Source organism: Colwellia marinimaniae (assembly GCF_002207865.1).
GTDB classification, from domain to species: domain Bacteria; phylum Pseudomonadota; class Gammaproteobacteria; order Enterobacterales; family Alteromonadaceae; genus Colwellia; species Colwellia marinimaniae.
Map to the genome: position 1 here is coordinate 57,672 of NZ_BDQM01000010.1, position 57,671 is coordinate 115,342.

A 57,671-nucleotide genomic window follows, 5' to 3' on the forward strand; every position below is an offset into this window, starting at 1 on the left:
CGTTATAATAAAAGGTCGGACTCATGCCTTGCTCTAGTTCACTTAACATTGTCCAAGCAACCTTTTTTGGTAGGGTTGGCTTAAATTGCTTATGTAATTTCATCGTCGCTAACGTGCGAGAGCCCACACCGGGTTGCCAGTTAGGTGCAACACTGCGAACTTCTGCTAAGGAGTAGTTATCGGGTAACAGCATCATATCTAGCTCAAACTCCATATTAAGCTTGCGGCTGGCTTTGGCTGAGAAGCGCGCTTCACCATAACGAGGGATTTGATGTGACAAGGTGCACTTCAGGCGTGAATCAGCAGAGAGCTGCCATTGTGAAGTATGGATATCAGCGCTATATTGACGGATGCCGGCATGTGTTCCACTGACAAGCAAACTAGCGGTTAAGCTAGCGAGGACAAGAAAAGAAGAACTCATTGCTGCGATGATTGGTTTCATAATTATGCACAATATTGAAAGCGGTAACGGGCCTATACACTTTAGCCTATATTAGATATATAAAGGTATCGTCATAAACCTAGATAACTTTAGCATTATATCAATGAAATAGCGCTTTTCATGGTAAAAACAGTCTAACTTGCCGAGAAATCACTTTCATTGTCGTTTTTAAATTAACTTTCTGCGATAATCCCCGGCATTACTTTTCCCTTTTCATTACATAGTGACCATGTCCGAATCAAGCTCAATAGATAGCCAACAAAAAACATCAACCAATACTGACAACGTTAAAAGCCAATTTGCTCAAAGATTTCGGGGCTATTTCCCTGTTGTTATCGATGTAGAAACTGCGGGCTTTAATGCCAAAACTGATGCCCTACTTGAACTTGCGGCTTCAATGTTACATCTAGATGAAAGCACAGGTGATTTTTCTATCGATGAAACCATACAATTTAACATTGAGCCTTTTGAAGGGGCTAATCTAGAACCAAAAGCACTGGAGTTTACCGGTATAGACCCTACGAACCCGTTGCGTGGCGCGGTGACGGAAGAAGAAGCACTGAAAACCCTGTTCAAATTGGTGCGTAAAAAAATGAAAGCGGCTGGCTGTCAACGAGCCATTATTGTTGCCCATAATGCCGCCTTTGATTTAGGCTTTTTAAATGCTGCCACCGAGCGCTGTAAAATTAAGCGCAGCCCTTTTCATAGTTTTGTCAGCTTTGATACTACCACGCTTGCTGGTCTTGCCTTAGGCCAGACTGTTTTAGCAAAAGCATGTATCGCAGCCAATATAGATTTTAATAATAATGAAGCGCATAGCGCATTATATGATACCGAAAAAACGGCCGAGTTATTTTGTCATATTGTTAATAGATGGCGTGCGTTAGGAGGTTGGCCGTTAACCGAGACAGAGAATGAGAATGAGACAGAAAACGAGTCTGAGTCTGAAGCACAGTAAAATAGCCGAGCTTAATCAACATACCTTGGTCACCTTGTTAATAGCTGGCGTGCGTTAGGGGTGGCCGTTAACCATTAACCGCGGCGGCAATTAAAAATCAAGTTCCGCAATAGTTGGCTTTATTGAATTTTAAAGATAAAAAAACCGCTTACGCGGTTTTTTACTTTACTATGTCGTTAATTAACTTAAACAAGTAACTTAACGATTAAGCAATAATTATAACTTATCTGCATTCTCAGTAAGGTAAGCAGCTACGCCTTCAGTAGACGCTGTCATACCTTTATCACCTTTTTTCCAACCTGCAGGACAAACTTCGCCATGGTCTTGGTGGAATTGTAAGGCATCAACCATACGTAACATTTCATCAACATCACGGCCAAGAGGTAAATCATTCACTACTTGGTGACGTACATTGCCTTCTTCATCGATTAAGAATGAACCACGGAAGGCAACACCCGCTTCAGGATGTTCAACACCGTATGCTTTACAAATTTCATGTTTAACATCAGCAACTAATGTGTATTGTACTGGACCAATACCACCGTCGTTTACTGAGGTATTACGCCATGCATTATGAGAAAATTGTGAATCAATTGACACACCAATCACTTCAACACCACGTTTTTTGAATTCTTCCATACGGTGATCAAAAGCTAATAGCTCAGATGGACAAACAAAAGTAAAATCTAACGGGTAGAAAAACACTACTGCTTTTTTACCTTTAATCGCTTCGCTTAATGTAAAGCTATCTACAATCTCACCGTTAGCTAATACTGCTGCGGCAGTGAAGTCTGGTGCAGGACGACCAACTAATACACTCATTTTATGCTCCGTTTTTTTTATGTTAAAAAAGTTTAATAATCTGCCTACAAACATGGTGGCAAATAGTTAAATATCAATCAGATAAGATAATTATTTTTCTTCTACTACAGAACTATCTTCTACTGAACTATCATCTGCTGAACTACCTTCTGTTGAAGCATGTCTGGCTGCGGCTGCTTTCACTAAAGTTTGTAATTCACCTTGCTGAAACATTTCCATAATAATATCGCAGCCACCTACTAACTCACCTTCAACCCATAATTGTGGGAAGGTTGGCCAATCGGCATATTTAGGTAATTCAGCACGAATATCTGGGTTCTGCAAAATATCAACATAAGCAAATTTCTCATCACAAGAAATTAAGGCTTGTGATGCTTGTGATGAAAAGCCACAGTTTGGTAATTTAGGAGACCCTTTCATATATAGCAAGATTGTATTTTTGCTAATTTGTTCTTTAATTCGCTCAATTGTATCCATAACACCCTCTATTAATTAATGCTTATTCTATTCAATTGCATTGATATACCTACATATGGAGATAAAAAATAAATTTACAACTACTTTCAATACAAGGTAATAGAATAAGTACTATGCGCTGAACTAGCTTAACTATTGATTTTTAAAAATATAGCCTTGAAACTTGTCCTAACAACCCTTATATAGGTCTATGACCTGAATAAATAATACTTGAGTATTTTACTCAAGTTTATATGAAAACACACCTATTTTTGGTGGAAAATTAGAATTATAACTAGGAGAGTATCATGGCCATTGAATTACCGGCATTACCTTACGAGCAAAATGCTTTAGAGCCACACATTTCAGCAGAAACTTTATCATTTCATTATGGCAAGCACCACAACACTTATGTTGTTAAGCTTAATGGCTTAATTGGCGGTACTGAGTTCGAAAATAAAAGCTTAGAAGAGATTGTTAAAAGCTCTTCTGCTGGTATTTTTAATAACGCAGCACAAATCTGGAACCATACTTTTTATTGGAACAGCTTAAGTCCAAACGGCGGCGGTGAGCCATCAGGTGATTTACTAGCAGCTATTAACAGTAACTTCGGTTCATTTGATGAATTTAAAGCTAAGTTCACTGATAGTGCTATCAATAACTTTGGCTCTAGCTGGACTTGGTTAGTGCAGAATGCAGATGGTAGCTTAGCGATTGTAAACACGTCAAATGCAGCGACACCATTAACTGACGACGGTGTTACACCACTTATTACCGTTGATTTATGGGAACATGCTTACTACATAGATTACCGTAACGTAAGACCTGATTACCTGAAAGGTTTTTGGGCATTAGCTAACTGGGATTTTGCTCAAGCTAACTTTAGCTAGTAAAACCTAGATCTGTATATGCCTAGTGAAGCTTGCTTTACTAGGCATTGTTAATAGAAAGACTTCGAGCCACTGCATTTTATCGCTACCGTAACAACAATAATGATAGCGACCATAGCTACATAAATTAAGGCTTGCCGCTTTAGTTTGCCTAGCCCCTCACGCGAGCCTGCTATATTAAATCAATAATAGTCATCGGCATGAGCCAAAATACCACTGACTAGCTTAAATTAACTGAGCTAAATTAAGCTGACTAAAATCAAACCAGATAAAACTTAGTAAATTCGCTTAATAAATAACGCTCAATCAACAAAAATTTAGTAGCGATTACCTTAAGCCAATATGGCTTAACCGATAAAACATAAAATTACCTAGTATTTGCATCAGGCTTTTTAAGTAAACAATTAAAGTTATCATAATTTAGTGAATAAATAGTTATAAAAAGCCAGATTTTCTTTAGACGTCAATTGTTTTTGCATAAAAAAACACGCTAAAAGCCATTTAATTGGCGTACATGAAAAACTAATGAATAGTTATTCATAAATATAACCCAATAGAAAGTTCAATGTTTATGCATTAGTTTTTCTAATGCCTAGACTACATTTTTTTTAGTTTGTCGACCAAGGGATTCGCCACTATGATAGCTTTGTTTTCTGAGTTAGCGCAATGTTACTTTTTCTTTCTCCCAAAGAGAGTTCATTAACCAGATTACTCTGAAATGATAGCTACTATCTTTTCTCTCTGACATGTTTCTTGGAATTTAACTTCCTTCTATCAACTTGATATTTGAGTTGGCCCGCACTTAGTTTGCGGGCTTTTTTTTGTCTTTTTTTAGCTAGAGTAAAGCTATAGAGGTGATTACAGCTGGCCTAACACTTGCGCTGGCTCAATTTTTGTTGCTCGCCATGCCGGATATACGGTTGCCAACAGGCTCATAATTAACGCGGTGATAACGGTGGCGTAAACATCACTAGCATGTAAAACACTCGGTAGGTAGTTAATAAAATAGACATCCCCCGACAAAAAGGTAACCCCAAGCAACTGCTCTAAGCCGCTCATAATATCGGTAAGGTTTAATGCAAAATAAACACCACACAGCGCGCCTAATAGACTACCAACTACCCCATTAACCAAACCTTGAAAAATAAAGGCCAACATTATTGTTTGTGAGCTGGCACCCATGGTTTTTAAAATAGCTATATCACCTTGTTTCTCATTAACCGCCATGATCAAGGTTGAGACAATATTAAAGCTAGCTACCGCGATAACCAGCACCATGACAATAAACATCACCATGCGCACCAACTGGATATCATTAAATAAATGTCCTTGGCTACGAGTCCAATTATTAATATAAACATAATGATCAAAATTATAGGCAACCTGTCGGGCAATTTTAGGGGCAGCAAATACATCGGCGACTTTCAAGCGTATACTTTGTGTTTCATTACTGGCATAGCCCATAACATCACTGGCCAGGGCCAGGGGAATATAAGCTAAAGTTTCGTCTATGGTGCCGCCAAATTTGAATATAGCAACCACTTCTACCTGACGAGTGATAGGCGAAGAAAAGGCTTGGTTAATGTCATTACCCGCTTGTGGTGGTGGTAACAATAACTGTATTTTATCGCCAAGTTGCACGGATAATTTTTTTGCCACGCCGCTACCGATTATGATGCTGTTGCTATTATGATCAGTGACCCTTAAGCCCAACCATTTACCCGCAATAATATAATCATCAATACTCGACACCTGCATTTCAAGCTCGGCATCAACGCCACGTACTTCTACCGCTTTAAGCTGCAAGCCATGTTGCAACATGCCGGTCATTTTTATTACCGGCGCAGCAGCGAGCACTGCTTGCTCATGTTGTACTTTCTTTATACTTTGTCGCCAATTCCTTATCGGCTCGTTAACACTGACAAGCTCAACATGCGGAACAATCGACAGTAGTTTTTGCGATAACTCTCGCTCAAAGCCATTCATCGCGCTGAGCACAATAATAAGTACGGTTACCCCTAAAGCAATACCTAGGGTAGAAGAAGCAGAGATGAAAGCAGAAAAACCATTACCATGTCGGCTACGCACATAACGCCAGCCTAAAAAAATACTTAAGGGTTTAAACATATTTATCGCTTACTGGTCGACTATTTTGACTTAAAACACTGTTAGCGTCATCGGTGACTAATTGTTTATTACCCTCATCGAACAAGGGTGATAATTGCCCCTGTACCAACTTCACTTGCCTATCCATACGTTTTGCCAAGACAAGATCATGAGTCACAATGACGAAACTTGTCTGAGCCGTCTTATTTAGCCTACGGATCAGTTGATAAATTTGCTCGGCGGTATCACTATCTAAATTCCCTGTTGGCTCATCAGCCAAGACTAAAGAGGGTTTGGTAACCAAGGCTCGAGCAATCGCCACGCGTTGACGTTCGCCACCTGATAATTGTGAAGGCCGGTAATCAATTCGATGACTTAAGCTAACCTGGTCAAGCATATTCTTGGCTGCTAACAATGCATCTTTGGGTTTGTCACCTCTAATCATCAATGGCATAGCAACATTTTCTTGAGCGCTAAATTCCATCATCAAATGGTGAAATTGATAAATAAAACCAATATGCTGATTTCTAAATTTAGCTCTTTCTTTGTCTGATAATTGGTGAATATCGATGCCATTGATAAGCACCTTGCCTGAAGTAGGCGTATCTAAAGCGCCGGCAAGGTGTAAGAAGGTACTTTTCCCGCAGCCCGAGCTACCCACAACGGCAAGAAGCTCACCCTTGTCAACACTGAGGTCTAAGTCTTTTAATACCTTAGTTTCGATGTCACCTTGCTTATATGATTTAGTTAGTTGACAACACTGTAATACTTTACTCATTAGTTCATAACCTTATTCATTTCGTAACACCTGTGCCGGCTGAGTGGTCGACGCTTGATATGCCGGATAAAGCGTGGCAAGAAAACTCATGACCAGTGCTGATAAAATAATAGTTAGCACATCAAAGAACTCCAACTTTATCGGTAAACTTTGTACGCCGAAGCCAAATAAATTAACCCCTATCACCAGCATTATATCGTTCAGATTCAGTGCTAATATCACGCCAATAACCCCACCTAAGCTAACGCCCCACAAACCATTAACCATGCCCTGAGTAATAAAAATCTTAATCACATCAGTACGCGCCAAACCTAATGTTTGTAATATGCCAATTTCAGCTTGTTTATCAACAACAACCATCACCAGCGCCGAGACAATATTAAAGGTAGCAACAACAACAATTAAACTAAGCATTAACCACATCATATTTTTTTCCATTTTTACTGCGGAAAATAATGCCCCTTGGCTTTCATTCCAAGTGCTAAAACTAACGGAATGCAGAGGATTGCCTGTTTGCTTACGTAATTGTGCACTTTGTTGCTTACTTTCAAGTGCGGTTACTACTTGCTGGGCATTAAAGGCGTCATCTAAATAAAGGCGTAATTTATCAATACCATCGCCCGTTCGCCTGAGTAATTTTGCGCCATAGCGACTGTCCACATAAACCATGGCATCATCAACTTGTGAGCCAATATGAAAAATACCTGCCACGGTAAAAACACGTTGTACCGGTATACGCCCCATGGGGGTAAAAATGCTCTTATTGGGCAGTACCAAACGCACTTCATCACCCAGGTTCACTTGTAATTTATTGGCTAATGACTGCCCTAATACTAAGGAGTAGCTTTGGCTCGAAAGATTTGCCAGACTACCGGCAACCATATGACTGCTAATAATATTTTGTCTTTCAAATTTAGGCATAATACCTTGTAGTAAAACGCCTTGAAGACCTGTTGTCGATTGAATTAAGGCCTCACTTTCCAGAAAAGGTGTCACTTGCAGCACATGAGGCTGAGTAAGAAGTTCTTTGCGTAAGCTTTGCCAATATGAGTTTTGCGTAGCACCAGTACCTTTATCAGCCTCTTTATCAGGAAAGTCACTGACAATGACATGGGGGATAATACCTAAGATGCGTCTTTTTTGCTCACCTTCAAAACCGTTCATCACGGAGACCACGGTAATCAGTGATGCCACCCCTAATAAAATACCGACAGTGGAAAAGAAAGTAATAAAAGAAACAAAGCCAGTGGGGCTTTTACTACGACTATAACGTAGCCCGATGAAGATGCTAATAGGTTGAAACATTAGGTATTATTATTTTATCTGCGGCCAATTTAGAATGGTCTGTAGCATAACACAGTCACTATAATTGTCTGAGATAAATAGCCGGAGGGATAGGTATAGTTACAATTTTCTGTTATAAGTTTCAGCTATGGTATTATTTTTTTTAACTTTTACCTTATTTATGAAAAGCACTCTCTTTTAAATGGAAACTGATCCGATGATTACTCATTCCCTTGAACAAAAATTAAGCCTATATCATGAGTTTTTTGCCATTGAGCATGACTTCTCGGTAAATATTACCACCATAAAAAAAGAGGAAGCCAGTAGTTTTGCACAATTTATGAGCCGTATGCCAATGCCATTTAAACTGTCAACTGAGATGAACTCAATCGATCAATCGGCGTTAAGATCATTACAAAGTTTAGGCAATAGCGCAACTCAACTAGTTAGCTTCCTTAATCAACAATCACAGAAAATTGATTTACTGGTCGGCTATATTCTTAGTCAACAAGATGACGTTCAATATAGGTACCAAGGCATAAAGTTTGGCGGTGGTGGCATTAAATTTATCGCGCCAACTGTATTTAGTATTGGCCAAATACTTGAGCTAAAAATATTTTTACTGGAAAATAATTGTGCTATCTATTGTTATGGTGAAGTAGTCGAGGTTGAGTCGGCTAACGAACAGTTTGCCTACAAGGTAACTTTTCACTTTATACGAGAAGAAGATAGAGAGATATTGGTGCGTGCCAGTTTACATGAGCAATCTAAACAATTACAAAAACTGGCGAAATTACGCAATCAAGAAAATGATCGATAAAGCAAACACTTATCTTATTTAAAGTAAAACATCTGCGACTCATTTAGAACATAAAAACTAAACACAAATTCTATTGATAGCCTGCTCTACTTCTTTGGACGTTTGTTGCTGCTGCTCGGCATGTGCGGCAACAGAATTTAAACCACTGTTGATATCATGACTTAAGGATACTACCGCTAACATAGTGTCATTAATCGATGACGTTGCGCTTTGTTGCGCCAACGTTGTACTGGCGATTTGTGATGTTAAATTATCAACATCTTGACAAGCATAACCAATTTTATCTAATGCTTTAACAACGTCAGCGGAATACTTTAACGAGTCTTGGGTTAACTTATGGCCTTTACTGATACTATTGACGGCATTGCTTGATTTAGTTTGTAAGCGCTCAACCATAGCTTGTATTTCTACCGTTGACTCTTGAGTTCGGTGCGCTAAGGCTCGAACTTCATCAGCAACAACAGCAAAACCTCGGCCCTGCTCACCCGCGCGCGCAGCTTCAATGGCCGCATTTAAGGCAAGTAAATTGGTTTGCTCGGCAATACCTTTAATAACATCTAAGACAGAGCCGATACGAGCACATTCCTCTTGCAGTAAAGCAAGCTCTTTTGCCATCTCCCCCACTTCACTCGCCACAGCCTCAATAGTTTTTTGACTAATATTAGAGGAATTGACTCCTTCGGCTAAGGTTTCCATGACTGAACTAGTTGTTTCACTTACTTGTTCAGCACTGTTTGATAAACTTGATGAGGTATTGGCTACATCCTCAATCGACTCTGCCATTTGCGCAATTTGTACAGTTGAGTTTTCCACCAACTTGATTGACTCGCTCATTTGCTGAGACAACGAAGTAGACCCTTGGCATAACACTTCTGACTCTTGGCGGATAACGTTAACTACATCGGCTAAACCAACAATAAAATGACTAAGCTCATTGGTTACTTGCGCAAGATCATCATTGGCAGGATCTTTTAATGGCTCTGCTGGCGCTTCTTCGGTACTGACAACCATATCAATATAAGCATTTAAACGCAGTAATCGATTGGTTAACATATGGGTGAAAAAAAAGTAGCTCACCAGGCTTTGTAACACCACTAAAGCACTGAATATTACCACCAAGGTAAAGTTACTCACTGAGTCGATCATAAAAAAAGTGCTAAAAATAAATACTAAGCCTATGGCTAAATTGGGTATAAGGAGCTTTATCGATAGTTTACTGAGCATACTATTTTCTCTTTTGTTTTTTTTATTCATACTAGGAATTTTTATACTAAGTATTTTATATAGTAGAATAAATTACCTGTACAGCATTATTTTTGCTAGTATTTTCATCAAAGTTATCAAAAAAGGTATTAGCATCTATGTCATTAATCGCAATAATTATTATAACCCTTGCTATAGGTATTATCCCTGGAGGAATTTTGTTATTAAGAAAATCGGCGAAAAAATTTAATTTAACACCAGAGCAACTGCTAAAAATTAAGCAGCGTAACGAAATGCTTGATAAAGAAGATCAAGAAGAACAAGACAAAAAATAAGAAGAGAGCAACAGGATTAAAATAATTCGTTAATTTCGGTATAGGGTTTTAATCAAATGATAGCCAAATTTTGTTTTTATCGGTCCGTGTACTTTTAATATCGGTCTTTTAAAGACCACATCATCAAAAGCTTTCACCATTTTTCCGCGGCGAAACTCGCCCAAATCACCACCTTTTTTCTTCGATGGACAAAGGGAATATTTTTTTGCTAGTACGCCAAAATTAGCACCGTTAGCAAGTTGTGCTTTTATTTCTATCGCTTGTTGTTCAGTTTTCACTAAAATATGTAATGCACATGCACTCGCCATAGCTGTTATACCTATTGAGTTGAGATTATTGTTGTTATTATACTAGATATACTAAGAGCAATGGCACTAATTATTTGCTGGTCTAAAAATGGTCTAAACTGCCAATTTTACCCTTATATTTACTGCCCTAGTTCGCTTTGACTCAAGTAAGCTATTGGCTTTTAAAAGGTCCCTCATTGAACATTGATTATTTAATGAGCTCAAATACCACAAAATTACAAATAATTACTTTTACTTACCTTTTTCATGACATAATATGTCAATGAATTTAACTACTCGGCGTGACTTATACTTATGAAAACAATCCAACACCTGTTTGATAATAATAAACGATGGGCAGAAAAAATTACTAAAGAAAACCCTGGTTTTTTTAAATCTTTATCTGAACAACAATCACCCAAATACTTATGGATAGGTTGCTCTGACTCTCGTGTACCTGCCAATGAGTTACTTGGTATGCAACCTGGTGAAGTCTTTGTACACCGTAATATAGCGAACCAAGTTATTCATACCGACTTAAACTGTTTATCTGTTATTCAATATGCCGTCGATGTATTAAAAGTACAGCATATTATCGTTTGTGGTCATTATGGTTGTGGTGGTGTCAGTGCCGCCCTGGATAATAAAAGCCATGGCCTTATTGATAACTGGTTACGCCATATTGAAGATGTTTACCGTTTCCATAAAGAAGAGATGGACAAGCTTACCGATGAGAAAGAGCGGATTAATTTATTATGTGAGCTCAATGTTATCGAGCAAGTAGCCAATATATGTAAAACCACCACCTTGTTAACAGCTTGGCATAATAAACAGGATATTACTGTGCATGGCGTAGTATACAACTTACACGATGGCATTTTAAAAGATCTTAACGTGTCTGCCAACAGCAAATAAACAGGAGTATATTTAGTTAACTAGACAGACAAGCAATAAAAAACCAGCAAACTTAACTCAGTTAGCTGGTTTTTAGCAAAATATATCCTTGCTTATTTACTATAAAACGCCACGTTCAATTTGATTTAATTCAATTGATTTAAACAAGGTTGAAAAATTACCCTCACCAAAACCTTGATCATTCACTCGCTGGATCATTTCAATAAATATGGGACCGAATAAGTTTTTAGTAAATATCTGCAATAAGTAAGTATTTTCACCTTGGCTATCAACCAAAATTTGATGCTCTTTAATCTTATCTTTATCTTCTTTTACCCAAGGTACGCGGTCAAATATATCATCATAATACTCAGGCAAAATATTTAGCGTATCAATAATGTCGCTATCTAACTTATCAAGTGAGCCGACAAGATCATCCGTTATAAAAGCTAAATGCTGCACGCCAGGGCCATTATATTCTTTTAAATACTCATCAATTTGATTATTGGTACTGCCTTTACCTTCATTAATGGGTATACAGAATTTACCACAAGGTGATTGCAGTGCATAAGAGATCAATGCTGTTTTAATACCTTTGATATCAAAATAGCGAATTTCGGTAAAACCAAAAACGTCTTTATAAAAATCAGCCCATTTATGCATGGTGCCTTGACGAACATTGTTAGTCATATGATCAACCGCTAAAAAGCCTTTGTCTTCAACGATAACGGGCTCATCAATATCTTCAAAGTCGGTATCATAGATCAAACCTTTATTTTTACCTGTTCTGGCAAAGTTATCGATGAAATAGATAAGGCTATCACCAATACCAAAAATTGCTGGATAGGGAAGTTTGTTGGCTTCATTTTCTGCAGATTTTGCACCACGCTTCACCGCTTCAGTAAAAGCAAAATCAGCATCTTCAACACGCCAGCCCATAGAACAAATGGCAGGACCATGACTTTTAGCAAATTCTTTAGAAAAACCTGATTTTTCATTATTGATAAGAAAATGGATGTCATTTTGATTATAGTAATCAACATCACGTCCTTTCATTTTTTTGGTTTTAGAAAAACCAAAGCCATAAAAAGCTTTTTCCATAAAATCAGAGTCGGGGGTGGCATATTCAGTAAACTCAATACCACAAAGTTTTAATGGGTTCTTACATTCGGTCATTGTTATTTCTCTTCCAATCATATTCTTATATTAAAGCTATTATCAATGGCAAAGCTTAGAAGCGAAAGAGCTGTTAGTACGAGGCCTAATCTATGGTTGTAACAGAAATTGTACGAGTATTTTGTTAAAAACCTTGCTCACTGCTAACAAGGCTATACTGATGCTAGTAGTCCACTGTATACATTTATGTACAGTGGTAATTTGCACTAATAGAATCAGCACTACTCACTTGATATTTACCTGATAGCAAGCACTGGTGTTACTGACCTACTATGCTTTCAAGCAATAAAACAGCAATTACCATGGTTGTATATAAAATAGCTAGTTGATCTCTCATGGATTTTTCTGGGCAATTACAATTTAATTCTATAAATTTCTTAGCAAAATCAGCCAGAACAACTAACCTTAAATTATAGCAGGTGCTTTTTACTTTACCTTTACAAGCTGTTAGGTACTAACTTTTGCTAATTTATCTTAAATGGATAGTTTTTCGCTCTTTTGGAGGTAGTTATGAGTATTTTTCAACATTATCAATCACGTTATGAACAAGCCCAACAAGAAGAATTTAGCTTGCAAGAATTTTTAACTATCTGTAAAGACGATAATCTAGCTTACGCTAGTGCATCAGAACGCTTACTTCTTGCCATTGGTGAACCTGAAATGGTAGATACCGCCACAGACCCGAAACTCAGTAGGATATTCTCCAACAGGGTTATTAAGCGCTATCCTGCTTTTACCGACTTTTACGGCATGGAAGAAGCCATTGAGCAAATAGTTTCTTATCTAAAACATGCTTCACAAGGATTAGAAGAGCATAAACAGATCTTGTATTTATTAGGCCCGGTAGGCGGTGGTAAATCATCTATAGCGGAAAAGTTAAAATTCCTGATGCAACAAAAGCCTATTTATGTTTTAAGCGCCAATGGCATACGTAGTCCGGTAAATGATCACCCCTTCTGCTTATTTGATGCAAATTCAGACGGTAAAATCTTAAAAGAAGAATACAATATCCCAGAGCGTTACTTGAACAATATTATTTCTCCTTGGGCGGCAAAACGCTTACATGAATATAAAGGTGATATTGCTCAATTTAAAGTGATCAAAATTCATCCTTCTATTTTGGATCAAATTGCCATCGCCAAAACCGAGCCTGGTGATGATAATAATCAAGATATCTCAGCACTTGTTGGTAAAGTTGATATTAGGCAGCTTGAGCATTTTGCTCAAAATGATGCGGATGCTTATAGTTATTCAGGCGCATTGTGTCGATCCAATCAAGGTTTGATGGAATTTGTTGAAATGTTTAAAGCACCCATTAAAGTGCTGCATCCATTACTTACCGCTACCCAAGAAGGTAATTACAACCCAACTGAGGGGCTTTCAGCTTTACCCTTTAACGGTATTATACTTGCCCATTCAAATGAATCTGAATGGCAAAACTTTAGAAATAACAAAAACAACGAAGCCTTCTTAGACCGGGTATATATTGTTAAAGTGCCTTATTGCATGCGTATTTCTGAAGAAGTTAAGATCTATAAAAAACTACTTGAAAACAGCGAATTAAAAACGGCGCAATGTGCGCCAGATACTTTAGATATTCTTGCGCAATTCTCGGTCTTATCTCGTTTAAAAGACCCTGTTAACTCAAGCATTTATTCAAAAATGCGTGTTTATAATGGCGAGACTCTTAAGGATACCGATCCAAAAGCAAAATCCTATCAAGAGTACCGTGACTATGCTGGTATTGATGAAGGCATGTCAGGACTTTCTACTCGCTTTGCTTTTAAGATTTTATCTCGGGTATTTAACTTCGATAGTGCTGAAGTCGCGGCAAACCCAGTGCACTTATTCTATGTATTAGAGCAACAAGTTGAACGAGAGCAACTGCCTAAAGAAACCGCAGAGCGCTATATGGAATTTATCAAAGGCTACCTGACCCCTCAATATATTGAGTTTATTGGTAAAGAAATTCAAACCGCCTACTTAGAGTCTTACTCCGAATACGGACAAAACATTTTTGACCGATATGTTACTTATGCAGATTTTTGGATTCAAGATCAAGAGTATAGAGATGCAGAGACCGGTCAGCTATTTGATCGTCAATCTCTTAATGATGAATTAGAAAAAATTGAAAAACCAGCAGGTATAAGCAACCCGAAGGATTTCCGTAATGAAATAGTTAATTTTGTCCTACGGGCAAAAGCCAATAATAATGGTCAAAATCCACTTTGGACTAGCTATGAAAAACTACGTACTGTTATTGAGAAAAAAATGTTTTCCAATACTGAAGATTTATTACCTGTTATTTCTTTTAATGCTAAAACATCAAGCGATGACCAACAAAAACATGATGATTTTGTTAAACGTATGATGACAAAAGGCTATACCCAAAAGCAAGTACGCTTATTATCTGAGTGGTATTTACGGGTTAGAAAGTCTTCTTAAGTCGTATCTCTTGCGCAATAGGGATAAGCTAGAAAAGAGATAAGGATAATATATGGCCAATTTTATTGATAGACGTCTTAACAGTAAAAATAAAAGTACCGTTAATCGTCAACGCTTTTTAAGGCGTTATAAAAATCAAATTAAAAAATCTGTCTCGGATGCAATAAACCAACGAGGTGTGACAGATATAGATTCTGGTGAAAGCATCATTATCCCCAAACAGGATTTATCCGAGCCGATTTTCCATCAAGGTGATGGCGGTATAAAAGATAGAGTACATCCAGGCAATGATCAATATTCTCCTGGTGATAAAATCCCTCGTCCGCCGAAACAGCAAGGCCAAGGGTCTGGTCAAGGGGATGCTAGTAATAGCGGGGAAGGCGAAGATGACTTTACCTTTTCCATTTCAAAGGAAGAATATCTAAACCTTCTTTTTTAAGACTTAGAGCTACCCAACCTTGAGAAAAATCAATTAGATAAGATGATTGAATATAAAACGGTGCGCAGTGGTTTTTGCACCCAGGGTGTGGCATCAAATATAGATATAGTCAAATCACTGCAAGGATCCATTGCCCGTCGTATAGTAATGACCTGCTCAAAACGTAAAAAGTTAAAAGAGCTTGAGCAAGAACTTTTAGCGCTTAGTCAAGATACCCATGATCATATTCAACAAGAGCGTGCGTTGCGACTTGAGATTAAAACACTAAAAAACAAAATAGCTAAAGTCCCTTTTATTGATACTTTCGACTTACGTTTTCGCAATTATGCTAAGCAAGCAGTACCGACGTCAAAAGCGGTAATGTTTTGCTTAATGGATGTTTCAGGCTCGATGGATCAAGCAACAAAAGAAATGGCAAAACGCTTTTATATTTTACTTTATCTATTTCTTAGTCGTACCTATAAAAATATTGATGTTATTTATATCCGGCATCATACCCAAGCGAAAGAAGTCGATGAACATGAGTTTTTTTACTCCCAAGAGACCGGCGGAACAATTGCCTCAAGTGCCTTAGAGTTAATGAATGATATTATCTGCGAACGCTATAATGATAATCAATGGAACATTTATGGTGCCCAAGCTTCTGATGGCGATAACTGGGCAGATGACTCGCCCCGCTGTCAAACAATTTTAGAGCAACAAATACTGCCTAAAAGCCGCTATTTTAGTTATATAGAAATAACCCAAAGAGCACACCAAACCCTATGGAAACACTATCAAGCAGTGGAGCAGTCTAATACTAACTTTGCCATGCAGCATATCAAATCAGTCGCTGATATTTACCCGGTATTTAGGGAGCTTTTCAAAAAGAACACACAAAATGCCACGTAACTTATTAAATGGGGTGATAGATGACAAACACTAATGATGATACCGCTCAAAAAACTAAAGTAACGCCTTTAGACGATAGTCCAGATTGGACTTTTGACTTGCTTGGACAATATCAGCGAGAGATTGCGCGTGTTGCTGACTTTTACCGCCTTGATACTTATACCAATCAAATAGAGGTGATCACGGCGGAACAAATGATGGATGCATATGCCAGTGCGGGCATGCCTCTCGGTTATAGTCATTGGACCTTCGGCAAAAAATTCATTCAAACGGAACAAAACTATCAACGAGGACAGATGGGCTTAGCTTATGAAATTGTAATAAATTCAGATCCTTGCATTTCATACTTGATGGAAGAAAACACCATGACCATGCAAGCACTGGTCATGGCACATGCTTGTTATGGTCATAACTCTTTCTTTAAAGGAAATTATTTATTTAAATCATGGACTGATGCCAGTTCAATTATCGACTACTTACTTTTTGCCAAAAGTTATATTGCCAAGTGTGAACTAAAATATGGTATCAGTGAGGTAGAAGCTACTTTAGATGCCTGTCATGCCTTAATGAGTCATGGTGTTGACCGTTATAAGAGACCACAAAAAATATCACTCGATGAAGAACTTAGAAGACAATCTGAACGTGCTGAATATTTGCAATCACAGGTAAACGCTTTATGGCGCACTGTCCCTAAAAAAGCACAGCAAGACGATGAGAAAAAAAACATATTCCCCAAAGAGCCTCAAGAAAATCTTTTATATTTTATTGAGAAAAATGCCCCTTTGCTCAAACCTTGGCAAAGAGAAATTGTCAGAATAGTCAGGAAAATATCGCAATATTTCTACCCGCAGAAACAAACTCAAGTGATGAATGAAGGTTGGGCCTGTTTTTGGCACTACACTATTTTAAACCACTTATATGATGAGGGTTTAGTCACAGATAAATTTATGCTGGAATTTTTACACAGTCATACTAATGTCATTGCTCAACCTGAATACAACAGTAAATATTATTCAGGTATAAATCCTTATGCTTTAGGTTTTAATATGTTCATTGATATCAGACGTATTTGTGAACACCCAACAGAAGAAGATAAAGAATATTTTCCTGAAATAGCGGGCAGTAACTGGCTAGATACTTTACATTTTGCCATGGAAAACTTTAAAGATGAAAGTTTTATCAGCCAATATTTATCGCCAAAACTAATGCGTGACTTTAAATTCTTTCATATTCATGATGATAGTGACAATAATTATGTTGAAATTGGTGCTATTCATAATGAGCAAGGCTATAAAAAAGTTCGTCAAAACCTAGCAAATCAGTATAACCTCAGTAATATTGAAGTAAATATCCAAATAATTGATGCCAATGTTGATGGTGACAGAGCGCTAACCCTTAGATACACGCCACACAATGGGGTAGAGCTGGGGGAATCAAAAGATGAGGTATTAAAGCACCTGCATTATTTATGGCACTTTGACGTTAAGATTGTGCAAGAAATGAAGTCAGGTGAAGATAAGATCATTGCCAGCTGTCCACAAAAAAATAAAGACGACTAGCGTCGTCTTTATTTATGTTGATGAGCAAATCTATCAAACATTAATCATTAGATAATTCTTTTAATACGTCATCCTTAAGATCTGCCCACAATTTTCCTGATTCAATACCATACTTACGTACAGCCAAAATCGCTTCATCGAATTTATTAGCTTTAGCAAGCTCTATTAACGATTGATAATAAGCCCTAGATATCTCCCTGCCTTTAGGGTGAGCAAAATACAAACTACCAATACGTGAATATAAACCTCTAAAACCATTAAGAATTAATAAATAAATAGAGTTACCTGACGCTACCACTAATGCTTTATTTAATTCATAATCAAATTGTGCAAAGGCTTCACCCGTATCTTCTACATCTAAATAACCTTGCAGGCATTCAATGGCTTTCTCAGGGTTATTTTTTAATGCCCCACGAATATAAATAGCACTGATATTGGTACGCGCTGATAATAAGTTGTCAACTAAATCAGGAATACCCTCTTGATCTAATTGTGCCAGCGTTTCGAGGATATTTAAGCTTGAGGTTTCCCAAAAATTATTTACTTTAGTCGGCTTACCATGTCGAATGGTTAACCAACCGTCACGCGCTAAACGCTGTAAGACTTCTCTAAGGGTAGTTCGCGTCACTCCGATAAGTTCAGAGAGTTCACGTTCTGCTGGTAATATAGTGCCGGGAGGAAAACCACCATTCCAAATGGATTCAACGATATATTGTTCTGCAAATCCTGCTGGGCTTTTAGCTTTTATGACCATTGACTATAATTACCTGATAATAGTTGTAAATTGAGGATGGATTTTCAACAGATTGTACCAGAAGTATAGTTATGCACAAGAGCCTTACAATTACTCGCTGGTGAAAGTAAAAACTAAGCATTCGCTTGTTATAAGTCAAATAGATAATTACTATCAATAAAATTAATGAATTTCAAAGGCTTTGTTGTATCATTATGTTAAAAGTTTGATAGAATTCCAAGCTAATAATAATCGCTAAAATTGCATACAATTTCACAGCCCATTTAGAGAATTACATGAAACAACTTTTATACGTTTTACTGGCGTTATCTGCGGTGCTCTTTCCAAGCATAGCTTTCGCTGCCGAGGCAGCACACCAAAATATTGATTTAACTAGTCACTGGATTGGCTACACCGCTATAGCAATTTTTGTTCTAGCCTATACTCTGGTTATTTTAGAAGAACAGTTGCACCTGAGAAAATCAAAACCGGTACTGCTTGCTGCCGGCCTTATTTGGATATTAATTGCTGCCTATTATAACTCTCAAGGAATGCCAGACGCTGCTGCTGTAGCCATTCGTCATAATTTCTTAGAATATACCGAGTTATTCTTCTTTTTATTAGTCGCGATGACTTACATTAATGCCATGTTAGAGCGTGATGTTTTTAATGCTCTGCGCGATTGGTTAGTACAAAAAGGCTTTAGCTATAAAACGCTTTTTTGGCTAACCGGTATTCTGGCCTTCTTTATCTCACCTATTGCAGATAACTTAACCACGGCACTTATTATGTGTGCGGTAGTTTTAGCGGTTGGTAAAGATGAGCCTAAATTTATTGCCATGAGCTGTGTCAATATTGTCATTGGCGCAAATGCCGGTGGTGCATTTAGCCCATTTGGTGACATTACTACCCTAATGGTATGGCAAAAAGGTATTCTTGAGTTTACTGATTTCTTTGCGCTATTCTTACCAGCGGTAGTGAACTTTGTTATTCCTGCCTTTATTATGCAATTCTTTATACCTACAGGTAAGCCAAGTGCTATTACAGGCGAAATGACGCCGATCAAAAAAGGCGGATTAACCATAGTCGGCTTGTTTATTTTGACTATTATTACGGCAGTATCTTTCCATAACTTCCTACATTTACCACCGGTATTTGGCATGATGTTAGGTTTATCTTATTTGAAATTCTTTGGTTACTATCTTCGTCAATCAGGTCTAGGTGAAATCGACAAATCAGATTCACCTACCGGCCATATAATTAATGATGATTTTGATATTTTTGACAAAATTGCCAAAGCCGAATGGGATACACTGTTCTTCTTCTACGGCGTTATTTTAGCGGTTGGTGGTTTAGGCTTTATTGGTTACTTAGGCATGGCTTCAGAATTCATGTACGGCGAATTAGGGGCAACGAATGCCAATATTATAGTCGGTCTATTATCGGCCATTGTTGATAACATCCCGGTGATGTTTGCGGTATTAACCATGAACCCTGATATGTCAGACACCCAATGGTTGCTCGTTACACTAACGGCGGGTGTCGGTGGTAGTTTATTATCTGTTGGCTCTGCTGCGGGTGTTGCGCTAATGGGACAAGCACGCGGCTATTATACCTTCTTTAGTCACTTAAAATGGACGCCGGTAATTGCCCTTGGCTACGCTGCCAGTATTTATGTGCATTTATTAATAAACTAATCATCGGTATTAAATGCTGACATTAATAATGTCATATTAATGTCAGGAGAAAGCCAATCAGCTTTTTCTTCATGGTACCTTTTAAAAAAGCTTCTATTTGGTTAGGAGCTTTTTTTTTACTCAATTTGTTAAAGGAGCTTTTGTGAATTACTTAAGCAATATCACCACACGTCAAAAACCATGGTTACTACTGGCTATCTCAGCTCTAACCTTAGAGCTATCTGCTTTATTTTTTCAATATGTTATGGATTTAGCGCCTTGCATTATGTGTGTCTATCAACGCCTTGCTATCTTGGCAATATTTGCCGCCGGCGTTATTGGCACCGTCGGTTGTCAAAATGTATTTGCCAGAACATTGGCCTATCTGTCTTGGGGGGGGAGCGCAATTTGGGGGTTCATCATAGCTTTAGAGCATGTTGACATGCAAGCGAACAGCGGTTCACTTTTTTTTAGCTGCGAGTTTATTCCTAACTTCCCTACTTGGGCGCCTTTACATCAATGGCTACCCTTATTATTTGAAGCAACGGGTGATTGTGGCGAGATAAGCTGGCAGTTTTTCGGCTTCAGTATGCCTCAGTGGATGGTGGTTATTTATGCTCTTTATACCCTAGTTTTCGCTGTTGTCCTTGTTAATCGTCTTATCTGTGCGAAAAAGCCATAAGACATAAGGCATAGGTCGAAGTGAAGATAAAAAGAGCAGATGCTAGCGTTAACAGTGTCTGCTCTTTTTCTTATACGGAGTTTGCTCGTTGCTGACCTTTTTTGAGTAAGGCTATTAAGTAAACCGCATTAACGCCTGCCCATACTCACTGACCATGTTTCAAATATAGCGGCGCTGACCACCATTAGTCCACCGACCATAGTTAAAACGTTAGGACGCTCATGTAAAAGCATAAAGGCTAGTACGCTACCGTACAAGGGTTGTAAGCAAGAGATCAAGCCCGCTGTAGTTGCCGACAAATGCCGTAAACTTGAGGCAAATAGGGCGTGAGGAGTCGCAGTAAAGACGATACCGACCAATAATAGCAATAACCAGTCTCTTTCGGTTACTTGCCCTAGTGGTACCTCAATAAAAAGGCACAGCATCAAACAAGCAACTAATGTTTGATACAGCATGGTATGAGGCCCAGAATAATGGGAAAAATAATTTTTATGTAGGATATTTCTTAAGGCAAAAAATACCGCTGAAAATATTCCGGTAACAATACCGAGAGTTATTTGATTACCTAAGCTTATTTCAGGTATTAACAAGACAATACCGACAATAACAACTACCGCCATCAGCATATCTTTTACTTTTGGCAAACTTTTATTAAACAGCGGTTCAATAAATACCGTTATTACCGGGTAAGTAAAAAAAGCAATGATACCGACAGTGACCCCGGCCATTTGCATCGCGGCAAAATAAGTAACCCAGTGTATGCCGACGACCACACCCAGTAATAAGGCTATAGCATAGTCTTTCCTACTGGCTAAAGTGATTTTTTTCTTTTGCAACGTGAGCAAGGTAAAAAGTGCCAAGGCGGCTATACCCGTCCGGTACACCGTTATATCAAGCGCTGGCAAGCCAATCAACTTAGAAAAAAGCGCGGTACCACCAAAAAGAAAAACGGCGATATGTAAATAGAGCAAGCTTTGTTGCTCAACATTTACCATTGCAGGACTTTGACCGGTGTTTTTCATGATTAGGTGGGCATTATTTTAGTATGGCTTAATCAAGATCATTTAATGGCCAAAGGACAATATAATCTTCAAAATTTTCAATACTGACTTCATTATCTTTGACTATTTTCCCTCTTACCGACATACCCGCTTTATGCATTGCTGATTTTTTCCCATTATGCAACAAAGGGTGCCATGACGGCATACCTCGTCCTTCTTGTAGGCGGCGGTAGGTACAACTTGGCGGCATAAAAAACACCGCAGCAATATTATCTTGTGTTAAACGTACGCAGTCAGGCACTAACGTGGTACGTTGCTCATATTTAGAACATTGGCAAGATTTCTCATTGAGTAAATGACAAGCAATATTAGAGTAAAAGATCTGTTCTCCCTCTTTGATATGGTCGGTCGGTAAAAGCTCCTTCGCCTCATCAGTATGCTCGTCATCAATAAATTTATTCAGACAGCATTTAGCACAGCCATCACACAATGACTCCCATTCAGGGCGAGTCATTTCTGCTAGGGTTTTAGTTTGCCAAAAAGGCTGTTCTACTGTTTTTGTATTGTTCATTTACTACTACTTTCTTTACTCATTAACGTTACTAACTAACGTTGTTAATTGATTTATTTGATAGGTGGAAACTTTATCCGATCAGATAGATGGCCTACCGAGCTGACAAAATAATACGATAAATTCCAGTGCATTAAACTCTTATAGTTATCATAAGCAAGATATACCCGACCATTTTCATCATCGGGAAAAACTAACGCCGCTTTAATATCAACATTGGGCAAATTAGTACCATCGACACGTCTCACGCCAAGGGTTTGCCACTGAGCTAGTGTTCTTTCAGTTTCAGACCAGGCTTTTAGCCACTTTTTTCGACTGCCGGTATTTTTTGGAATGGCGAGAGTATTATCAAAGCCTTTAGGTAACTTAACTTGACGACCCCAAGTCAACTCATCACTCCAACCCTGTTTTTGTAAGTAATTAGCCATAGATGAAAAAATATCAGCTTTATTTTGCCAGATATCCTTTTTCCCATCACCATCGCCATCAACAGCATAACTCAAAAAGGACGTTGGCATAAACTGATTTTGCCCCATAGCCCCTGCCCATGAACCTTTCATATCTTCAATGCTAATATGTCCTTCATCTAAGATGGTCAGCGCAGCCATTAATTGCTTTTTAAAGAAGACTTCGCGTCTGCCTTCATAGGCTAAAGTTGATAAAGCTGATATGACATTGTAACCACCGGTAAATTTACCAAAGTTAGTTTCAAGGCCCCATAACGCGATAATAAAACGTGGTTGGACCTGGTACTTATCAGCGACTTGGCTTAATAATACTCGGTGCTCTTTGTATAAGGCCCTCGCTTTTTCTACCTTCCACTTTGGTACACGTTTAGGTAGATAAGTATCTAATGTTTCTCTACTCTCAGGTTGGCTTCTATCAGCTTTAACTGCGCGTTTATGAAACTTTACCTTGGCAAAGCTTTCTTTAATTAACGCTTGGCTAAATCCTTGTGCTAAGGCATCCGCTTTTAGGGTTATCACATAATCAGCAAAGCCTTCTGCTGTTAGCTCAGTTTTAGCCGCTTTTGCTTGATTGCTCATAGCCAGTGTTATCACGACGGATAAACCGACCACCTTTATAAGCAAGCTCATTAGAGCTCTCCTTGCTCTTTTTTAGCATCCATAGCAGCTTTATGTGCTTTTAATAAGTCTTCTGGTGGTGGCGGTAACTGTAAAAAGAAACCTTGTTCAACTAGGTTATTTTTCACTTTTTCTAAATCAGCCAATGCTAATTTATCTTTGTTATCGAGATTAATGAGTGTAACGAGCTCTGGCGTGCCAAACTTCTTCATCAAGTCTTCCGGCACTGCAGAGAAGTCGTCACGAGTTTTAACAAAAATGTAGGTTTGGTCCTTTCGGGGACTTTTATAAATAGCACATAGCATAATGGAGACCTATAGTTAACAGAAAAATTGTATTGCTAATTTAATATATCATGAGCCTAGGATGAACCCTATAGTGACTTAAGAACATAATATTAACAAAAATATAAATGCAGCAGACTGCTGACATAAAAGGTAAGGCTATAAATAGTTTACTTATAACCTTGTTTCGCAAACGTTGTTAAAGCTTCACCAAATAACTCATTACGCCAACTTGATAATAGCTCAACTTTTTTCGCACTACTGCACGCACCGTTAAGACCAAATTGCCACGTTAAGAAGTGATTGATTTGCTTTTTTGAAGCTATATTTTCTATCGCTAGGCCATTTCGTTCACTTACCTGCACTAAGAAAGCTTTTACTTTTTTAAACGTTTGTTTGTAAGCCGGGTAATCATCGAGGCGATTAATTGTTTCTGGATAGTCACTTACCTCAGTTTTATCCGCTTTAGCTAACACTGCCAACATAGCTTTACCTTTGTGGCGAATATCGAGAGCTTCCGCCCCTTCAAGGTTTAACATAGCGCTAACACTGACCGGATTACTTTGCGCTAATGCCATTAAGGTGTGATCTTTAGCAATAAAGCCAATAGGCAAGTCACGTTTCTGTGCTTGTTGAAAGCGCCAAGTTGCCAGGTACTTTAACACATTTAATTGCTTAGGATTTAAACGCCACCCCATTTTAATATTAAGATACATGTCACTTTCATTCACTGGTGTGAATTTTTTATCAATCATATTTTGCGTTTCTAGCTTTGCATAGGCTAAAAAACCCGCTTGCGTTAGTTCGGCTAATAATGTTGGGTAAAGCAAGAACAAATGATCAACATCGGCACTGGCGTAGGCTAGTTGTTTTTCCGTTAACGGCCTTTTAGTCCAGTCAGTACGTGACTCAGACTTATCTAATTCGATATCAGTGAAATGCTTTACCATAGCAGCATAGCCCAAAGATAGGCCATGCCCCAGAAATGACATCATGATCTGACTATCAATTAAATTTACCGGTTGGCAATTTCCTGCAGTCAAAAAAACTTCTAAATCTTCTGAGCAGGCATGTAACACTTTAGTGATATTGCCATTGGTGAGCAATTGCCAAAAAGGTGTTAAATCATCAATGGCAAGGGGATCAATAAGGGCAAGTTGCTCACCATCACAAACCTGAAGTAAACCAAGCTTGGCATATAGCGTACGGGTACGAACAAACTCAGTATCTATGGCTAACACTTTCGCCTTAGCGAGTTGCTCACATAACTTATTTAAGCTGAGTTGATCTTCAATTAATTGATAATGCATAATTTTCACTTCTACTACGACTACTTATGACGACGACGAGTACTTTGTTGATGGCGTTGTTGATGCTTTTTCACCGAGCGACGAATTCGACGGCTCTTAGCATTGTCCATGGCTTTTTCGTCAACTTTAACCTTACTTTCCGTTTCCAGTGTCAAGTTAACTAATTTACGATAATAGTTAACTTCTTTTAACTGCAATTCTCGCCATCCACCTAGCGGTAACTGGCGCTGCATTTCTAAATCACCATAACGCACGCGGATAAGACGGCTTACCTGTACTTCTTGGCTTTCCCATAAGCGACGCACTTCTCTATTACGCCCCTCTGATAAGACTACATGGAACCAATGATTTCGGCCTTCACCACCACTGTAAGTGATTTTTTGAAAACGTGCTTGACCATCTTCCAACTTAACGCCAGCACGTAGTCTTTGTAACATGGCTTCATCGATTTCACCAAAAACACGAACAGCGTATTCACGTTCGATCTTTTGTGATGGATGCATTAATCGGTTTGCTAGCTCACCATCGGTGGTAAATAACAACATGCCTGAGGTGTTAATATCTAAACGGCCAACGGCAACCCAACGGCCAGTTTCAAGTTTCGGTAAACGATCAAAAACGGTAGGACGGCCTTCTGGATCTTTACGAGTACACATTTCACCTTCTGGCTTGTTATACATAAGTACGCGACAGATATCTTCATCTTTGGCGGTTAGTTTAACATGGTGACCATCTAATCGAATCAGCTCAGAGCCGGTAATTCTATCGCCTAAAAAAGCAACATTACCGTCAATGCTAACCCGACCGGCACTGATCATGGCTTCCATTTCACGGCGAGAGCCCTTACCTGCACGCGCTAGTACTTTTTGCACTTTTTCTGAGTCGGTATGAGTCGCGGTTTGGAAGTTAACTTTTACGAGCTTTTCCGGCTCTTTCTTCGCTTTACCTTTTTTAACTAAGCCTTTTTTAGCTAGGCCTTTTTTGGCCGAACCTTTTTTTTCAGTACCACGTGTGCCATATTTATTATCAATAGCTGCGTCTTTAGTTGTTTTTTTCTTATCTACCGTCATTATTTTTTCTCTGTTACGTCAGTAGCAGCTCCCTTGAAGCTTACTTCTGACTCATTTTCAGGTTTCATTCACCCGTAAACGGCAATAATTAATTGCCTGTTTAATTTAGGCTACTGAAATGGCGAAGGGTCACCTTCACCTATACGTATTATCTCAATACTATCATTAGAAAAATCGATTACTGTGGTTGGGTGCTCCCCTAAATGACCACCATTGACGATAAGGTCAACTTGATGTTCTAACAAATCTCGAATGTGCTCGGGATCATGCTCAGCCATTTCTCGACCAGGCATAATCAAACTGGTTGACATTATAGGCTCTGCCAGTTCAGTCAACAAGGCTTGTGCAATAGTATTATCAGGCACTCTAATACCTATTGTTTTCTTTTTAGGGTTTAACAAGCGCTTAGGTACTTCTTTACTGCCTTTAAAAATAAAGGTATAGGCACCTGGGGTGTTATTTTTCAATAATCTAAAGGCGGTGTTATCTATGCGGGTATATTCTGATAATTGGGATAAATCTTTGCACACCAAAGTGAAATTATGATCCTTATCTATCTCTCGAATTCGGCAGATACGCTCTAACGCTTTTTTATCCCCTAGATGACAACCTAAGGCATAGCCTGAGTCCGTTGGATAAACTATCACGCCGCCTTGTTTAATAATGTCGGCCGCTTGTTTCATTAAGCGCCCTTGAGGGTTATCTGGGTGTACATAAAAAAACTGACTCATGAGAAATTCCTTTACTTTAAATAACTTAGACTAATTATGTTTATTGCCATTGTGCCCAAACAGGTTTAGCGCCAACAGGCATGGTAAGGTTTCGCCCTAAATCACTCCATTTATTAGGATAGTGAAAATCAGAGCCCATGGAGGCATATAAGTTATATTCTTGACAATAAGCCAGCATTTTTTTCCTTTGTTCTGGGTTCATTTGCGGTAACACCACTTCTAAGCCATCACCGGCAACCTCACTAAAATGAACAATCAAACGTCGTAACCATTTAGCAGAAAGATCATACCGAATAGGGTGAGCCATGACCGCACTGCCACCCGCTTGATGTATCGCCTGAATCGCTTCGCCAATACTACACCAGTTAGGTTTTACATAAGCACGTTGCCCTTTTGAGCCTTTTTTTCCTATGTATTTATCAAAGGCTTGTTGCATGGTATTAACATGCCCTTGTTGATGCAGTACTTTAGCAAAATGTGCCCGTGTTATGGTACCGTCACCAGCCAAAGCTTTTGCCTCTGTATAGATAGTAGGAAAACCACATTTCGCCAGCTTCTCCCCCATGGCAATAGCACGCTGCTCTCTTGCTTCTTGCTGCTGCGCTATCAGTGTTTTTAATTCACTATTGCCTTTATCTATATTCAAACCGACAATATGAATTTCAAAGCCTTGCCATGCGGTAGATATTTCAATGCCACTTATCAATTTAAGTGTAATGTTTTTATCTTCAATATGCTTTTGCGCTATATCAAGACCGACGGTAGTATCATGATCTGTGATAGCTAAAACATCAATTTGAAAGTTGACTGCTCTGTCTATCAAGGTTTGCGGTGATAAGGCACCATCAGAGCAATTAGTATGGCTATGTAAGTCAATACGTTTGTGGGCAAAACCTTCGGTTGCTACTATCTGATGAGGGAAATCAGTGGTTGACAGTAATGCCATAATAAGGTCTTCTATAAGGGTAATCTTAGTATTAAGATAAGTTTACTGATAACGAGTAAACAATGATACTTTTTCCTTTATTAATAAAAAATTTAATAAGCTGAAAGTACATTATAAACGGCTAATAAAGGCACTTAAAAATGAGCACAGTAACAACTCACTTTTCATTAATTTGGTGGTGGCATAACTCGACATAATTGGGTGGTGATAATTGCGTGTATCTTAAATAAGACTAAACAAATTTCAAAAAACCCGCTTTTATTAGCGGGTTTTTACGTTAAAGCGTTCAAAATTTACTGTACAAAATGAAGTTAACAAAGGATTTCAACATGAATAGAACAAAAACATGGTTTATTTGGTGGCTGTTGCCTATTTACGCAGGTTGACAATTTTTCTTTAAATAAACCGATAGAAGTATTCAATATGACTCAAAATTTACCAAGTAAAATAAAGGGTGAAGTAATCACCATACAAGATAGTACGCACTATCAAAATGATCCATTAAGTGTTTACCAATTATTATGTCACCAACACCAACATAATATTTTATTAGAATCCGCCGAGATTGATAAAAAACATTTATTAAAAAGTTTATTATTAACTGACGCAGCAGTAAAAATTGTTTGTAACGGTAATGCGGTCACTTTCTCGGCCTTAACGTTAAATGGCGAATCAGCCATTAACTTCGCAGCAGCTCAATTAGCAGAGCATGCGCAAGTCTGCTTCGCAGATGATGAAAAATCATTTATAGCAACGTTTGCCGAAGTTGCTAGCGACCTCGATGAAAAGACTCGTTTAAGTGCCACAAATTCCTTGCACGGCTTACGGTTATTTAATCAACTCTGCAATGAAAACAGTCATCCCTTTGCCGTATTCCTCGGCGGGGTTTTTGCCTTTGACCTGATGGCAATAACAGAGCAATTACCCACAGTTGATATCGGTGATAACACTTGCCCTGATTTTGTCTATTACTTAGCAGAAACCCTAGTTATTATTGACCATGAATTGCAAACCACAGAAATTGTCGGCAATATTTTTAATTTCCATGACGCTGAAAAAACCAAACAAAGTCAATTAGCTATATGCAAACGTGTTGCTCAAATTAAAGTAGCACTGGCTAGCTCAGTCAATGCTGAGCAAGTTGCCCCGTTAAGCCCATCCTATTCGGATATTAATGATAAAGAAAAGTTTAATGACAAGCTGCAAGTGGATATTAGCGACCAACGTTTTTGTCAGATAGTGGAGCAATTAAAAGAAAATATCAGGGCAGGTGATATATTTCAAGTAGTACCTTCTCGTACTTTTACTCTACCTTGTTTTGACCCCATCGCCGCTTACAAAGCACTTAAAATTAATAACCCAAGTCCCTATATGTTTTATTTAAAAGATAGTGACTTTTGTATTTTTGGTGCCTCACCAGAGTCTGCCTTAAAATATCAAGCCAGCAACCGTCAGGTAGAAATTTATCCTATCGCCGGCACACGCCCTCGCGGTTTTGATAAAGAAGGTAATATTTCATTAGACCTAGACAGCCGTATTGAGCTCGAGCTAAGGCAAGATAAAAAAGAATCCGCTGAACATATTATGCTGGTTGATTTGGCGCGAAATGACATTGCTCGAGTTTCCCAGCCGGGCACTCGCTATGTTGCCGATTTACTCAAAGTTGATCGTTACTCCCATGTAATGCATCTGGTTTCTCGAGTCTGCGGTACATTACAAACCGATTTAGATGCCTTGCACGCCTATCAAGCGTGTATGAATATGGGCACATTATCTGGCGCACCTAAGGTAAGGGCAACGGCGCTTATTCGAGAAATAGAAGGTAAAAGGCGTGGCAGTTACGGCGGCGCGGTTGGTTACTTAACTGGCACCGGAGAAATGGATACTTGTATTGTTATACGCTCTGCCTTTGTTAAAGATAATATTGCGCAAGTACAAGCCGGCGCTGGTGTGGTGTATGATTCAGACCCAATGAGTGAGGCCAATGAAACCAGGCAAAAGGCTCAGGCCGTTATCAATGCCATTGCCACGGCTAACACTAATGCCAAAATTTCGGCGCAGGAGCTCACCCATGACTAAATTATTTATGCTCGATAACTTAGACTCTTTTACCTATAACTTGGTTGATGAATTTCAATGTTTAGGTTTTGAGCCCAGTGTCTATCGCAACACGCTCAGTGCTGATTTTATTTTTGCTAAAATGCAGGCCCATACCCAACAAACTGCGGAGCCGGTATTACTGGTGTTATCTCCTGGCCCAGGCGAGCCAAAAAATTCTGGCTGCTTAATGGCACTGATCAAAAAGTGTGCTGGACGAATTCCAATGCTGGGTATTTGTTTGGGCCATCAAGCATTAATAGAGCACTATGGCGGTCGAGTAGACCGAGCAGACGAAGTGGTTCACGGTAAATCCTCAAATATTACCCACCATGGTTATGGCCCTTTTCAGGGGATGAAAAATCCTCTACCCGTTGCCCGTTATCATTCCTTGATAGGTAAAGATATACCCGCAGAGTTAGACGTTATTGCTGAATATAATGGTATGTGTATGGCCATTAGCAAAGAAGATGATGCCGTGTTAGCTTTTCAATTTCATCCTGAATCCATATTAACGACATTTGGTACCCCCTTGTTAAAGCAGAGTATTCAACACTTGCTTAGCCTGTCAGCATCGCTCAATAATAAAGTCACTGGAGAATAGTATGATTAGCCAACAAAATAGCAATGGCAACGCTTTGGGCGCAACGGCACTAAATTCAACAGCTAGTGTTGCAACCGATATCAGTACTATTTTGCCGACATTAGTTGCTGGCGTTGATCTTGACCAAACACAAAGTCATGACTTTTTTCAACAAGTACTGCAAGGCAAGGTAGCACCTGCGTTAATCGCCAGTGTCTTAACCGCGTTAAAAATAAAAGGTGAAACACCAGAAGAAATTGCTGGCGCGGCAATCGCTATCCGTGCAGCGGCCACTCCATTTCCTCAAGGAAACGGTGAAGAAGGTATTGTCGCCGATTGTGTTGGTACTGGCGGCGATGGTGCTAATACCATAAACATTTCTACCACAGCGGCGATTTTAGCGGCGGCTTGTGGTTTGAAAATGGCTAAACATGGCAACAGAAGTGTTTCCAGTATGTCTGGCTCTGCTGATTTATTGGAGGCTTTTGGCGTTAATTTATCCATGTCTCCTGCAACAGCCAAGCATTGTTTAGCACAAACCAACTTATGTTTTTTATATGCTCCCGCCTATCACTCTGGTTTTAAATATGCGGCGCCAGTGAGGAAAGCTATGGCTATTCGCACTATATTTAACATCTTAGGTCCACTAGTTAATCCCGCTCATCCAACTATTATGTTACTTGGTGTGTATACCCCCGCATTATTAATGCCCATGGCAAAAGCTCTACAACTTACCGGCGTTAAACGCGCTTTTGTTGTTCATGGCAGCGGACTAGATGAAATTGCTTTGCATGGTAACACTCAAGTCGTTGAAATAAAAAATGATACATTAATTGAACGTACTATTAAGCCACAAGACTTTGGCTTAAAAAATTACCCTCTTGCAGAGATCAAAGGTGGCACACCAAACGAGAATGCTAAAATCATTAAAGATATATTATCGGGTCAAGGACAGGCGGCCCACAATGCTGCAGTGATAATTAACTGTGCTGCGCTACTGTATTTACACAATAAGGCCGACTCACTCAGTCAAGCTGCGCAGCTTGCCAGTGAGGTACTGGCCTCGGGTAAAGGCTTAGCAACGTTATCAAGCCTAGTTAAGCTTTCAAATCAAGCTGTCAGCTCAAATTCAAAGGACAAAAACACCTATACAGATCCAAAAATAAAAACTGACACTGACACTGACAAACAGGCTGAAAAATAATATGAATAGCAGCTCGAACACTTCAGTAGAAAAAAATATTTTAGAAAAAATCGTCGACGATAAGCGTATTGAAATTGCCGCCCTAAAAAAGAGTAAGCCATTAGCCAGTTTCATTGACGAGTTAGTGCCGACGACTAAGGATATGTACGCGGCATTAACAAGAACCAAGGATAAGCCACATGCGGGTTTTATTCTTGAGTGTAAGAAAGCATCTCCGTCTAAAGGACTTATCCGTGCCGACTTTGATGTTAAAGCTATTTGCCAAATTTATGATAAATACGCTGCGGCAATATCTGTGCTAACCGATGAAAAGTATTTTCAAGGTAACTTTGACTACCTACAAACGGTAACAAAATTGGTAAAATGCCCAGTACTAAATAAAGACTTCTTTGTTGATAGCTACCAAGTTTACCTAGCAAGATACTATGGCGCGGACGCTATATTATTAATGCTCAGTGTCTTATCAGATGATGAGTACCTTGAGTTATCAGCCGTTGCTGAGCAATATAACTTAGCCGTGTTAACGGAGATTTCCACCTATGATGAACGCGATAGAGCGATAAAGCTTAATGCAAAAATGATAGGTATCAACAACCGAAACTTACGTGATTTAAGTACAGATATAGCACGTACTTTCGATTTTGCCCCAAGCTTACCTGACGATAGGATCATTATTTCTGAGTCGGGTATATATAGTAATGCTCAAGTAAGGGAATTAGCGCCAGCGGTCGATGGATTTTTAGTGGGCAGTTCGTTAATGGACCCTAATAATAACCCCTATCAAGATATTGACTTAGCTTGTCGTAAACTTATTTATGGCAACAATAAAGTATGTGGTTTAACGGATGCTAAATATGCTAGCGCGGCCGCTGATGCCGGCGCACGCTTTGGCGGTCTTATTTTTGCAGAAAAATCACCCCGTTATGTAACTAAAGCGCAGGCTCAAAACATTATCAAAGCAATACCTAAGTTAGAGTATGTTGGTGTTTTTGTTAATAGCGAACGTGATGTCATTATTGATTTGGTCAAGACCTTACACTTAAGTGCGGTGCAACTTCATGGTAGTGAAGATGCTCATTATATTGATGCCCTAATTAGTGAACTGGCCGAGAATGACTGTGGTTTTTGTCAAGTCTGGCAAGCTAGTCCAGTAGCAAAAAGTGTTCCCTTACTTAATAGCAGTGTCAGTCATCATGTGCTCGATGGCCAAAGCCCTGGTAGCGGTGAAGCATTTAATTGGCAAGTATTAGCCTTAAGTGAGCAAAACTTATCAAAAAGCTTTTTAGCTGGTGGATTAAATAATAACAATATTAGTCAGGCCCTTGAGCAATTAACCCAGGTAGATTTATTTGGCCTAGACCTCAACTCAGGTGTTGAAGATAGCCCTGGTATTAAATCAAGCGAGAAGCTAGCCCAGGTATTTTCGAAAATTAGGAATTATTAACATGCAAAAAAATATGAAGAAATCCGACAAATCATCCATTAAAGAAACCTTACCCGCCTATTTTGGTGAGTTTGGTGGCATGTATGTCGGTGAATTATTAGTCCCAGCATTAGAACAATTAGAGCAAGCTTTTATTGAGTCTCAAACCGATGAAAGTTTTTTAACTGAGTTCAATAATTTATTAACAAAGTATGCTGGCCGTCCTACGCCATTAACCTGTTGTCGAAATATTGTAAAAAACCCACTCGCTAAAATTTATTTAAAACGTGAAGATTTATTACACGGCGGAGCCCATAAAACCAACCAAGTTTTAGGTCAAGCCCTACTCGCTAAACGTATGGGTAAAACCGAAATAATCGCAGAAACAGGCGCTGGACAACACGGTGTTGCTACCGCGATTGCCTGTGCACTCCTTGGTTTGAAATGTAGGGTATATATGGGCGCAGTGGATTGTGCGCGACAACAACCCAATGTTTTTCGTATGGAGTTAATGGGCGCAGAAGTTATTCCGGTCACTGCAGGCTCTGGCACCTTAAAAGATGCTGTAAATGAAGCGCTTAGAGATTGGTCTGCAAACTATGAAAACGCTCACTACTTATTAGGTACTGCCGCAGGTCCTCACCCCTTCCCGACTATAGTGAGGGAATTTCAAAAAATGATTGGTGAAGAAGCAAAAGCACAGTTTTATGAGGAAGAAGGTCGTTTACCTGATTATGTTATTGCCGCGGTAGGTGGCGGTTCAAATGCCATTGGCATGTTCCACGATTTTATTCATGAAGAAGGTGTCAAACTTATTGGTGTTGAAGCCGGTGGTAAGGGTATTGAAACCGGTCAGCATGGTGCCACGCTTGTAGCCGGTACAAAGGGCATGTTGCATGGCAACTACACCTATATAATGCAAGATAAGCATGGCCAAATTAAAGAGTCTTATTCAGTTTCTGCTGGCCTTGACTACCCTGCAGTAGGTCCACAACATGCATTTTTGAAAGACACTGGTCGAGCACAATATGTCGCTATCAATGATGATGAAGCCTTGGCGGCATTTCAAGCCTTAGCTAGGTGTGAAGGTATTATCCCTGCGCTTGAGTCAGCTCACGCCCTAGCGCAAGCATTAAAAATGGCAGAAGCCGCCACGACAGAAACTATTTACCTCGTTAATCTATCGGGACGTGGCGATAAAGATTTAGCGCATGTCCAGGCTATTATTTCACCTGATAAAGTATCATCAACGACAAAAGTTAAACATAGAGGAGAGGCATAATGTCACACTCAAATATCCAGCAAGCAGGTGCACGTTATCAAGCTTCGTTCGCTACCTTAAAAGAAAAAAACGAACAGGCTTTCATCCCTTTTGTTACGATTGGCGACCCTAATGCTGAGCAATCTTTTGCTATTATCAAAAGCTTAATTGATGCTGGAGCAGATGCGCTGGAATTAGGTATTCCCTTCTCTGATCCAAGCGCTGACGGTATAACGATTCAAAGAGCGGCACTGCGTGCTTTAGGTGCGGGGATTAACACCGACATATGTATTGATATATTAAAGCAAGTACGAGCATATGCCCCACAAATACCTATTGGTTTATTACTTTATGGTAACCTAGTTTTTGCCCGTGGTATTGATAACTTTTATCGCGATATGAGTGAAGCTGGCGTAGATTCTGTGTTAATAGCTGATGTACCCATTCGCGAGAGCGAGCCATTTCGAGCTGCGGCATTAAAATATGGTATTGCTCCTATTTTTATTGCGCCACCAAACGCAAGCGATGAGACCTTACGGGCAGTGTCCTCATACTCACGGGGTTATACCTATGTCTTAAGTCGTGCTGGCGTAACCGGTGTAGACAGCACGGATAGCCCCAAAAATACTGTCTCTAGCTCAGCTAATAAGTTAATTGAAAGCTTGCTAAAATACCATGCAGCCCCCCCTATCTTAGGTTTTGGCATTTCCACACCACAACAAGTTAAAGATGCCCTTAAAGCAGGCGCACTTGGTGCGATCAGCGGCTCGGCGGTAGTTAAAATAATTGAGAATAATTTAGCAGATAATAGCAAGATGTTGACGGAATTAAGCCACTTTGTTAGCGAGATGAAAGCGGCAACGAGATAACTAAGCATTAGTCGCCACCATAAAAAAGGAGCAATACACTTGCTCCTTTTTTATGGCCCACTTTTGATTCCGTAAACTTTAAACTCTGAGTATTCGCCAAGATAAAAATACAATAACGAGAGTTAGACCAATAAACAACAAGGCAAAAAGATGATACAAGCTTCGCTGCACTTTGTTTTTTATGCGGGAAAATATGCCGGTTGAAGCGGTATTTATACTTGGGACATTGACAAAGACAGAAAGCAGTATATTAAAAAGTAGTAACCATATGCAGCCAAAAAAACTTAATAGAGCATAAGGACTGGTCGGTTGCTGTTGTGAGGTTGATTGCTGTAATTGGCTAAAAATGAGACCAACAAGGATTGCAGCCAATAGATAACTCAATTGACGAAAAGGTTGCAACTTGCTAGCAAGTTTTGCTAATAATTCTAACATGTTTTACCCTAGCTAAAAGTTACTCGAACATTCATTAAGAGAAAACTTTTATCAAGGTGTTGGCTACCTATTGATAGTAGTTACCCTGCATAAGCTATAGCAACAATCGAGCATAAATTACCAACTACACATAAAAAATGCGACTCATTAAGTCGCATTTCTAAAACTAGCTTAATAAGGTGCGTCCTGCACACAAATTTAATGATCTCACTTCTTCCTTGAACGACTATCCCTAGCATATCCTTTATGAGTCCACTCATATCCATTTTGGTAACTGTTAAGCGCCCATTCAATCATCCTTAATTTGTGTCTTCCTGACAATCATCTCCTTAGTTAACACTCCTTGATGGTAGCCGTCCCTAACTACTCGATGCAGACCTTGGTAATCCAAAGCCACATCCTTGAACATATCATCCTTAATTAGCGTCTTCCTGACACCGTTCCCTGAATTAATCGTCCTTAACTAATCTCCCTATTTATACATCCATTTAAGTAGCCATCCATAACTACTGTCTTGCTGACCTTGGTAATCCTAACCAAGCCACATCCTTGTTCATATCATCCTTAATTAGCATCTTCCTGACACCGTTTCCTGAATTAATCGTCCTTAACCAATCTCCCTATTTTACATCCCTTTAAGTAGCCATCCATAACTACTGTCTTCCTGACCTTGGTAATCCTAACCAAGCCACATCCTTAAACATATCATCCTTAATTAGCATCTTCCTGACACCGTTCCCTGAATTAATCGTCCTTAACTAATCTCCCTATTTATACATCCATTTAAGTAGCCATCCATAACTACTGTCTTGCTGACCTTGGTAATCCTAACCAAGCCACATCCTTGTTCATATCATCCTTAATTAGCATCTTCCTGACACCGTTTCCTGAATTAATCGTCCTTAACCAATCTCCCTATTTTACATCCCTTTAAGTAGCCATCCATAACTACTGTCTTCCTGACCTTGGTAATCCTAACCAAGCCACATCCTTGTTCATATCATCCATAGTAGCATCCTGCTACTAGACCTCGTCCTTAAAGCCTCCTTGTTAAACCTTTTTATAAATAGCACCAAAGTATTATTTATAATTAAAGCATCCAGCTTTAGGCTCTCCCTATACGCTACACAAGCATCCCTACTCATATCATCCTTGACTTGCATCCATTGCATCCTATTGACTCAACTCAATCCCTAAGTTATGTTTACTGTCCTCAGTAAGTCCTTATGTCGCTGCAATTCCATTTTAGCAACATGCATCGTCCCTAATCACGTTACAAGTAACGCTGAAGCCCCCTGCTCCTTGTCTTCCTGACATGTTTAATAGTACACCTAAATTTCATTTATCGATGCGTATTAACAAGCAAACTCTAAATGTAAAAACAATGTAACAAGTGATAATTCATGTAAACATACAAAAAACAATATGTTACAGATCAACCATTCCACATTGCAGCAGAAATTGCCAATATATCTCACAAAGCTGTAAGACATGTCTTACAAAAAAAATAGCACTTTGTCGGTGCTATTTTTATTAAGGGAATTACTTGAGAGAGATAAGGCCTAATATAACCTTAAAATATGCCAATAAAGTGCAGCTATTCCACTTTATCTCGATAGTGAACCATTACCGCACCACACACGTTTCCTACCGATACCTCTTTAACCGTTTGGTAATCAACATGCTTAAAAAATTCTTTAAATTTTTCTGAGGTAGCATAAACGGCTACCCCTTCACTATCTGGGTGTTCATCCAAAACAGTATTGACGGCGGCCATTAAGTAATGACCAAAACCATGCTGCTGATGCAGAGGATGAACAGCAATAAATGATAGGAAATGGAAAACCTTTAAGGGGACAGCAGCCAAGACAATTTGTTCTTTTTTCATCATCTGCTTAGTACTAAAGTAACCGGCATTTAATAGCATTTTAAGACGCCAATGCCAAAAACGATCAGTTGCCAAGGTTTCATCTGGGCTGTTAATACAGGCGACACCAACCATAGATTCCCCGAGATACAAACCAATCATGGGTTGTTTTGCTTGCCAAAAAGCATTGAGTTCTTCTCTAATAGCACCACGAAGACGTTGCTCATAATCTTCTTTATCGCTATTAAATATCTCTAAAAAAACGGGGTCATCATGATAAGCTTGATATAAAAGTGACGCTGCTAATTTCAACTCATGAGCACTCAAATAAGTCGCTCGAATATTAACGTTTTGGTCTAAATTTTCATCAATACTATTTTCTACCGATTCGGTTTCACTCATTATATTCTCCTACTCTGACGGTGGATTATTTTCTAACCTAACAACTCACCATAGCAGCATAATTTCAAACAGGTCAAATATAATTCGTTTAACTACCATGAAAGCCATATAATTTAGATAAAAAAATACCCCGCTAAGCGAGGCATTTAAGTAATAGTAATAATAGATAATTAGTTAGCTTTTACCTGTTGAGTTTTCAAAAAATCGCCACCATTACCGGTTTCAACTAATTTGCCATTAATAAACTGTAAGAAAGTACATTCATCTTTTGTTGTTAAACCATCTTTATGTTTACGTTGGGTACGATAATATAAAACACGCACCGTATCATCGCCGTCAGTATAAGTCTCAGAAAAATCAGCGACACCTAAGTTTGCCTGCATATCCATAAAAGAAGCACCCAATTGAACGTTAGCAATTTTTTTACGGTTGTTGTAGGCACGATCTTTACTATCGCTGACAAAACCATGATCAATACCATCATCGTTTATTTTAATAACACAACCAGATAATGTCATTGCTAGTGGTGCAGCAATGAGTAAAGCAAGTATTGATTTTTTCATATCTATATTCCCTAGAGGTAAAATGTAATTGTTATAATAATCCTTTACTCGGAATTGCAAAAAACAAGCCAACCACATAAGTCATTGAATAGATGATATTTTTTAAAATACATCAATGAAGTTACAGACATTTTTAGTTATATTGGCTAAAATATAGTTAAATTAATTAATTATTTTTAATCAGTAAGTAAAATGACAATTATCGATGAAATTTTAATCTGTGCAAACCAACTTGCCAATGCAGGCAAAAAACCAACCGTAGCCTTGGTAAAAGCAAAGCTGAGCCAACGGACTCCGTTAGCCACATTAATCACCACATTAAAAAACTGGCAACACCAACCCGACTTTATTGCACCATTAAGTGCTAAAGAACAGCAAGTTAGTCAAGACAAATCGAGCAACGATAACACTGCCCTACTAGACTCTCTCGTTGAAAATGGCGCGGTAAAGAAAATAATTCAGCAGTCATTAGCGCAAGAGTTAACCGAGATAAAAAATGAATTAGCGGAAGTAAAACTGCTTATCAAAAACTTAACTGAGCAAGTCAATCAAAAAAAATAACATCTTAGCTCTTTATTTTAGTATCAGTAACTAAACTCTTTGGCGTTAATTGACCGATAAAGCTGACTAATGAATCACTGAGTTTTTTATGTGGTTGACAACCGACACGTTCCACCCAAACTTCACCATTAGTATTATCGACAGAGATAATCATATCTTCTTCATCGGTAACAGCAAAGAACACGGTTTCAGCCTGCTTTAATCTTTGCTTCATTAAGATATGACCAATGATATTCTCTTGTAAACGGTCAAAATCTTCCCTATTCCAAGCAAAAAGCAGTGATAACTGCCCTTCACTACACTCTGCTACAATTTCGCCACTGAAAATAGTGGTGAAATAAGTCTTTATATCCGGATGTAGTTCAAGATCTAATGCCGACTCAACATTACTAAAAGATAGCGTCTCGGTATTTTCATCCGTGACTGACTCAGTTTTCACCGCCACGGGTTGCCAATAATGATGACTATCATCATGTGGACCTAATTCACAAGGTGATAACCATTGCTCATCATGCTCTCTGGTAGGTAAATGTCCAAATTGCTTGATGTGTTGTTGGCTAAAGTCTTTACTAAAGGCTAAAAGTGATTGCGCTAAAGTTTTATTTGTAGATGTCATATAAAGAAAAGATCCTTTAAAATAGCAAGATACTAGCTCACTACTGAAAAATTTATGGCCAATTATCAAAATGCAACGGAACTAAGCAAGTTAACACTGGGTAAAAGTACAGAATATTGCAGCGAATATACCGCAGAATTGCTACAAGGAGTACCTCGAAGTTTAAATAGAGATGACTTAGCTCTAGATCCAAACAATTTACCCTTTATTGGCGAAGATGTTTGGTATGGCTATGAGCTTTCTTGGCTCAATGAAAAGGGCAAACCGGTAGTTGCAGTCGCTGAGTTTCGCTTTGCTTGTACCAGTGACAACATTGTTGAGTCAAAGTCTTTTAAGCTGTATTTAAATAGCTTTAATCAAACACGCTTTGCCAGTATCAAAGACGTTGAGCAAATATTAATTAAGGACTTATCAAACATTGCCGGCTCGCCAGCAAAAGTACGTTTATTTGCGGTCGATCACTGTCCCGCTTTAGCTATTGCAAAAAAACCAGATAATTGTATTTGTATCGATGGTGCTGATATCAGCATAGATAACTATCAATATGATGCACAGTTGCTAGCTCAAGCACAAAAAAAAGATAAAAGTGCTAAAGTTGAGGAGCATTTAGTTAGTCATTTATTAAAGTCTAATTGTTTAATTACCAATCAACCTGATTGGGCAAGTATTTATATTCACTACCGCGGTAAAGCCATAGATCATGCCACACTATTAAAATATTTGATTTCCTTTCGCCAGCATAATGAGTTCCATGAGCAATGTATCGAAAGAATATACTGTGATTTGCAAAAATTTTGCCAACTTGATGAGCTTACCGTTTTCGCCCGCTACACTCGACGCGGAGGGTTAGACATCAACCCGTTTAGAAGTAGTCATACTGAGCAAGCCCCTTTTGCCAGAACCTTACGTCAATAACCCAGCTTACTTTCTGCGAAAAGCATTAAAGCGAAATACTATTTCGCTTTAATGCTTATTTTTCACTCTGGTGTTTTTTCTGGCAAGTCAAGACCAGTCCAAGCCTTAAAAAATAGCTTTTGCTGCTGACTGGCCTTTGCTATAACAATAATTTTTAATTTATTTTTAGCTATAGCGCTAAGTTTAACCTTAGTCGTTGTTAGTTTATCTCGGCGAAAATAAGTGAACTCAATGGTTTGCTCTGCTTTAAAGTCTTTTAGACGATTAACCAGATCCTTATCTACTATGCGTAAGCCATCTACCGCGACAATAACATCCTCTGTGGTTAAGCCAGCATGCCAGGCCGGACTGTCTTGCTCTACGGAAGAAATAACTAAACCCTGAGTACCATATTTAGTGTTAAGGCCAGTCCATACCTTAGTTTGCTTGCTCGACTTATCCTCACCAGTTTTAGCATAACTCATTGCCAGTCCTGCTTTAGCCAGTAATAAACTAAAATCGATTTTTGCTGTACCGTGAATATTGTCTTGCCACCAAACTTGATAATTGCTACCCGTCACTTGTTTTAATATCTTAAGCACATCCGCTTCTTTATAACTTTGTGGTAGGCGATGTTGTTGGTATAGCTGGTTATGCACATTACGATAGCTTTTACTTAAGTCTGTTTTATTTAGAATATCAAAATCTAATAACCAAGAAGCTAGAAATCCTTCAGCATAGATATTGACACTATGATTATTACCATAATCGCCACCCTCGCTGATCCAAGCATCAAAACTTGCTTGTGCCACGGTTTGACTTGCTTGACCAGGTTTATGCATATACGCAGTAATTCGCTTAGCAAGTGCGCTAAAAAATTCATCTGTCGTCATTAAATTCCCGCGTAATAACAGTTGGTATTGTAAATAGCTGGTTGAACCCTCGACTAGCCATAACAAATTAGAATAATTTTCTTGCTGATAATCATAAGGCACTAGACCGTGAGGGCGATACTGTTTTACATTCCAAGTGTGAACAAATTCATGAGCAACAACGGCAATAAAGCTGAGATAGTCTTTACGGGTCGAAAACTTAAAACGCGAACGTTGGATGATGGTTGAATTAACATGCTCAGTTGCACCACGAGCACCACTCGTGGCATGCACCATAAAAACATAGCGTTTGAACGGGTAACCTTGCCAAATATGCTTACTTTGTTTTACCAATACTTTTATATCTTCTACCATTTTGACGCTGTCATAATTACCTTCGCCCCAAATAACCAGCTGATAAAGTCGACTGTCAACACGAAACTCATGATGTTCGTTAATACCCGTTTCAATGGGTGAATCAACTAATTGGTCATAGTTGGTGGCAATAAATTGATGACTATTATTACCTGACTCTAAGCCAGAAAAACTACGCCACAATTTAGGGACAAAAAGCTGGACAGTATGTGGCAAACTTCGACTTGCCTCAGTGTACATAACCACGGCTGAGCTATCTAAAAAGGCATGACTATCATCTATATGACGAGTTCTTTGCGCCAATTGATTGGCATACACTTGATAACTTAAGTGAATTTTTTTATTTTTACTACCACTTACTTGCCAAGTATGTTTATCAATTTTACGCCAACTAAGCACATTACCCTGACTATCCTTAGCGATAAAATCACGAATGCCATTCGCTAAGTTCAAAGTCTTATATCGTCCGGTACGCCACGTAGGTAAATAGAAATTGACCTGCTCTATATTACTTTTGTCAAATTGAAGCTCTACCTTAGCGAGGTGATGCTCGGGCTGCTCGATGATAATATTAACTTTTACGCTCGCATGAGCAGATATTAGTTGTGCAATAAATAAAGATATTGCTATTATTACTTTTATTTTATAGTTAAACACGCAAATAGGTTCTCTCATTATGGGTAGACAAGGTGGTCACTCTAACATCTAGCGATTTTAACAACGAATAAATACTCAATGTTATAAAAAATCAACATGGGCCAATAAAAGTTGTTTTTTTACCTCTATGTTGATAAATAACGTTATTATAGTGAAAAATATCATATACTAAGAACAACGTAAGTGCCCTAAACACGTTTAATGGCTAAACACTAAATAAAGTAAATCACTTAGCACTAGACATCACTCTACATTAGGATAAATCGGATTTATGAATGACAGTTCTGTTGCCAAAAAGCAATTAGTTGCATTGAAACGAAAGCTTGATAGCGCAATTGAGTCTCGTAATTCACTAGAAGAAGATGCTAATCTGCATTCAAGTCTGCTCATTCAATTCATTACTAAATTATCCCTAGTTTCTAAAGGTATTGATCTTGAATTAGACAACCGCTTAGCTCAGTTAAGAATGTTATTCAGTAAGTCAGCCCCCCTTAATGACATAGAAGCAAAAATTGTCGTTATAAGTAAATTATTACAGCAACACAGCATAACCAATGAAAAAAACATTGCTCACCTGCATGACCAATTTAATCAAGCAGGTGAGAATTTACAAAAAATCAATGGTTTACCTGGTGATTTACGCAGAGAGCTACGCGGGTTATTAAGCAAAACAAAAGAAAGTAAAGACGCTTTAATACAATATGTTCCGTTACTAAGTCAATTGTTAGCTTTTTATGATTACGCCCTAAAAGCTAAAAATGCGCCAACTAAACAAGGTGTTTTACCGTCTGCTCAGCTTATTTTACCGGTAAGTCAGTCAAAAAATGACATCAACTTAGCACTTTTTGACAGCAGTATCCTTGAAAAAATATCAGTGTCACTTAGTACCTTGCCCTTATCTAAAGGCCACACCAATGAGTTATTAGCGATTAAGAAAAAGCTAATGACAGATAAGTCTAGTGATGAAGTACTCCTTCACCTCATCGACATATTTGATGTCATCGTTGCCGACTTTAAAGATGAACAAAATAGTGCTAAGAATTTTTTAACCCGCCTGAGTGCGACGCTAACAACGGTGCAAAGTGCAGTAAAAGAAACTATTGTTACACAAAAAAAATCGCAGAAAACCAACGAAAAAATAAACCAGAAGTTACAAAGCCAACTGGTTGATATGACGGGTACAGTCGAAAAAGCATTATCACTAAATCAAGTAAAAGAAGACATAAATGAAAAACTGCAGTTTATCGCCAGCACCTTGGAGCAAAAATCAAAATTTGAACAACAAAGTCACCAAGAACTAGCGGACAAGCTCAATGATATGTCTGCTAAGGTAGATCAATTAGAACAACAAAGCCGAGTGTTTGAACATAAACTGATCGATCAGCAAAGAAAGAGTATGCAAGATGCGCTGACCAAACTGGCAAACCGAGCTGCCTTTGATAATTATTTTGCTAAAGCTATGGTACGTTTTCACCATAAACCATTCCAGCTAGCCTTAGTGGTACTGGATATTGATGATTTTAAAAAAATTAATGACACCTATGGTCATACGGCAGGCGATAAAACGTTACAAGTCATTGCCAATACCATAGTAAAAAACGTCAGTAAAGGTGTTTTTGTTGGCCGCTATGGCGGTGAAGAGTTTGTCTTGATTTACTCTCAAGCCCAAGAACAGGCCTTAACTCTTGAGCTGAATGCGCTAAATAAATACATAGCTCGCCTACCCTTTAAGTTTAAAAGTAATAAAGTTAGTATTACCCTTTCAATTGGCGCAACCCATATAAGAGCTGATGATAACATTCACATCGCTTTTGAACGTGCTGACCAAGCAATGTATAAAGCAAAAAAACAAGGAAAGAATCAAGTTATTTACGTTAAGTAGCTAGCTAAAATAGCTGCTTCAACACCTCATAAAAAATAGCGATATTTTTATCAGAATAATGACTGATAAAAATCAGCATAAAAGGAGTGAGTTATGCATACTCAAATTAACCCTGTTGGTAATATGAACTTGCTATCACAAGCCGAAGTAGATCAGTTACAAAAATCGGTTAGTAGCACCTTATATACATTATATCGAAATTGTTCTCTCGCCGTACTTAACGCCGGTTCAAATACTGATGATGCTGAAGAAATATATCAAAAATACCTTACCTTTGAAATACAGGTATTAAGGCGAGAACGCGGGGTAAAAATTGATTTAAAGAATCCTCCCATTCATGCCTTTGTCGATGGCAAAATCATCAGAGGCATCAGAGAACATCTTTCGGCCGTATTACGCGATATCCTTTTCCTTAATAGCCGTTATAGAACTATGCCAAGCTCGTCAGAAGCAATTACCGATGCAACTTTCGATATCCTCAGAAATGCCAATGTTATCTTACCTGAGACTGAGCCTAAGTTAGTTACTTGCTGGGGCGGTCACTCCATCAAACACAATGAATATAAATATACCAAAGATGTCGGTTACCAACTGGGTTTACGCGGCTTCAACATATGTACCGGTTGTGGCCCAGGGGCAATGAAAGGCCCGATGAAAGGCGCAACAATAGGACACGCAAAGCAACGTAATAAAGATGGCCGCTATATTGGCTTAACCGAGCCAAGTATTATTGCTGCTGAGCCACCCAACCCAATAGTGAATGAATTGGTTATAATGCCTGATATTGAAAAGCGTTTAGAAGCATTTGTGCGCATGTCACATGGAATTATTATTTTTCCTGGCGGCGCAGGGACTGCCGAAGAATTGCTGTATATTTTAGGTATTATGCTCAATGAAGCAAATTCTGAGCAACAATTACCGATTATCCTGACCGGTCCGGCCAGCGCCATTGAGTACTTTCATGAAATAGATGATTTTATTGGTGCCACCTTAGGTGAAAAAGCACAATCGTTATACCAAATAGTGGTGGACGATGCCGCTAAAGTCGCTCAAGTAATGAAAAGCGGCTTAAACAAGGTACTTGCCCACAGAAAAAAAACGGGTGATGCCTTTCATTTTAATTGGTCACTGATGATAGCCGAAGACTTTCAACATCCCTTTGAGCCAACTCATGAAAACATGGCAAATCTAACGATTAGCTATAAACTGTCTACGGCTGAGTTAGCGGCTAACCTACGTCGCATTTTTTCTGGCATAGTTGCCGGGAACGTTAAGTCAGGAGGCATCAAAGCAATTCGAGAATTTGGTCCTTTCGAAATATCTGGGGATAAGAAAATAATGGCATTAATGGATAAACTACTGGCCTCTTTTGTCAGTCAACAGCGGATGAAATTACCTGGCAGTGAATATATTCCATGTTATAAAGTTATTGAGGCTTAACATTGTCCGCTCACTTAATACTCATTGATGCGCTAAATTTAATTCGCCGTGTGTACGCCGTACAAGAGCGCCCCTTTATGAAAAGAAAACAGCAGCACGGCGATAAGTTATCGGCTAACACACAAGAGCAAGTCTTATTTAACACTCAAAAGAATTGTGTAAATGCGGTGATTAAAATTATCAAGCAGCTTGAACCAACACACGCACTAGCCGTTTTTGATAGTCAACAGCCCTGTTGGCGCTACCAGATTTTTGCTGGTTACAAAAAAGGCCGTAAAAAAATGCCAGAACACCTTGCGCAAAAACTAACCGCTATACAAGATGCATTTATGGAGCAAGGGGTTGATTCACTCACCTCTGTAGAAGATGAAGCAGATGATCTTATTGCTACTTTAGCGGTAAAAATGGCTTTGCACGGGCAAAAGGTTACTATCATTTCAACAGATAAAGGTTTTCTGCCTTTACTTAGTCCTAACATTCATCTTTATGATTACTTTAATCGCCGTTATTTGGATGAAGAATATGTCCAACAAAAGTTTGCTATTAAGTCTTCGCAACTGATCGATTTTTGGACATTAACAGGCGACAATACCAATAAAATTGCTGGGGTAAGTGGCATTGGCCAAGTTAATGCGGCTAAACTAATTAATCAATATGGTTCATTAAAGGCCATAGTTAACGCCACAGACCTAAAGGAGTCGCTAAAAGAGAAATTACTACAAAGCGATGAGCAAATGGCTTTAGCCAGAAAGCTGTTAACGTTAAAAAAAGATATCCCTCTTGGCTTTAATTTAAAAGATATCCGCCTAACAACACCTTCATCATCTCCCAGAATTAATGTTGATATAATAGCCATTAATAGTGATAGCAACTCATTATAACAAGATAAATAACTATGAATAAAAAAATAATTGGCAGAATATTACTTGCACTAACCGTTTATGGCATCTTTGTCGCCCTAGTTGTCACCTTTTATGATGACAGCCCAGATCAAATGAAATGGAAAGACAGAGAAGCCTATAATCGCCAATTTATTGCTAAGATAAAATTAGAACAATTTACTTTTGAGCAAGCATTAAGTCAGTTAGGTAGCCCAGACATTACTGAAGCCAGAACGGTTAATGAGGTAAACTATCAAGTCATGTTTTACCGTACTCAGCATGTAAAATCTGATGGCATAACCACGCAAGATGAATGCTCCTTCTTGCTTTTTGTCAACGGCACACTCAAAGAAATTGGTTTAGGTAATAATTACCCTGAGCAATGGGGCATTATTAAAAACCACCTTAACATAAGAAAAAACCTAGCCACTATAGACTAAAGTCAGATTGAACCTGACTTAGTAAACCTCTACTATTCCTTGTTAGTTTGCAAAAAGACTTTGGCTCTTTTTTGCCGGTAACGATAAAAACTTTCAAGCTCGCATACATAACATTACCATGATATAAATGGCCAATAAAGCACTGAGCTGACCACTTAGTCACTCGGCTTTACATAAGTAAATGTTTCTCCACTAGCATTACACAATTAATTTAATGTATGTCATTGTTAATTAGAGCATAAACATATGACGTATTATTCTACAGTATTCCTTAAAAATAGGATGACAAGGTGAACTTAATGACTAAAAAAACCATCACGGTAATTCCTGGCGACGGTATCGGTCCAAGTATTATCGATGCCACGATTAAAGTATTAGATAAAGTAGGCTGTGATTTTGAATATGAATTCGCAGATGCTGGTTTAACCGCCTTAGAAAAACATGGTGAGTTAATACCAGAAGAGACCATTACGCTTATTGAAAAAAATAAAATCACCTTAAAAGGTCCGTTGACGACCCCCGTTGGTGAAGGTTTTACCTCAATCAATGTCACCTTGCGTAAACAATTCAAATTATACGCAAACCTACGCCCAGTATTGTCATTTAAGGGCACGAAGGCACGTTATGAAAACATTGATATTATCACCGTACGTGAAAATACCGAAGGCATGTATTCAGGTGTCGGCCAAGTCATCTCAGAGGACGGTAATAAAGCCCAAGCCATGAGTATAATTACCCGTGATGGTGCTGAAAAAATAGTAACCTTTGCTTATGAAACCGCACGTAAAGAAGGTCGTAAAAAGGTAACCGTTGTTCATAAAGCCAACATTTTAAAGTCAACCTCAGGTTTATTTCTAAAAGTTGCCCGTGAAGTTGCTCTGCGTTACCCAGAAATCGAGTCAACTGAAATGATTGTTGATAACTGCTGTATGCAATTAGTGATGAACCCCGAGCAGTTTGATGTCATAGTAACAACGAACCTCTTTGGTGATATTATATCTGATTTATGTGCGGGTTTAGTTGGCGGCCTTGGTATGGCGCCAGGCGCTAATATTGGTGAAGATTGTGCCATTTTTGAAGCGGTACATGGTAGTGCACCGGATATTGCGGGTAAGAACTTAGCGAACCCAACGTCAATGATGTTAGCTGCTATTCAAATGCTAGAGTATTTAGAGATGAGTGACAAAGCAGAAAAAATCAGAGCTGCCATTACCGATGTGATTGCCTCGGCTGATAGAACAACCGGCGATTTAGGTGGAAGTCATGGCACTACCGACTTTACCCAAGCGGTACTTGAGAGGCTATAACGCTTAGCGTCTTAAGCGTAACTGTCTAGACAAAAAAGCTATCTAGTTAATGAATAAACTGGATAGCTTTTTTATTTGCTAGCTTGTTAAAAAACAACGCTAGCGATTACTCTTTTTCTTTAAGCGGCGCTGGAGAAAGTAAACGTGCATGGACAGTGATTTCTTCACGATCATAATACAGGTGCTTGGCATAAAGTTCATATTTGACATTATGTTCGTCAAATGCATCTTTAATGGCTTGTAAGTCATTAGTAACTTGTTGATAACGGCCCTTCATTGGCAATTTCAAGTTAAACATCGCCTCTTTACAATACCCCTTAAGTAACCATTCACTCATTAGTTTAGCGACTCGTTGCGGCTTCTCTATCATGTCACACACCATCCAATGGACATTGTGCTTCATTGGTATGTATTTAAAGCCATCCATCATCTTATGTTTGACTTGTCCTGTTGCCATTAAAGACTCGGCCATGGCACCATTGTCGATGGCAGTAACCATCATACCACGGCGCACTAATTGATAAGTCCAACCGCCTGGGGCTGAGCCTAAATCGACAGCATGCATACCTGAAGTTAACCGTTCACCCCACTCATCACGAGGAATAAAGAATAAAAAGGCTTCATCAAGTTTCAAGGTAGAGCGACTTGGTGACGCACTAGGAAACTTTAATCTAGGAATGCCCATCACGTGTGGTGAGCTATTACGCACTAATGAAAAACCTAATATTACTTCTTGTCCGCTTAGAAATAGCGCATGTAAAATGGCGCCATCGGGATCATCAGCTGAATTGTTACCTTTCTGGGTCAGCAATTTCTTTTTACGTAAAGCTTGGCGCAAAGGCACAGACAGCTTGCGACAAAATTTACTTAACTCCTTGCCATCATTATCATCCGCCATTTCCATACGTAAATCGCTATATTGCCATTCAGTGCCCAAGGCTTCAATGATTGCTTCAACACGATTATAATCAGGCAAGGCGAGTGTATCAGTGACTGTGACAAACCATTGACGGGCAAAAATAAGTCGCTTAAGAGGCAACTTATTCATTAATGCTTCACCGTGTTCACTTTCTTGTAAGTGAAAAAAAACAATGCCTTTATTTTTCTTTAGCTCTAAATAGCCATACATTTCATTCCAAGCAGCTTTTTCTTGGATTTCTGCACCACACTCTTTTTCAAAGCCTGGACGACAAAATAATACGATGGAAGTCATATGTTGTTTTTACCTTGTATATCTAACGACCTTTTAAAACGCTATATTCGTCAGAGTATTAACAGTACAAATACTGTAGTTAAAAATTATTTTTACCTTCAAATGCTAATAATAACCAAGCTAGCGCAAAGGCAATACCACCAAAAGGGGTTAACTTACCGATAACAGCAAGTTCAAAAAATGATTTAATATAGATTACGCCACAAAAGCACAAAATCCCTATGACAAACGCAATACAAGCACTAAGTAGCACTTTAGATGATTTAGCTGTTTTCAACCAAACCAAGGTCGAAAATAACGCAAGTGTATGAAAAAATTGATATTGTAATGCTGTTGCTAAGCTAGATTGAACCTTTACTGGTAATGCTTGACCGCCATGAGCCAGCCAAGCGCCGAATAGTACAGAAAAACAGCCACTGATACCAACAAAAATCATCATAGTTTTCAGTAAAACCGTGCTGCTCTTAGATTTAACTTGCTGCTTGATCATATTAGTACTGTTCATCATCTTGCCTTATGCTCAACATTGTTAGCGACTATTAACTGGTCAATAAAGTCGACAATTTCCTTAACCGCGCGCTGCATATGTCCTTGATAAGTATAACCCGACTTAACTCTTGGCTTTAAACTGTGATCGCCATCAGGTAAAAACACACAGGTACAGTGCTCAGGCAGCTGGTAGCTGATAATTTCTTCTTTCGTGCCTAAAGCATCACGCTCACCTTGTACGATTAAAATTGTTTTACTGGCAGTAAATAAAGGTTCAAGGCGCAGTTTTTCTGGTTTTTTAGCTGGATGAAACGGGTAGCCTAAACAAAAGACAGCGGATATTTCACTGAGTAAATTAGCATTTAATACCTCTGGATCAGCAACTAAGCTCGCCGCAGCGCGTGACCCCATAGATTTTCCGCCAATAAATAAGGGCAGCGCCTGACTTTTTTGCTGTGCAAGCACATGCTCAATAACGGCTTGATAGCAAACCAACAGCTTGGGCATTCTATCTGGGGGGTATTTTATCCCTGTTAGTGCCCTTTTATCCATAAAGGGGAAATTAAAACGCACAACATTAATAGCCGCGTTATTAAGTAACCGTACTATTTCAGCCATAAACTCATGAGACATATCTGCACCCGCGCCATGAGCAAATATAACTTGCGCCCTAGCACATTCGACCGTGTCAAAAATCATATTAATATCATTGCCATCGGCGCTGGTGATTACTTGTTGCTTTACCGGTATCTTGGCCATTAATTTATTTGTCCATCGGTGATTAGCTCTTGCTCTGCTTCGACCATATCTAACATCCACTTTCTAAAGGCCGCGATTTTACCGATGTCTTGCTGATTTTCACGACATACGATGAAATAGGCGTTTTTACTCACTAATACATCGTTAAAGGGACAGACTAAACGTCCCGAATCAATATCCGGCTTAGCTAAAACACTGTAAGCCAAAGCAACCCCTTGACCGTGTAAAGCGGCTTGTAAAACCATAGCAGAATGACTAAAAATAGGTCCATGATTCAAATTAGCCCCTTTAACACCAACTTGTTTAAACCAGCGTTTCCAGTCCCGGCGAGAGGTATCATGGAGTAAATTATGCTTTGATAAGTCGTCTAATGATAAAAGAGCCGGTTTACCATTGGCAGCATGCTCTTGCATTAATAAGGGAGAGCAAACGGGGATAAGGTATTCGGTATGCAATTTATCAGCATGGATATTGGGCCAACGTCCACGTCCATAATATATAGCAACATCGACATCTTCTGTCAGTGAATTCTCTGCTTGATCTACGGCTTTAATCCTAACATCAATATCTTCATGTAAGGCATTAAAAGTAGTTAACCGAGGAACTAACCATTGGATGGCAAAGCTCGCCTGTGAACTGACTGTTATCGACCCTTTCGCTCCACGAGCTAACAAACGTTCGGTCGCTTCATGTAGTGAGGTAAAAATATCTTTTATATCTAAATAATACGACTGACCTTCCTCCGAGAGTAATAAAGCACGGTTTTTTCGCATAAACAATTTAATACCTAAGTACTCTTCTAATGATTTAATTTGATGGCTTATTGCCGCTTGCGTGACAAAAAGCTCTTCTGCTGCTCGCGTAAAACTGAGCTGCCTTGCCGATGCTTCAAATGCTCGCAAAGCTTTTAATGGGGGGAGTATATTAGCCAAAAGTCACCTACAAATTTTAAATATTATTTATAATATATGCACTATAACACTGCATAAAAACTTACCAATCAAGCATAACAATTATTCATTAGTTTTTCTAATACATAACATCAATTTAAGTCGTTTTATTTCCTTTAACAACTTGTGTATTATTCACACCGTAGATGAAGGACATCATCTCAACGTTTTATAAAACTCAGGTATAGCGTGTGTTCCCAACCCACACGCTTTATTTTGAAGAGTAAAACCAGCGCGAGAAAAGGTCCTAATATATCTATAGGGAATAAAAATTTATTATTAGGTTATATACAGGACAAACAACATGAAACTAAGCATTAAAAAAACTAACTTACTTGCCGTATTATTCGCCACCACTTTATTGAGTACTGCAGCCACTGCTGCCTTACCAAAAACTGCACTAATTAAAGCTGAGCCAGTGAATCAAACTCAACTGACTAGTGCTGCCCATAACAACCTAAAGTTTTCGTTAACACCAGTTACCATTAACTATACTATACAGTCAACAGACTCAGGCTTTGCCAAACAAAAGCACATGGCTAATCAAAATAAGTCAGTTATTTTAACTAAAATAACATTAATTGCAGATTAATTAGATTAATTGCAGGGCGATTAAATTTAGCCTGCATCTTAACATATGCCAAAATGCAAGCCCATTTAGTGAAGTACAACCTTAGTGTTCGAGATCACAAATAAAAAAAGGTGTCCTAGGACACCTTTTTATTGCTTTCAATTCTTGTTGTTTACTTATTACCACCCTAGTTAGCCGAGTTAACATCCGCTAACCCTAACGTGCTAGGGTATTAATCAGTACTTAGTGGAGTAAAACTCTTCACTAAATCATCTATCGCTTTCATTTGAACTAGATAAGGCTCTAATTTATCAAGTGGTAATGCACAAGGGCCATCACATTTAGCCGCACTAGGATCAGGATGTGCTTCAATGAACAAGCCAGCGATACCTATTGCCATACCACTTCGGGCTAGCTGTACGGCTTGAGCACGACGGCCATCAGCACTATCACTGCGTCCACCAGGTTTTTGTAGTGCGTGGGTGGCATCAAATATAACCGGCGCGTAATTTTTCATCTCGTCCATTGCTAACATATCAACGATAAGATTGTTATAACCATAACAACTGCCTCGCTCACACAAGATAATGTTGTCATTGCCAGCTTCAGCGAACTTGGTAATGATATGTTTCATTTCATGGGCAGCAAGAAACTGCGGCTTTTTAACATTAATGACTGCGCCGGTTTTCGCCATGGCGACCACCAGGTCGGTTTGTCTGGCTAAGAATGCGGGTAATTGAATTACATCAACAACTTCACTCACAGGTAATGCTTGGTACGGCTCGTGTACATCAGTGATAATAGGTACATTAAAGGTAGACTTTATTTCTTCAAAAATTTTCAGACCTTCATCTAAGCCAGGGCCTCGGTAGGAGTTGACTGAAGAGCGATTTGCTTTATCAAATGAGGCTTTAAATACATAAGGGATGCCTAGTTTCTGCGTAACTTCAACATATTTTTCAGCAATTCTCATGGCAAGGTCTCGTGACTCAAGCACATTCATACCGCCGAATAATACGAAGGGTCGCTCATTAGCAACCTCGATCCCCTGAACCGAAACTGATGTTATTGTCATAAATTATTCCTAAATATAAAAAAGCGTAAAATACCACTGTATTTTACGCTTTTAGTAAAAGTACTATACCCAAGCGACTTCAATATGCTCGTTTCAGGACATCTGAGCGATTCATGATCAAGGCGCGTATTTTATTAATGGTTATTCCCTTAATTACATACGCAACGATGAACATGATTTTCTCAGATGTCCCCGTAGGGCTGGTTTAGAAACGCTTTATCCATCGTTATTGATTTCGATAATAGAATAACTATTCTCTTCAATCAATGCCTTGCCTAAAGACGTTTCTAATTCCAGCTGAATCCTGCATTTTGAGGTGGCTTGGGTATTAAGTAGCCGTTAGCTTACTGTAACATCTTCATTAGTTAAACATTAACTACCAGCGACTATTCTTAATAATTGTCCACATATCCACGCCATATAGGTGCCTAAAGCATAACCTAGGACAGCAAGTAGTACTCCTACAGGTGCTAATGACGGATGGAATGCCGAAGCAATTACTGGTGCTGATGCTGCACCACCGATATTCGCTTTACTGCCGACCGCTAAGTAAAAGATTGGCGCTTTGATAATTCTACCGACAACAAATAATAAAATAATGTGAATCGCCATCCAAATAAGACCAATAACTACATATTTAGGTGCTTCGGCAATTTGCGTGATATCCATATGTAAGCCGATGGTGGCAACTAAAATATATAAGAAGCAGCTACCCACTTTTGAAGCACCGACATGTTCAAGCTCTCTTACTTTAGTAAATGACAAGCATAAGCCGATAGTCGTTACTACGAGAATAATCCAGAACAATTTGCTATGTAAGCTGAATTTTTTCAACTCTGGGTAGTTCAGTTGGAAAAATGGTACCAATAAGTCAGCGACAAAATGCGCAAAACCTGCCGCACCAAAAGCGACGGCAATAATAAGCATTAAATCTTTTAGCTCAGGCGTTCTTTTATGCTTTCGTTCATTGGCTTCCACTCTGGCAATAAGTTTGTCAATACCTGAGGTATCAGCGCCACTTTTGGCATCAATAGCCTTATGGTTAGCCGCAATGTACAGCAAACAAGCCATCCAGAGATTTGCCACGACAATATCTACCGTGACCATGATGGTAAATATTTTACCGTCAGCTTCAAAAATTTCTTTCATCGCCAACATGTTTGCACCACCACCAATCCAGCTTCCGGCAAGGGCAGCCATACCACGCCAAACAGCTTCAGGACCAGTAACACTAATTAACTCAGGCCAAATAGCAGAAACTATTAATAAAGAAATAGGGCCGCCAATAACCACACCAACCGTACCGGTTATAAACATAATTAGCGCTTTACTGCCAAGACCAACAATAGCTTTAATATCGATACTTAAGGTTAACAGTACTAAACATGCGGGTAGCAGAAAGTATTTGGCCACGTAACCCACTTTACTAACTTCGGCGCTAACGATGCCAAAGGTATTTAATAAAGAAGGCAATAAATAGCACATTAATAACGCCGGTACATATTTATAAAATTTTTGGCAAGCGCTATTTTTACTATTAGAAGTATAAAACACAAAGCCTAGAATAAGTGTCAAAATCCCCAGTACTACCGCGTCATTGGTAATGAGTGGCGCATTCGCCACAATATTGTCTTGCATCATTTTGCCTTTTTATATTTATTTTTTGATGAAGTGAACATTTTAATGAAGGACGTTATTACCGACATCAATTTTTTCAAGTTGAATTTTTAATATTTTGGCGGCGGGATCTTGAGGACATTGCTCAACGAAGTAGCGATAATCATCCACAGCCACTTTAAAGCAATCAAGTTGGTGTAGCAAAAAACCACGGTCTCTTCGTTGCAGTGGATCGTCTGGGTTTAATGATAAGATAACATCAACACACGTTAATGCCTTATCAAAAGCCTGCTCTCGGATCAGAGCGTTTTTCAATGCCGAAAGATGCTCAACTAAGGCGACATGATCATCAAGGGCGACTAAGTCTTGCTCTTCAGGGTCGCCTTCGAGATCATCTAAACGTAAATCAAGTTCAGCCCAATCGAGTGACTCGCCAGTTACCGCGTCAAAAATAATAGCATATTGCTCATCACAGCACAGGCGTACCATGATTTTATTCGGAATAAACACCAAATCAGTTTCAAAGCCACAAGCACTAATAATTTCTTTGACCACAACCGCCTTAACCATGGGCGACATAGCACGTTGATTTAACGATGTTGCTACCCGATAAGCAGAAATAGGCCAACGAGTCTGATAGCTGTCAATAAATAAATGTTGATAGTACAATTCATTAAGCAAAGCTTCAGCTTTCTCTATAGGTGATTCAATTTCACTAACGACAGCAATACATTGACTGATAATTGTCTCTAAACTATCTAGTGATGCATACATTTTGACAATTTCTTGGTCGCTATCGGCAAAAATATGTTCTTCAAGTAAAACAAGTTTTTGCAGCAAATCTTTATCTTTAGATTTTAATTCTGATAAAAACAATTCATTCATAACAGCTTATTTATCCGACTCCATATTATACTTATCTGGTAGACCTAGTATGCACACTAACACTTAGCTAAAAAAGAAGGCTTCTCGTGTCATGGCTAAACGTACAATCAGCATTACCCAAGCTATTGCACCTAAATAGCCTATAATTTGCATCGGCTTATTACGCGCTAATTTCAAGGTGTAATATCCGGTCAAAATATAAGCAAATAACGCTAAAATCTTTTCAGCTAGCCATAATTGTTCCATGGGGTTGAAATGTAGTTTTACTGCGAGAGTAATACCGGCAATCAGTAAAAAAGTATCAATAACATGAGGGCTGATTTTCAACCACTTGCTATCAAGCTTTTTTGAGGCCATTAAGGTCAAAATAAAACGATAGGTAAATAAACTAACGCTAAGTACCGCAAGGGCTATATGTAAATGTTTCAAAGTTATTCCTTTTATTAAACTATTTTGCGCATAGTGTAGCGACTTTAGGTTAATAAATCGTTTTAAAGTGTAACCCTAGACTATAAATCGGCTATTTATACTGATTATCTAGATTAATGCCTAGGCAAACGAGCCCAAGTAATACGTTCATGACCATTAAAGTCTCTGACTGTTTGTACGTTATCATACCCTAAGCTGGTTAAAACATCTCGCACCGCTTCCCCTTGTTGGTAACCATGTTCAAAGAAAAGTGCTCCTTGAGCTTTAAGAAAATTTAGTGCTTGTTGCGCTATGTGTTTAATATCGCCGAGACCTTGCTCATTAGCCACCAAAGCTGATTTAGGTTCAAATCGCACATCACCTTGACTTAGGTTTTCGTCCAAGGCATCGATATAAGGCGGGTTCGACACTATAACATCAAACTTGCGCTCATTAACCGCACTAAACCAGTTACTTTGAAAGATATTGACTTGCGTCAAGTGTAAATCTTCAGCATTTTGCTTGGCTAGTTTCACCGCCTCAATATTAAAATCAATAGCATCAATTTGCCAATTCGGTTGCTCAGATGCTAACGCCAGGGCGATTGCACCTGTTCCTGTACCGAGATCTAAGCAGTGCAATGACTTTACTTCACCAAAATTATCAAGTACTAATTCAACCAAAATTTCGGTGTCTGGACGTGGAATAAGTGTTGCGGGTGAAACTCGAAAAACGAGTGACCAGAATTCCTTTACCCCTATAATATAGGCAATAGGCTCACCAGACATCCGTCTTTTTAATAAGGCTAGGTAATGTTGTTCATCTTGTTTAACAAGCTCTCTTTCGGGCCAGGTAAGCAAGTAGCTGCGCTCTTTATGCAACACAAAAGCCAAGAGGATTTGTGTATCAAGTTTAGCACTGTCGGAGAAGCAAACTAATTGCTCACGACCATATGCTATCCAATCGGCTATAGTACTATTATTCACTGGCGTTAACAAAATAGAGTTAATGTTTTCCGGCTAATTCAGCTAATAAATCGGCTTGATTTTCCTGCATTATCGGCTCCATAATCAAGTCTAAATTACCTTCCATAATTTCGCCTAGGCGATATAAAGTTAGGTTAATACGGTGATCACTCATGCGACCTTGCGGAAAGTTGTAGGTACGAATACGCTCAGAACGGTCACCACTGGCCACTAAA

At 38.8% G+C, this 57,671-nt stretch carries 56 protein-coding genes and 1 pseudogene (2 of these 57 cut by a window edge); 24 read left to right on the forward strand and 33 right to left on the reverse strand.

What is annotated here, in order from left to right; genetic code table 11:
- Positions 1-442, reverse strand: the beginning of a protein-coding gene (locus MTCD1_RS08055; RefSeq protein ID WP_231733048.1) for a flagellar protein MotY. Its footprint begins 455 nt before the window's first position; only the first 442 of its 897 coding nucleotides appear in the window; it begins with the start codon at positions 440-442; its stop codon lies beyond the left edge, outside the window.
- Between the two features lie 229 nt (positions 443-671).
- Between MTCD1_RS08055 and rnt the strand changes: the two genes are divergently transcribed.
- Positions 672-1,400, forward strand: a complete 729-nt coding sequence (gene rnt / locus MTCD1_RS08060; protein WP_057181508.1) for a ribonuclease T — start codon at positions 672-674, stop codon at positions 1,398-1,400.
- 216 nt (positions 1,401-1,616) lie between these two features.
- Here the strand turns inward: rnt and MTCD1_RS08065 are convergent, their stop codons facing one another.
- Both MTCD1_RS08065 and grxD read right to left on the reverse strand, forming a co-directional pair.
- The gene (locus MTCD1_RS08065; RefSeq protein ID WP_057181705.1) at positions 1,617-2,222 is read right to left on the reverse strand and encodes a peroxiredoxin; all 606 of its coding nucleotides are present in this window, start codon (positions 2,220-2,222) and stop codon (positions 1,617-1,619) included.
- Positions 2,223-2,312: 90 nt separating this feature from the next.
- Positions 2,313-2,699, reverse strand: coding sequence for a Grx4 family monothiol glutaredoxin (gene grxD, locus MTCD1_RS08070; RefSeq protein WP_057181509.1), 387 nt, complete (start codon positions 2,697-2,699; stop codon positions 2,313-2,315).
- Positions 2,700-2,986: 287 nt separating this feature from the next.
- On the opposite strand from grxD, the gene MTCD1_RS08075 reads away from it, so the two are divergent.
- Entirely contained in the window at positions 2,987-3,568 is a 582-nt protein-coding gene (locus tag MTCD1_RS08075) for a Fe-Mn family superoxide dismutase (protein ID WP_057181510.1), read from the forward strand.
- Positions 3,569-4,426: 858 nt separating this feature from the next.
- On the opposite strand, the gene lolE is transcribed toward MTCD1_RS08075, so the two are convergent.
- From lolE to MTCD1_RS08090, 3 genes are read right to left on the reverse strand one after another with little or no spacing between them, the layout of a single operon-like run.
- Positions 4,427-5,695: a lipoprotein-releasing ABC transporter permease subunit LolE gene (gene lolE, locus MTCD1_RS08080; RefSeq protein ID WP_057181511.1), complete on the reverse strand. Its 1,269-nt coding sequence runs from the start codon at positions 5,693-5,695 to the stop codon at positions 4,427-4,429.
- Positions 5,688-6,452, reverse strand: a complete 765-nt coding sequence (lolD, locus tag MTCD1_RS08085) for a lipoprotein-releasing ABC transporter ATP-binding protein LolD (protein ID WP_057181512.1) — start codon at positions 6,450-6,452, stop codon at positions 5,688-5,690. Before lolD ends, lolE begins: the two co-directional genes overlap by 8 nt.
- Before the next feature lie 12 nt (positions 6,453-6,464).
- A complete protein-coding gene (locus tag MTCD1_RS08090; protein ID WP_057181513.1) occupies positions 6,465-7,757 on the reverse strand; it encodes a lipoprotein-releasing ABC transporter permease subunit in 1,293 nt (430 codons plus the stop codon).
- Positions 7,758-7,953: 196 nt separating this feature from the next.
- Here MTCD1_RS08090 and MTCD1_RS08095 point away from each other — a divergent pair, with 196 nt between their 5' ends.
- Positions 7,954-8,556 (forward strand): PilZ domain-containing protein, encoded by a 603-nt coding sequence (locus MTCD1_RS08095; protein ID WP_057181706.1) that lies wholly within the window; start codon positions 7,954-7,956, stop codon positions 8,554-8,556.
- Between the two features lie 57 nt (positions 8,557-8,613).
- Here MTCD1_RS08095 and MTCD1_RS08100 read toward each other — a convergent pair whose 3' ends face one another.
- Positions 8,614-9,810, reverse strand: a complete 1,197-nt coding sequence (locus tag MTCD1_RS08100) for a methyl-accepting chemotaxis protein (RefSeq protein ID WP_082606538.1) — start codon at positions 9,808-9,810, stop codon at positions 8,614-8,616.
- A gap of 107 nt (positions 9,811-9,917) precedes the next feature.
- On the opposite strand from MTCD1_RS08100, the gene MTCD1_RS08105 reads away from it, so the two are divergent.
- A complete protein-coding gene (locus MTCD1_RS08105; RefSeq protein WP_082606539.1) occupies positions 9,918-10,094 on the forward strand; it encodes a DUF2897 family protein in 177 nt (58 codons plus the stop codon).
- Positions 10,095-10,123: 29 nt separating this feature from the next.
- Here MTCD1_RS08105 and ppiC read toward each other — a convergent pair whose 3' ends face one another.
- Positions 10,124-10,402, reverse strand: coding sequence for a peptidylprolyl isomerase PpiC (gene ppiC / locus MTCD1_RS08110; RefSeq protein WP_057181515.1), 279 nt, complete (start codon positions 10,400-10,402; stop codon positions 10,124-10,126).
- Between the two features lie 294 nt (positions 10,403-10,696).
- Between ppiC and can the strand changes: the two genes are divergently transcribed.
- Positions 10,697-11,296 (forward strand): carbonate dehydratase, encoded by a 600-nt coding sequence (can, locus tag MTCD1_RS08115; protein ID WP_057181516.1) that lies wholly within the window; start codon positions 10,697-10,699, stop codon positions 11,294-11,296.
- Between the two features lie 99 nt (positions 11,297-11,395).
- Here can and hppD read toward each other — a convergent pair whose 3' ends face one another.
- Entirely contained in the window at positions 11,396-12,451 is a 1,056-nt protein-coding gene (gene hppD, locus MTCD1_RS08120) for a 4-hydroxyphenylpyruvate dioxygenase (protein ID WP_057181517.1), read from the reverse strand.
- Between the two features lie 510 nt (positions 12,452-12,961).
- On the opposite strand from hppD, the gene MTCD1_RS08125 reads away from it, so the two are divergent.
- The 3 genes and pseudogenes from MTCD1_RS08125 to MTCD1_RS08135 all read left to right on the forward strand — a co-directional run bounded on the left by MTCD1_RS08125 (position 12,962) and on the right by MTCD1_RS08135 (position 17,785).
- Entirely contained in the window at positions 12,962-14,896 is a 1,935-nt protein-coding gene (locus MTCD1_RS08125; protein ID WP_057181518.1) for a PrkA family serine protein kinase, read from the forward strand.
- A 52-nt stretch (positions 14,897-14,948) separates the two neighbouring features.
- A pseudogene (locus MTCD1_RS08130) lies at positions 14,949-16,226 on the forward strand (YeaH/YhbH family protein).
- 20 nt (positions 16,227-16,246) lie between these two features.
- Entirely contained in the window at positions 16,247-17,785 is a 1,539-nt protein-coding gene (locus MTCD1_RS08135; RefSeq protein ID WP_057181520.1) for a SpoVR family protein, read from the forward strand.
- A gap of 40 nt (positions 17,786-17,825) precedes the next feature.
- Here MTCD1_RS08135 and fadR read toward each other — a convergent pair whose 3' ends face one another.
- Positions 17,826-18,539 carry a fatty acid metabolism transcriptional regulator FadR gene (gene fadR / locus MTCD1_RS08140; protein WP_057181521.1) on the reverse strand — a complete coding sequence of 238 codons (714 nt, stop codon included), beginning with the start codon at positions 18,537-18,539 and terminating at the stop codon, positions 17,826-17,828.
- 275 nt (positions 18,540-18,814) lie between these two features.
- Here fadR and nhaD point away from each other — a divergent pair, with 275 nt between their 5' ends.
- Positions 18,815-20,215 (forward strand): sodium:proton antiporter NhaD, encoded by a 1,401-nt coding sequence (nhaD, locus tag MTCD1_RS08145; protein ID WP_057181522.1) that lies wholly within the window; start codon positions 18,815-18,817, stop codon positions 20,213-20,215.
- Between the two features lie 142 nt (positions 20,216-20,357).
- Positions 20,358-20,876, forward strand: a complete 519-nt coding sequence (dsbB, locus tag MTCD1_RS08150) for a disulfide bond formation protein DsbB (RefSeq protein ID WP_057181523.1) — start codon at positions 20,358-20,360, stop codon at positions 20,874-20,876.
- Between the two features lie 128 nt (positions 20,877-21,004).
- Here dsbB and MTCD1_RS08155 read toward each other — a convergent pair whose 3' ends face one another.
- From MTCD1_RS08155 to rnm, 8 genes are all read right to left on the reverse strand, one after another.
- Positions 21,005-21,898 carry a DMT family transporter gene (locus MTCD1_RS08155; protein ID WP_082606540.1) on the reverse strand — a complete coding sequence of 298 codons (894 nt, stop codon included), beginning with the start codon at positions 21,896-21,898 and terminating at the stop codon, positions 21,005-21,007.
- Between the two features lie 28 nt (positions 21,899-21,926).
- Positions 21,927-22,448 (reverse strand): YcgN family cysteine cluster protein, encoded by a 522-nt coding sequence (locus tag MTCD1_RS08160; protein ID WP_057181524.1) that lies wholly within the window; start codon positions 22,446-22,448, stop codon positions 21,927-21,929.
- A gap of 53 nt (positions 22,449-22,501) precedes the next feature.
- Positions 22,502-23,545: a lytic murein transglycosylase gene (locus tag MTCD1_RS08165; RefSeq protein WP_057181525.1), complete on the reverse strand. Its 1,044-nt coding sequence runs from the start codon at positions 23,543-23,545 to the stop codon at positions 22,502-22,504.
- Positions 23,545-23,838, reverse strand: coding sequence for a YcgL domain-containing protein (locus tag MTCD1_RS08170; RefSeq protein ID WP_057181526.1), 294 nt, complete (start codon positions 23,836-23,838; stop codon positions 23,545-23,547). Before MTCD1_RS08170 ends, MTCD1_RS08165 begins: the two co-directional genes overlap by 1 nt.
- Before the next feature lie 149 nt (positions 23,839-23,987).
- On the reverse strand, positions 23,988-25,127 hold the full coding sequence (rnd, locus tag MTCD1_RS08175; RefSeq protein ID WP_057181527.1) for a ribonuclease D: 1,140 nt from the start codon (positions 25,125-25,127) through the stop codon (positions 23,988-23,990).
- 20 nt (positions 25,128-25,147) lie between these two features.
- Complete coding sequence (gene rluB / locus MTCD1_RS08180) at positions 25,148-26,197, reverse strand: 23S rRNA pseudouridine(2605) synthase RluB (protein WP_057181528.1); 1,050 nt, start codon at positions 26,195-26,197, stop codon at positions 25,148-25,150.
- A gap of 110 nt (positions 26,198-26,307) precedes the next feature.
- Positions 26,308-26,928 (reverse strand): L-threonylcarbamoyladenylate synthase, encoded by a 621-nt coding sequence (locus tag MTCD1_RS08185; RefSeq protein WP_057181529.1) that lies wholly within the window; start codon positions 26,926-26,928, stop codon positions 26,308-26,310.
- Between the two features lie 40 nt (positions 26,929-26,968).
- Positions 26,969-27,874 carry an RNase RNM gene (gene rnm, locus MTCD1_RS08190; RefSeq protein ID WP_057181530.1) on the reverse strand — a complete coding sequence of 302 codons (906 nt, stop codon included), beginning with the start codon at positions 27,872-27,874 and terminating at the stop codon, positions 26,969-26,971.
- A 423-nt stretch (positions 27,875-28,297) separates the two neighbouring features.
- Between rnm and MTCD1_RS08195 the strand changes: the two genes are divergently transcribed.
- From MTCD1_RS08195 to trpA, 6 genes are read left to right on the forward strand one after another with little or no spacing between them, the layout of a single operon-like run.
- Complete coding sequence (locus MTCD1_RS08195; RefSeq protein WP_057181531.1) at positions 28,298-29,953, forward strand: anthranilate synthase component 1; 1,656 nt, start codon at positions 28,298-28,300, stop codon at positions 29,951-29,953.
- Entirely contained in the window at positions 29,946-30,575 is a 630-nt protein-coding gene (locus MTCD1_RS08200) for an aminodeoxychorismate/anthranilate synthase component II (RefSeq protein WP_057181532.1), read from the forward strand. Before MTCD1_RS08195 ends, MTCD1_RS08200 begins: the two co-directional genes overlap by 8 nt.
- A gap of 1 nt (position 30,576) precedes the next feature.
- Positions 30,577-31,758, forward strand: coding sequence for an anthranilate phosphoribosyltransferase (gene trpD, locus MTCD1_RS08205; RefSeq protein ID WP_057181533.1), 1,182 nt, complete (start codon positions 30,577-30,579; stop codon positions 31,756-31,758).
- A gap of 1 nt (position 31,759) precedes the next feature.
- Positions 31,760-33,202: a bifunctional indole-3-glycerol-phosphate synthase TrpC/phosphoribosylanthranilate isomerase TrpF gene (trpCF, locus tag MTCD1_RS08210; RefSeq protein WP_057181534.1), complete on the forward strand. Its 1,443-nt coding sequence runs from the start codon at positions 31,760-31,762 to the stop codon at positions 33,200-33,202.
- 1 nt (position 33,203) lies between these two features.
- Positions 33,204-34,463 (forward strand): tryptophan synthase subunit beta, encoded by a 1,260-nt coding sequence (gene trpB / locus MTCD1_RS08215; protein WP_082606541.1) that lies wholly within the window; start codon positions 33,204-33,206, stop codon positions 34,461-34,463.
- Complete coding sequence (gene trpA, locus MTCD1_RS08220) at positions 34,463-35,311, forward strand: tryptophan synthase subunit alpha (protein ID WP_057181535.1); 849 nt, start codon at positions 34,463-34,465, stop codon at positions 35,309-35,311. Before trpB ends, trpA begins: the two co-directional genes overlap by 1 nt.
- Positions 35,312-35,389: 78 nt before the next feature.
- Here the strand turns inward: trpA and MTCD1_RS08225 are convergent, their stop codons facing one another.
- From MTCD1_RS08225 to MTCD1_RS08240, 3 genes are all read right to left on the reverse strand, one after another.
- Positions 35,390-35,746, reverse strand: a complete 357-nt coding sequence (locus MTCD1_RS08225) for a hypothetical protein (RefSeq protein WP_057181536.1) — start codon at positions 35,744-35,746, stop codon at positions 35,390-35,392.
- A gap of 1,597 nt (positions 35,747-37,343) precedes the next feature.
- Complete coding sequence (locus MTCD1_RS08235) at positions 37,344-38,015, reverse strand: GNAT family N-acetyltransferase (protein ID WP_057181538.1); 672 nt, start codon at positions 38,013-38,015, stop codon at positions 37,344-37,346.
- A 170-nt stretch (positions 38,016-38,185) separates the two neighbouring features.
- Positions 38,186-38,578 (reverse strand): DUF3192 domain-containing protein, encoded by a 393-nt coding sequence (locus MTCD1_RS08240; RefSeq protein ID WP_057181539.1) that lies wholly within the window; start codon positions 38,576-38,578, stop codon positions 38,186-38,188.
- 192 nt (positions 38,579-38,770) lie between these two features.
- On the opposite strand from MTCD1_RS08240, the gene MTCD1_RS08245 reads away from it, so the two are divergent.
- Positions 38,771-39,139, forward strand: coding sequence for a hypothetical protein (locus MTCD1_RS08245; protein WP_057181540.1), 369 nt, complete (start codon positions 38,771-38,773; stop codon positions 39,137-39,139).
- 4 nt (positions 39,140-39,143) lie between these two features.
- Here MTCD1_RS08245 and syd read toward each other — a convergent pair whose 3' ends face one another.
- Entirely contained in the window at positions 39,144-39,755 is a 612-nt protein-coding gene (gene syd / locus MTCD1_RS08250) for a SecY-interacting protein (protein WP_057181541.1), read from the reverse strand.
- A gap of 54 nt (positions 39,756-39,809) precedes the next feature.
- Between syd and queF the strand changes: the two genes are divergently transcribed.
- Positions 39,810-40,670, forward strand: a complete 861-nt coding sequence (queF, locus tag MTCD1_RS08255) for an NADPH-dependent 7-cyano-7-deazaguanine reductase QueF (RefSeq protein ID WP_057181542.1) — start codon at positions 39,810-39,812, stop codon at positions 40,668-40,670.
- Positions 40,671-40,732: 62 nt separating this feature from the next.
- Here the strand turns inward: queF and MTCD1_RS08260 are convergent, their stop codons facing one another.
- Positions 40,733-42,571, reverse strand: coding sequence for a M61 family metallopeptidase (locus MTCD1_RS08260; RefSeq protein ID WP_057181543.1), 1,839 nt, complete (start codon positions 42,569-42,571; stop codon positions 40,733-40,735).
- Between the two features lie 253 nt (positions 42,572-42,824).
- Between MTCD1_RS08260 and MTCD1_RS08265 the strand changes: the two genes are divergently transcribed.
- The 5 genes from MTCD1_RS08265 (at position 42,825) to MTCD1_RS08285 (ending at position 48,503) form a co-directional block, all read left to right on the forward strand.
- On the forward strand, positions 42,825-44,435 hold the full coding sequence (locus MTCD1_RS08265) for a GGDEF domain-containing protein (protein WP_057181544.1): 1,611 nt from the start codon (positions 42,825-42,827) through the stop codon (positions 44,433-44,435).
- 93 nt (positions 44,436-44,528) lie between these two features.
- On the forward strand, positions 44,529-45,875 hold the full coding sequence (gene ppnN / locus MTCD1_RS08270; RefSeq protein WP_057181545.1) for a nucleotide 5'-monophosphate nucleosidase PpnN: 1,347 nt from the start codon (positions 44,529-44,531) through the stop codon (positions 45,873-45,875).
- Positions 45,876-45,877: 2 nt separating this feature from the next.
- Complete coding sequence (gene xni, locus MTCD1_RS08275) at positions 45,878-46,756, forward strand: flap endonuclease Xni (RefSeq protein ID WP_057181546.1); 879 nt, start codon at positions 45,878-45,880, stop codon at positions 46,754-46,756.
- A 14-nt stretch (positions 46,757-46,770) separates the two neighbouring features.
- The gene (locus MTCD1_RS08280; RefSeq protein ID WP_057181547.1) at positions 46,771-47,196 is read left to right on the forward strand and encodes a DUF3192 domain-containing protein; all 426 of its coding nucleotides are present in this window, start codon (positions 46,771-46,773) and stop codon (positions 47,194-47,196) included.
- A gap of 299 nt (positions 47,197-47,495) precedes the next feature.
- Positions 47,496-48,503 carry an isocitrate dehydrogenase gene (locus MTCD1_RS08285; RefSeq protein ID WP_057181548.1) on the forward strand — a complete coding sequence of 336 codons (1,008 nt, stop codon included), beginning with the start codon at positions 47,496-47,498 and terminating at the stop codon, positions 48,501-48,503.
- Between the two features lie 106 nt (positions 48,504-48,609).
- Here the strand turns inward: MTCD1_RS08285 and rlmM are convergent, their stop codons facing one another.
- The 4 genes from rlmM to MTCD1_RS08305 all read right to left on the reverse strand — a co-directional run bounded on the left by rlmM (position 48,610) and on the right by MTCD1_RS08305 (position 51,896).
- Positions 48,610-49,716 carry a 23S rRNA (cytidine(2498)-2'-O)-methyltransferase RlmM gene (gene rlmM, locus MTCD1_RS08290; RefSeq protein WP_057181549.1) on the reverse strand — a complete coding sequence of 369 codons (1,107 nt, stop codon included), beginning with the start codon at positions 49,714-49,716 and terminating at the stop codon, positions 48,610-48,612.
- 79 nt (positions 49,717-49,795) lie between these two features.
- On the reverse strand, positions 49,796-50,221 hold the full coding sequence (locus MTCD1_RS08295; protein ID WP_057181550.1) for a DUF423 domain-containing protein: 426 nt from the start codon (positions 50,219-50,221) through the stop codon (positions 49,796-49,798).
- Entirely contained in the window at positions 50,221-50,964 is a 744-nt protein-coding gene (locus MTCD1_RS08300) for an alpha/beta family hydrolase (RefSeq protein ID WP_197410281.1), read from the reverse strand. Before MTCD1_RS08300 ends, MTCD1_RS08295 begins: the two co-directional genes overlap by 1 nt.
- Complete coding sequence (locus tag MTCD1_RS08305) at positions 50,964-51,896, reverse strand: transcriptional regulator GcvA (protein ID WP_057181551.1); 933 nt, start codon at positions 51,894-51,896, stop codon at positions 50,964-50,966. Before MTCD1_RS08305 ends, MTCD1_RS08300 begins: the two co-directional genes overlap by 1 nt.
- Positions 51,897-52,218: 322 nt before the next feature.
- Between MTCD1_RS08305 and MTCD1_RS08310 the strand changes: the two genes are divergently transcribed.
- A complete protein-coding gene (locus MTCD1_RS08310) occupies positions 52,219-52,506 on the forward strand; it encodes a hypothetical protein (protein WP_057181552.1) in 288 nt (95 codons plus the stop codon).
- Between the two features lie 211 nt (positions 52,507-52,717).
- Here the strand turns inward: MTCD1_RS08310 and kdsA are convergent, their stop codons facing one another.
- The 6 genes from kdsA to prfA all read right to left on the reverse strand — a co-directional run.
- Complete coding sequence (gene kdsA / locus MTCD1_RS08315) at positions 52,718-53,560, reverse strand: 3-deoxy-8-phosphooctulonate synthase (RefSeq protein ID WP_057181553.1); 843 nt, start codon at positions 53,558-53,560, stop codon at positions 52,718-52,720.
- Positions 53,561-53,932: 372 nt separating this feature from the next.
- The gene (locus tag MTCD1_RS08325; RefSeq protein WP_057181554.1) at positions 53,933-55,198 is read right to left on the reverse strand and encodes a DUF819 family protein; all 1,266 of its coding nucleotides are present in this window, start codon (positions 55,196-55,198) and stop codon (positions 53,933-53,935) included.
- Between the two features lie 42 nt (positions 55,199-55,240).
- Positions 55,241-56,062, reverse strand: coding sequence for a SirB1 family protein (locus tag MTCD1_RS08330; RefSeq protein WP_057181555.1), 822 nt, complete (start codon positions 56,060-56,062; stop codon positions 55,241-55,243).
- Between the two features lie 63 nt (positions 56,063-56,125).
- Entirely contained in the window at positions 56,126-56,491 is a 366-nt protein-coding gene (locus tag MTCD1_RS08335; protein WP_057181556.1) for a SirB2 family protein, read from the reverse strand.
- Positions 56,492-56,604: 113 nt separating this feature from the next.
- Positions 56,605-57,456 carry a peptide chain release factor N(5)-glutamine methyltransferase gene (gene prmC, locus MTCD1_RS08340; RefSeq protein WP_057181557.1) on the reverse strand — a complete coding sequence of 284 codons (852 nt, stop codon included), beginning with the start codon at positions 57,454-57,456 and terminating at the stop codon, positions 56,605-56,607.
- Between the two features lie 19 nt (positions 57,457-57,475).
- A protein-coding gene (gene prfA, locus MTCD1_RS08345; RefSeq protein WP_057181558.1) for a peptide chain release factor 1 crosses the window boundary here: on the reverse strand, positions 57,476-57,671 show its 3' end. 893 nt of this gene lie beyond the right edge of the window; only the last 196 of its 1,089 coding nucleotides appear in the window; its start codon lies off the right edge, out of view; the stop codon is at positions 57,476-57,478.

What these genes read in the sequence shown, in the direction of transcription:
- rnt (WP_057181508.1), top strand. Translation starts at nt 672, where the DNA reads ATGTCCGAATCAAGCTCAATAGATAGCCAACAAAAAACATCAACCAAT.
- MTCD1_RS08065 (WP_057181705.1), bottom strand. Translation starts at nt 2,222, where the DNA reads ATGAGTGTATTAGTTGGTCGTCCTGCACCAGACTTCACTGCCGCAGCA.
- grxD (WP_057181509.1), bottom strand. Translation starts at nt 2,699, where the DNA reads ATGGATACAATTGAGCGAATTAAAGAACAAATTAGCAAAAATACAATC.
- MTCD1_RS08075 (WP_057181510.1), top strand. Translation starts at nt 2,987, where the DNA reads ATGGCCATTGAATTACCGGCATTACCTTACGAGCAAAATGCTTTAGAG.
- lolE (WP_057181511.1), bottom strand. Translation starts at nt 5,695, where the DNA reads ATGTTTAAACCCTTAAGTATTTTTTTAGGCTGGCGTTATGTGCGTAGC.
- lolD (WP_057181512.1), bottom strand. Translation starts at nt 6,452, where the DNA reads ATGAGTAAAGTATTACAGTGTTGTCAACTAACTAAATCATATAAGCAA.
- MTCD1_RS08090 (WP_057181513.1), bottom strand. Translation starts at nt 7,757, where the DNA reads ATGTTTCAACCTATTAGCATCTTCATCGGGCTACGTTATAGTCGTAGT.
- MTCD1_RS08095 (WP_057181706.1), top strand. Translation starts at nt 7,954, where the DNA reads ATGATTACTCATTCCCTTGAACAAAAATTAAGCCTATATCATGAGTTT.
- MTCD1_RS08100 (WP_082606538.1), bottom strand. Translation starts at nt 9,810, where the DNA reads ATGAATAAAAAAAACAAAAGAGAAAATAGTATGCTCAGTAAACTATCG.
- MTCD1_RS08105 (WP_082606539.1), top strand. Translation starts at nt 9,918, where the DNA reads ATGTCATTAATCGCAATAATTATTATAACCCTTGCTATAGGTATTATC.
- ppiC (WP_057181515.1), bottom strand. Translation starts at nt 10,402, where the DNA reads ATGGCGAGTGCATGTGCATTACATATTTTAGTGAAAACTGAACAACAA.
- can (WP_057181516.1), top strand. Translation starts at nt 10,697, where the DNA reads ATGAAAACAATCCAACACCTGTTTGATAATAATAAACGATGGGCAGAA.
- hppD (WP_057181517.1), bottom strand. Translation starts at nt 12,451, where the DNA reads ATGACCGAATGTAAGAACCCATTAAAACTTTGTGGTATTGAGTTTACT.
- MTCD1_RS08125 (WP_057181518.1), top strand. Translation starts at nt 12,962, where the DNA reads ATGAGTATTTTTCAACATTATCAATCACGTTATGAACAAGCCCAACAA.
- MTCD1_RS08135 (WP_057181520.1), top strand. Translation starts at nt 16,247, where the DNA reads ATGACAAACACTAATGATGATACCGCTCAAAAAACTAAAGTAACGCCT.
- fadR (WP_057181521.1), bottom strand. Translation starts at nt 18,539, where the DNA reads ATGGTCATAAAAGCTAAAAGCCCAGCAGGATTTGCAGAACAATATATC.
- nhaD (WP_057181522.1), top strand. Translation starts at nt 18,815, where the DNA reads ATGAAACAACTTTTATACGTTTTACTGGCGTTATCTGCGGTGCTCTTT.
- MTCD1_RS08155 (WP_082606540.1), bottom strand. Translation starts at nt 21,898, where the DNA reads ATGAAAAACACCGGTCAAAGTCCTGCAATGGTAAATGTTGAGCAACAA.
- MTCD1_RS08160 (WP_057181524.1), bottom strand. Translation starts at nt 22,448, where the DNA reads ATGAACAATACAAAAACAGTAGAACAGCCTTTTTGGCAAACTAAAACC.
- MTCD1_RS08165 (WP_057181525.1), bottom strand. Translation starts at nt 23,545, where the DNA reads ATGAGCTTGCTTATAAAGGTGGTCGGTTTATCCGTCGTGATAACACTG.
- MTCD1_RS08170 (WP_057181526.1), bottom strand. Translation starts at nt 23,838, where the DNA reads ATGCTATGTGCTATTTATAAAAGTCCCCGAAAGGACCAAACCTACATT.
- rnd (WP_057181527.1), bottom strand. Translation starts at nt 25,127, where the DNA reads ATGCATTATCAATTAATTGAAGATCAACTCAGCTTAAATAAGTTATGT.
- rluB (WP_057181528.1), bottom strand. Translation starts at nt 26,197, where the DNA reads ATGACGGTAGATAAGAAAAAAACAACTAAAGACGCAGCTATTGATAAT.
- MTCD1_RS08185 (WP_057181529.1), bottom strand. Translation starts at nt 26,928, where the DNA reads ATGAGTCAGTTTTTTTATGTACACCCAGATAACCCTCAAGGGCGCTTA.
- rnm (WP_057181530.1), bottom strand. Translation starts at nt 27,874, where the DNA reads ATGGCATTACTGTCAACCACTGATTTCCCTCATCAGATAGTAGCAACC.
- MTCD1_RS08195 (WP_057181531.1), top strand. Translation starts at nt 28,298, where the DNA reads ATGACTCAAAATTTACCAAGTAAAATAAAGGGTGAAGTAATCACCATA.
- MTCD1_RS08200 (WP_057181532.1), top strand. Translation starts at nt 29,946, where the DNA reads ATGACTAAATTATTTATGCTCGATAACTTAGACTCTTTTACCTATAAC.
- trpD (WP_057181533.1), top strand. Translation starts at nt 30,577, where the DNA reads ATGATTAGCCAACAAAATAGCAATGGCAACGCTTTGGGCGCAACGGCA.
- trpCF (WP_057181534.1), top strand. Translation starts at nt 31,760, where the DNA reads ATGAATAGCAGCTCGAACACTTCAGTAGAAAAAAATATTTTAGAAAAA.
- trpB (WP_082606541.1), top strand. Translation starts at nt 33,204, where the DNA reads ATGCAAAAAAATATGAAGAAATCCGACAAATCATCCATTAAAGAAACC.
- trpA (WP_057181535.1), top strand. Translation starts at nt 34,463, where the DNA reads ATGTCACACTCAAATATCCAGCAAGCAGGTGCACGTTATCAAGCTTCG.
- MTCD1_RS08225 (WP_057181536.1), bottom strand. Translation starts at nt 35,746, where the DNA reads ATGTTAGAATTATTAGCAAAACTTGCTAGCAAGTTGCAACCTTTTCGT.
- MTCD1_RS08235 (WP_057181538.1), bottom strand. Translation starts at nt 38,015, where the DNA reads ATGAGTGAAACCGAATCGGTAGAAAATAGTATTGATGAAAATTTAGAC.
- MTCD1_RS08240 (WP_057181539.1), bottom strand. Translation starts at nt 38,578, where the DNA reads ATGAAAAAATCAATACTTGCTTTACTCATTGCTGCACCACTAGCAATG.
- MTCD1_RS08245 (WP_057181540.1), top strand. Translation starts at nt 38,771, where the DNA reads ATGACAATTATCGATGAAATTTTAATCTGTGCAAACCAACTTGCCAAT.
- syd (WP_057181541.1), bottom strand. Translation starts at nt 39,755, where the DNA reads ATGACATCTACAAATAAAACTTTAGCGCAATCACTTTTAGCCTTTAGT.
- queF (WP_057181542.1), top strand. Translation starts at nt 39,810, where the DNA reads ATGGCCAATTATCAAAATGCAACGGAACTAAGCAAGTTAACACTGGGT.
- MTCD1_RS08260 (WP_057181543.1), bottom strand. Translation starts at nt 42,571, where the DNA reads ATGAGAGAACCTATTTGCGTGTTTAACTATAAAATAAAAGTAATAATA.
- MTCD1_RS08265 (WP_057181544.1), top strand. Translation starts at nt 42,825, where the DNA reads ATGAATGACAGTTCTGTTGCCAAAAAGCAATTAGTTGCATTGAAACGA.
- ppnN (WP_057181545.1), top strand. Translation starts at nt 44,529, where the DNA reads ATGCATACTCAAATTAACCCTGTTGGTAATATGAACTTGCTATCACAA.
- MTCD1_RS08280 (WP_057181547.1), top strand. Translation starts at nt 46,771, where the DNA reads ATGAATAAAAAAATAATTGGCAGAATATTACTTGCACTAACCGTTTAT.
- MTCD1_RS08285 (WP_057181548.1), top strand. Translation starts at nt 47,496, where the DNA reads ATGACTAAAAAAACCATCACGGTAATTCCTGGCGACGGTATCGGTCCA.
- rlmM (WP_057181549.1), bottom strand. Translation starts at nt 49,716, where the DNA reads ATGACTTCCATCGTATTATTTTGTCGTCCAGGCTTTGAAAAAGAGTGT.
- MTCD1_RS08295 (WP_057181550.1), bottom strand. Translation starts at nt 50,221, where the DNA reads ATGAACAGTACTAATATGATCAAGCAGCAAGTTAAATCTAAGAGCAGC.
- MTCD1_RS08300 (WP_197410281.1), bottom strand. Translation starts at nt 50,964, where the DNA reads ATGGCCAAGATACCGGTAAAGCAACAAGTAATCACCAGCGCCGATGGC.
- MTCD1_RS08310 (WP_057181552.1), top strand. Translation starts at nt 52,219, where the DNA reads ATGAAACTAAGCATTAAAAAAACTAACTTACTTGCCGTATTATTCGCC.
- kdsA (WP_057181553.1), bottom strand. Translation starts at nt 53,560, where the DNA reads ATGACAATAACATCAGTTTCGGTTCAGGGGATCGAGGTTGCTAATGAG.
- MTCD1_RS08325 (WP_057181554.1), bottom strand. Translation starts at nt 55,198, where the DNA reads ATGCAAGACAATATTGTGGCGAATGCGCCACTCATTACCAATGACGCG.
- MTCD1_RS08330 (WP_057181555.1), bottom strand. Translation starts at nt 56,062, where the DNA reads ATGAATGAATTGTTTTTATCAGAATTAAAATCTAAAGATAAAGATTTG.